This is a genomic window from Streptomyces sp. NPDC002403, assembly GCF_053593015.1.
Genome location: NZ_JBSFBQ010000004.1, coordinates 1 through 53531, shown reverse-complemented (window position 1 = coordinate 53531; position 53531 = coordinate 1). Strand labels below are relative to the sequence as shown.

Sequence of the window (53531 nt, the reverse complement as noted above, 5' to 3'; positions counted from 1 at the left end):
CCCGGGCCCTGTCCCGCCTGCCGCCGAGGCCCCACGGAATGCGGAATTCCGGTCGTGTGGCCCCCTTCTCCGGCCGGGAATCGGGTGGCACGTACCTTGCCGAATGGGTGGCCAGGAAGGCGCCGAGGGGTGATCATGAGAGTCCAGAGCGCACTTCCCATGAGGAGGCACGGGTGGCCGAGACTCTGAAGAAGGGCAGCCGGGTTACCGGCGCCGCGCGCGACAAGCTCGCGGCAGACCTGAAGAAGAAGTACGACTCCGGTGCGAGCATCCGGGCGTTGGCCGAAGAGACCGGCCGCTCCTACGGATTCGTCCACCGGATGCTCAGTGAGTCCGGAGTCACGCTGCGGGGACGCGGCGGAGCGACACGGGGCAAGAAGGCCGCCACGGCCTGACGCCCCAGGCGGTCGGGGCAGGCCGTCCGGCCCGTCCCGGGGCTCACCGGTTTCGGCGGTGGCCACCCGGTCGGCAGTGATGTCGACCGGGTGGTTACTGTTCAGTCACTTAGCTCTGCTTGCTGACTGAACCGATCCGGAGGCGCCCCATGACCTCGCTCGACTCTGTGCTCGACAAGGACGGCGTACGACTCACCGTCGACGACACGGTCGCCACGGTGACCCTCACCAATCCGGCCAAGCGCAACGCCCAGTCCCCCGCTCTCTGGCGGGCGTTGACGGAGGCCGGACGGGCACTGCCCGGAAGCGTGCGGGTCGTCGTGCTCCGCGGCGAGGGCAAGTCCTTCTCCGCGGGCCTCGACCGACAGGCGTTCACCCCCGAGGGGTTCGACGGCGAGCCGTCCTTCCTCGACATGGCGCGCGGCTCGGAGGCCGAACTCGACGCGACCATCGCCGAGTACCAGGAGGCGTTCACCTGGTGGCGCCGCAACGACATCGTGTCGATCGCGGCCGTCCAGGGGCATGCGATCGGTGCCGGTTTCCAGCTCGCCCTCGCCTGCGACCTGCGGATCGTCGCCGAGGACGTGCAGTTCGCCATGCGTGAGACCACCCTCGGCCTGGTGCCCGATCTCACCGGCACGCACCCCCTGGTGAACCTGGTGGGGTACGCCCGCGCGCTCGAGATCTGCGCCACGGGCCGCTTCGTGCACGCCGAGGAGGCCGAGCGCACCGGACTGGCCAATCTCGTCGTGCCCGCCGGTGAGCTGGACGCCGCGGCGCGCGATCTGGCCGGCGCGCTGCTGGCCGCCCCGCGCGACGCCGTCGTGGAGACCAAGGCGCTGCTGAGCGGTGCCGTCTCCCGTGGCTACGAGGAGCAGCGCGTCGCGGAACGGGCCGCGCAGGGCCGTCGGCTGCGCGATCTGGCGGGCATCACCGACTGAGCGCCCGGCCCTCGACAGCGGGCGGGCCCGGCCCGGGCCCGCCCCGTGCTCACTCACGCTCCACCACCGCGGTGACCAGCACCGCGACCGAGGGGTGCCCCTCCACCGCGTCCGCCACGGCGCCCCGCACCGCACGGGCCACGTCGAGCGCCCGATGGCCCGGGTCCGTCGCCAGCTCGACCCGCACATGGTCCGGGCCCGCGTGCACCGCGTGACCCAGCACCCGGGTCAGCGTCACCACCCCCGATACACCCGCCGCCGCGCTCCCCGCCGCCCCCTCCGCCGTTGCCGCGCGCACCTCCATCGGGGCCGGAGCCGGCCGTTCCGGCGGCGCGTCCAGCAGCTCCGTCACCCGGACGTCCACCGCGTCGACCACCAGGCCGAGCCGCTCCCCGGCCGCCGTCAGCAACGCCGAGCGCAGCGCGTCGGCCGCGACGGGCAGCGGCCGGCCGGCCACGGCCGACATCGTCGCCTCGATCCGCAGCGGTCCGGGCGGCAGCGCGCTCGGCGGCGGCTCCACCTCCGAGTCCGGTGCCCCGTCCGGATCGGCCACCGAGATCCTGAGAGCCCCGAGCACGGGGCCGGACCCCGCCACCGCGCCCCGCAGCACCGCGACCGCGGCCCGCTCCGAGATCCAGGCCCCGTCCGCCGGACCGCCCAGCGGAAGCAGCCGGCCGAGACCGAGCCGTTGCCGTACCGCCGCTGTCCATCCGTCCGCCCCGCGCGGGCCGTCAGCCGTCGTCATTTCCCCAGCCTGCCGCATCCACGGCGCGAGACCGGGTAAGCGCACCTAATGTGGGCAAAGAGGTCCAACCTGCCCTGAAGGGAAGAATGGCGATGACCGACACCACGCAGCGGAACCGGCCCGAGAGCCCCGACAAGGAATCGAGCACGCTCATCAAGCGCGGCGGGGGAGCCCCCGCCACCCGTGGCCGTACGACCATCGCCGACGGAGTGGTCGAGAAGATCGCGGGAATGGCGGCGCGCGACGTGGTCGGCGTCCACGCGATGGGCAGCGGCTTCTCGCGCACCTTCGGAGCGGTGCGCGACCGGGTGCCCGGTGGTGGCAAGTCCGCCACCCGCGGGGTGAAGGCGGAGGTCGGCGAGTCCCAGACCGCCCTCGACCTGGAGATCGTCGTCGACTACGGCGTCGCGATCGCCGATGTCGCCCGTGACGTACGGGAGAACGTGGTCGCGGCGGTCGAGCGGATGACCGGCCTGGAGGTCGTCGAGGTCAATATCGCGGTGAGCGATGTGAAGCTGCCCGACGAGCCCGATGACGACGACCAGTCCGAGCCACGTCTCCAGTAGACCTCCGCCGCGAGGAGTTGAGGAGCGCACGATGAGCATGGCTGTGGTCGGCATGGTGGCCGGCATGGCGCTCGCATTCGCCGGGTACTTCGGCGGATTCGGGGCCTTTCTGCTGGTGGCCGCCCTGGGAGCGGTCGGCTTCGTCGCCGGTCGTCTCCTGGAGGGCGACCTGGAACCCGGCGACTTCTTCCGGAGTCGCGAGCGCGGCGACCGACGGCGGTGACGGCGTTGTCGGGGGCGAGCGGCCGGATCGCCGCAGGTGAGCGCGGGGAGACCCGGATCGCCGACCGGGTGGTCGCGAAGATCGCCGCGCAGGCGGCGAAGGAGGCGATCGACGAGCCGCCGCAGGAGGGCGCCGTGCCGCACGCCACGGTCACGGTGCACCGGGACACCGCCCGGGTACGGGTGAGCCTGGAGCTCGGATACCCCTCCGACATCGGCCGCCAGTGCGGCGGGGTGCGTCGGCATGTCGCCGAGCGGGTAAGGGCGTTGGCGGGGATGGAAGTCCCCGAGGTGGCCGTACAGGTCGAGCGCCTGCATCCGACGGGAGCGAGCATCGCGGCACAGGGGAGGATCCGATGACCGAACCCCACGAACCGGAGCACCGTACACGAGGACTGTCCGCCACCGGCCCCGTCGAAGCGGCCGGAGAGGGGGGCACGCCCGCGGCGAAGGGCGATGTGCTCGAACTCGACCAGTCCGCCTCGTCCGCCACCTACGACCCGGTGCCCGCGCACCGGGAGGACGGCGGCCGGGCGGGCCGCTTCTGGTCCGCGCGCCGTGTCCCCGCCACGCTCCTCGCCCTCGTGGTCCTCGGCGGCAGCGGACTGCTGCTCTACGACGTGGCGGCGGTGCGGGCCGACCGCCCCGCGATGCGATGGCGCCGGTGGCTGGCCGACGAGCTCGCCCGCCGCCCGCTGGAGAACGCCTGGCTGCTCGCCGCCGCCGCGCTCGCCGTGGCGATCGGCGTGTGGCTGCTCGTGCTCGCCGTCACCCCCGGCCTCCGTGCCCTGCTGCCGATGCGCCGCGACCGTCCGGGCGTACGGGCCGCACTCGACCGGTCCGCGGCCGCGCTGGTCCTGCGCGACCGGGCCGTCGAGGTGTCCGGAGTGCAGTCGGTGCGGGTCCGGATGGGCCGGGGCCGGGCGGTGGTGCGCGCCGTCTCGCACTTCCGGGAGCTCGACGACGTACGCGCCGATCTGGACACCGTGCTCGGGACCGCCATCGGGGAACTGGGGCTGGCCAGGCCGCCGAGCCTGTCCGTACACGTCCGCCGGCCCGCGAGGAAGAGGTGAGCCCGTTGCTCAGGACCGTCAACCGGGTACTGCTCGGCCTGTCCGGGCTGGTACTGATCTGCTGCGGCGGCGCGGTGCTCGCGGCCGGTCTCGGCCTGTCCGTGCCGTCGTGGTGGCCCTGGCACGGCAGGCGCGATGTGCTCATCAGCGAGGCCGACCGGGACCGCTGGCACGACCAGGGCTGGTGGTGGCCGACGGTCATCGCCGTCCTCGCCGTCGTGGTCGTTCTCGCCCTGTGGTGGCTGCTGGCCCAGCTGCGCCGCGCCCGCCTCGCCGAGGTACTGGTGGACAGCGGCGACGGGGAAGGGGCGCTGCTGCGGGGCCGGGCCCTGGAGGGGGTGCTCGCCGACGAGGCGGGGACGCTGGACGGAGTGGCCCGAGCCCAGGTCGCGCTGACCGGCCGGCGCAGCTCGCCGCAGGCCAGGATCCGCCTGCTGATGGAGCCGCACGCGGCACCGGACGAGGCGCTCGGCCGCCTCACCGACGAGGCGCTGGCCCATGCGCGGGATTCGGCGGGGCTGGCCGAGCTGCCGGCCGAGGTACGGCTGAGGGCCGTCAAGCACCGCGCGGAGCGGGTGAGCTGACAGCCGGTCGCCGGACGGGACCGGGGCACGGGCTCCGGTTCAGAAGCCCTGCCGGGAGCCGCCGTCGACCGGCACCATGATGCCCGTCAGATACGAGGCCGCGGGCGAGAGCAGGAACGCCGCGGTCCGGCCGAACTCCTCCGGGGTGCCGTAGCGCCGCAGGGGGATCCGCGCCTCGTTCGCCGTCCGGGCGGCCTCCGCGTCGCCCGAGAGGGCGTCCAGCTCACGCACCCGGTCCGTGTCGATCCGGGCCGGCAGCACGCCCACCACCCGGATCCCGCGCGGACCGAGCTCGTCGGCCAGCGACTTGGCGAAACCGGCCAGGCCGGGACGGAGCCCGTTGGAGATGGTCAGACCGGGGATCGGCTCGTACACGGAGCCGGAGAGCACGAAGCCGATCACCCCGCCCTCGCCGAGCACGTTCGCCGCGGCCCTGGCCAGACGTACCGCGCCCAGGAACACCGACTCGAAGGCAGACTGCCACTGCTCGTCGGTGTTGTCGTCCAGGAAGCCGGGGGCCGGTCCGCCGACGCTGATGAGAATGCCGTCGAGCCGCCCGAACCGCTCGTGCGCCGTGTCCACCAGACGCTGTGCGGACGCGGGGTCGGCGTTGTCGGCGGCGAGGCCGGCCGCGGCCGCTCCCAGTTCGGCGGCGGCGGCCTCGGCGCGCTTCTCGTCCCGGCCGGTGATGATCACCCTCGCGCCGTCGTCGGCGAGCACCCGCGCCGTGGCGTTGCCCAGCCCCCGGGTCGCTCCGGTGACGATGTACACACGGTCCTTCAGTCCAAGATCCATGGCCCCTATCCTGCCGCGTCGGGATCCATCGTGTCCTCCCCGGACAGTGCCATGGCGGTCCCCACGAGGCCGATGTGACTGAACGCCTGCGGGAAGTTGCCCACTTGGCGGCGGCCGGTGGTGTCGTACTCCTCGGCCAGCAGCCCCACGTCGTTGCGGAGCGCCAGGAGCCGTTCGAAGAGTTCCCTGGCCTCGTCGGCGCGCCCGGTCAGGACCAGGGCGTCGGCCAGCCAGAACGAGCAGGCCACGAAGGCCCCCTCGCTGCCGGGCAGTCCGTCGATCGAGGCGCCGTCCGTGCTGTAGCGGCGGATCAGGCAGTCGCGGCCCAGCTCCTCCCGGACCGCGTCGATCGTCCCGATCAGCCGGGGGTCGTCCAGGGGCAGGAAGCCGGTGCGGGCGATCAGCAGCGTCGCGGCGTCCAGGTTCCGCGAGCCGTAGGACTGCGTGAAGGTGTTCCGCTCCGGGTCGTACCCCTTCTCGCACACCTCCCGGTGCACGGCGTCCCGCATCGCCCGCCACCGGTCGGGGTCGCCGGCCAGCGACGGGTTGCTCTCCAGGGTGCGTACGGCGCGGTCGGCGGCGACCCAGGCCATCACCTTGGAGTGCACGAAGTGGCGGCGCTGGCCACGGATCTCCCACAGCCCCTCGTCCGGCTCGCGCCAGGTGGACTCCAGGAAGCCGAGCAGGCTGAGCTGCAGACTCCAGGCGTGCGGCTTGTCGTCCAGACCCGCCTCGCGCGCCAGCCGCAACGAGTCGATGACCTCCCCGTACACATCGAGCTGCCGCTGGCGGACCGCGGCGTTGCCGATCCGGACCGGGGCGGAGTTCTCGTATCCGCGCAGCCACGGCAGCTCCGCCTCGGGCAGTCTGCGCTCGCCCGCGAGGCCGTACATGATCTGGAGGTCGGCCGGGTCCCCGGCGACCGCCCGCAGCAGCCAGTCCCGCCAGGCGGCGGCCTCCTCCAGGTAGCCGGCCGAGATGAGGGCGCCGAGGGCCAGCGTGGAGTCCCGCAGCCAGCAGAAGCGGTAGTCCCAGTTCCGTACGCCCCCGATCTCCTCCGGCAGCGAGGTGGTGGGCGCCGCCACGATGCCGCCGGTCGGGGCGAAGGTCAGCGCCTTCAGCGTGATCAGCGAGCGGATCACCGCATCCCGGTAGGGGCCCCGGTACCTGCACCGCGAGGACCATTCGGCCCAGTCGGACAGGGTGTTCTCCAGCGCCTCGTGCGGGTCGACCAGATCGGGACGGGGCGAGTGAGAGGGGTGCCAGGTCAGGACGAACGCCACCTTCTCGCCCGCCGAGACGGTGAACGACGAGCAGGTGGAGAACTGCTGGCCCCAGGTCTTGACCGGCGGCTCGCTGCGCAGCCAGGCCGAGTCCGGCCCCGCGACCGCCACCCGGTGCCCCTGCGAGCGGCGCACCCACGGCACGACCGAGCCGAAGTCGAAGCGCAGCCGGATCACGGAGCTCATCTCGACGGTGCCGCTGGCGCCCTCGACGATCCGCATGACGTCGGGTTCCCGGTCGCGCTGCGGCATGAAGTCGATGACCTTGACCGTGCCGGTGCGGGTCTCCCAGTACGTCTCCAGGACGAGGGACTCACCCACGTAGCCGCGCCGGGTGCAGGTCTCCGCGCCCTTCGGGGCGATCCGCCAGTGTCCATTGTCCTCGTCGCCGAGCAGGGCGGCGAAGCAGGCGCCCGAGTCGAAGCGGGGCAGGCAGAGCCAGTCGACAGAACCGTTTCTGCCGACCAGGGCGGCCGTCTGGAGATCGCCGATGAGGGCGTAGTCCTCGATGCGTGGGGTCACGTTCTGGCGTGTTCCCGAACCTGGGCCCCGTTAAGCAATCCCGGACGGCAGGAGTCACCCGGCCGGGACGACCTGCCCGCATCCGGCGGACACGGCTCAGGCCGTGGCGGGTTCCGGCGTCTCCGGCTTCTCGGGCTTCTCCGGCTCGGCGGGCCGCTGCTCCCCGGCGGCCTCCTTGGCCGCGGCCTCCACCCGGTCGCGCTTCTCCCTGCGTGCCAGCACCACGTACCCGACCGGGACACCGGCGGCGAAGAGCCACCACTGCACGGCGTACGCCATGTGCGGGCCGATCGAGCTGTCGTCCGGGGCCTCGATCGGTTCCGGGGAGCCGCCGACGGGCTCCGGCGCCGTCTGCTCGATGTAACCGCCGAGCACCGGCCGGGAGAGCCGCTGGGCCTCCTGGGCGCTGTTGATCAGCATCACCTGGCGGTCCGGCAGGTCCGAGATGTCCTTGATGCCGCTGGCGCTCGTCGTCTCGTCGGCCTTGAGTCGTCCGGTGACGGTCACTTCGCCGCGGGGCGCGGCCGGCACCTCGGGAAAGGCGCGCTGGCTGTCGGCGGAGGGCACCCAGCCGCGGTTGACCAGGACCGTGCCGCCGCCCTTGAGGTCGAGCGGGATCAGCACATGGACACCGATCCGGCCGTCGGTGGAGGTCCTGCGGCGTACGACCACCTGGTGCGCGGTGTCGTACGTGCCCGTGGCCGTCACCGTCCGCCAGTAGTCGGAGCGCGGGACCGTGTGCCCCGGAGCGGTGAGCGAGGCGACCGGAACCGGCTTCGCCTTGAGATTGCGGGAGATCAGGGAGTTCTGCGCGACCTTGTGCTCATGGCGGTGCAGCTGCCAGAAGCCCAGCTCGACCATCGTGGGAATCAGGACGAGGGCGAGGAGGGCGAGGATCAGCCACTGCCGGGTCAACAGGAAGCGGTACACCCCACGACGGTACAACCGGTGTCGTGGGGTGCATCGCGCAGGGGTGGGGAAGGGGGGCGCGGCGGCCGCTGCTCAGACTTTGTCGATGATGCCCACCTTCCCCTCGGCGCGGGCGCAGTGACCGCCGCAGAACCAGTGACCGTCGACCTCGACGCCCTGGCCGATGATCTGGACCCGGCAGTGCTCACAGATGGGCGCCATGCGGTGAATGGCGCAGGAGAAGCAGTCGAAGACGTGCACCGCGCCCTGCGCGTGCACCTCGAAGGACATCCCGTAGTCGTTTCCGCAAACCTCGCAACGTGCCATGCGCCACAGGGTGGGACGCGAGGCGGCGGCGGGCGAGCGGCGGAGGGGCGAGTCGTCGCCGGTTCACTCCGATGACGGCGCGGGAACCCGGGCCGGTGCGGGCGCAACATCGCGCAGCAGATGGGTGAAGGCGCTCTCGTCCAGGATCGGTGTGCCGAACGACTTGGCCTTGACCGTCTTCGACGTCGCCGAGTCCGGGTCATTGGTGACCAGCAGACTGGTCAGCCGGGACACGCTGGTCGCCACATGCAGCCCGGCCTCCACGGCCCGGTCCTCCAACAGCTCCCGGTCGATGGAGGTGTCCCCGGAGAACGCCACTCGCATGCCCTGCATGAGGGGTTTGTCCTTCTCGTACCGCCCGGGGTTCGGATACGGACACGCCGGGCGCTTGCGCGAGGGGCGCCAGCTGTTCTGGCCGTACGAGGGCTGGTAGCCGATCCGCGGTGCGACCGGGGAGTCCGACCACTCGGTCAGCGGCCGGCACTCCAGCAGCGGCAGCCGCACCCCGCTCCGCGCCGCCGCGTGCAGGCTCGGCCGGAACGCCTCGGCCAGCACCCGGGCGTCGTCCAGGGCGTGGTGGGCGCGCTGCTGCACGACGCCGAAGTGCGCGGCCAGCGACTCCAGCTTGTGGTTGGGCAGCGGCAGCCGCAGCTCCTTGGAGAGCGCGATGGTGCACAGCCGCTGCTCCACGGGGGCGACGACCGAGGCCCGTGCGTACTCCCGGGCCAGCATCGACCAGTCGAAGGCCGCGTTGTGCGCGACGAGGACGCGGTCCGCGAGCCGCTCGGAGAGCTGGGCGGCGACCTCCGGGAAGAGCGGGGCGCCTTCGAGGACGTCACTGGTCAGCCCGTGGATCCAGACCGGGCCGGGATCGCGCTCGGGGTTGACCAGGGTGTACCAGTGGTCCTCGACGTTGCCCTGGGCGTCCAGGCGGTAGACGGCGGCGGACACTATCCGGTCGTCCCGTGCGAGTCCGGTGGTCTCCACGTCGACGACCGCGTACCCCTGCGGGTAGGCGGTCGGCCACGGTGCTGCGGTCTGGCGGTCGTCGAGCATGGTCACAGAGAATACGGGCCGCGACTGACAGTCTCCTATTCGGCCGCCCCCCGCTCCTGCGCACCGGTTGCGCCGCGCGCCCCTGGTCGCGGGAGGCCTGCCAGCAGTCCATCCACCAGGGCCCGTACGGAATCCTCGAACAGCCGGTCCGGGTCGGCGGGCCGGCTCAGCGCGCGGGCCAGCGCCGGATCGTCGTCCGCGGCGGACGCGGTCCACAGATCGCCCTCGCCGGGTGACTGGACGGGGGACCGTTCCCGGTTGCGTTCGACGAGCAGGAAGCCGACGGTCTGGAACTGCACCGCCCGTACCGCTGCCGCCGCCCGTGCCCCGCGCAGCCCCGCGGCGTGCACCTCGTGGACGAGGGCCTGTTGCGCGGGCAGGAACATCCGCTCGGTGAGCCCTCGTTCGTGGACCATCGCGATCAGATGCGGCCTGGCCCGAAGCTCGCGGCGCAGGCCGCGGGCGACCGAGACGATGCGGGCCGCCGGCGTCCGTCCGGCCGGCCGGAGGGTCCCCATCTCCCGCACGGTGCGCTCGACGAGGGCGTCCAGCAGCGATTCACGGTTGCCGACGTGCCAGTAGATCGACGTCACCGCGGTGCCCAGTTCCGCGGCCAGGGCACGCATGGTGAGGGCCTGCGGACCGTGCCGCTTCACCAGGGCCGCGGCTGTGTCCAGGACCCCTTCGCGAGTCAGCGACGATCGCGCCACAGCGCTCCTCGATTCTCGAACTCCGTTACGTGCATGCCTATTTACCCTTCATCGACCTCGGTGTAACTGTGTTACAGAACCCGGCACGGAGAACCGAGACACGGAGAACCGATCCACGGACGACCGAGAAGGGTGGTACGCCATGGCACGCGTACGGTACGGCGCGCGGACCGAGGGGGAGATCGCGGCGGCCCGCGAGGCCCGCTCCGCACTCCCCGACATCTGGTCCACCGGTGTGGTGGCCCTCTGGGAGAGCGACCCCGACGCGGTGGCGGCCGTCCTCCCGCCGCCGCTCGAACCCGCACGGCGCCCGCTCGTCCGGGCCGGCATCAGTACGGTCGAACTCTCCGGCTATCCGCTCGGCGCGGGCTCCGTCGCCGTCGCCGCCGTCCACGACGGCCACGAGGGCTGGTATCCGCTCGTCATGCCGATGACCCATGAACGGGCGCTGACCGGCGGCCGTGAGGTGTTCGGCGAACCGAAGAAGCTCGGCGAGGTGACCGTCGAACGCGACGGCCCCGTCGTCCGGGCCGCGCTCGTCCGGCACGGCATCGCGTTCGTCGAGGTGCGCGGCTCGGTCGGCGGACCGCTGCCGCTGCCCCGCCCGACGGACAAGCTCGACTTCTACTTCAAGTTCCTGCCCGCGGTGGACGGCGAGGGCTTCGACTCCGACCCCGTCCTGATCCACTGCACCCGCCACGAGAAGGTCCGCAGACTGGAGCGCATCTCGGGCGACGTGGTGCTGCGCGATTCGGTGTACGACCCGGTCGCCGACCTTCCCGTACGGCGGCTGGTCGAACTCACCATCGGCGAGAAGACCAGCGACCAGCGGGGCAGGGCCGTGGAACGGGTGAGCGCGAAGGACCTGCTGCCCTACATCCACCAGCGTTACGACGACCCGCAGCAGATCCACGACGGCCCGCCGGAAGGGAGCGTCCGATGAGACTGGAGGAGGGCCAGGTCGCCGTCGTCACCGGCGCCGCGAGCGGCATCGGCCTGGCGATGGCACGCAGGTTCGCCGCCGAGGGGCTGAAGGTCGTCCTCGCCGATGTGGAGGAGGACGCGCTCGACGAGGCGGCACGCGAATTGCGCCAGGACGGTGCGCGGGTGCTGCCCAGGGTCGTCGACGTCGGCGAACGCGATTCCGTGCAGGCCCTGGCCGAGGCCGCGTACGACGCCTTCGGCGCCGTGCATGTGCTGTGCAACAACGCCGGTGTCGGTTCCGGGGCCGAGGGGCGGATGTGGGAGCACGAGCCGAACGACTGGAAGTGGGCGTTCGCGGTGAACGTCTGGGGTGTCTTCCACGGCATCCAGGCGTTCGTGCCCCGCATGATCGCGGGCGGCGGCCCCGGCCACGTCGTCAACACCTCGTCCGGGGACGGCGGGATCGCCCCGCTGCCGACCGCCTCCGTGTACGCGGTCACCAAGTCCGCGGTCGTCACGATGACCGAGTCGCTGTACGCGCACCTGAAGGCCGAGGGCGCGCCGGTCGGTGCCTCGGTGCTCTTCCCCGGCCCGCACATGCTGCGTACCGGACTGTGGGAGTCGCACCGCAACCGGCCCGAACGGTACGCCAAGGAGCGCCCGCGCAGGACCCCGTACCGCAGCCTCGACCAGTGGGAGTCCGCCATGCGGGCAGCCGGCCACGAGGTGGAGTTCACCCCGGTGGAGGAGGTCGCGGGGACGGTCGTGGACGGGATACGCGCCGACCGCTTCTGGATGCTGCCCGAGAGCGAGCACAGCGACCGGCAGATCCGCGCCAGGTCGCAGTCGATGCTGGAGCGGGCCGACCCGTCGTACCTGGAGAGTTTCATACTCGACTGAGGAGCGAGCGATGACCGACGACCCGTACCTGATCATCTCCTCCGACTGCCACGCCGGGCTGCCCACGGAGGAGTACCGGCCCTACCTCGATTCCCGCTTCCACCGGGACTTCGACGACTTCCTCGCCGGGCGCGACCGCCGCCGCGAGGAGATGACCCGACTCGGCGTACGCAACGAGGCCTTCGCCGACAAGTGGTTCCACGACAACGAGGAAGGCCTGAAAGGGGGTTGGGACGCCGCCCGGCGCCTGAAGGAACTGGACGGCGACGGGGTGGCGGCCGAGGTCGTCTTCCCGGACGCGGACGCCGTCGACAGCCGGACCGCCGCCCCGTTCGGCGTGGGCCTCGGGCTCTCCGGCGATCAGGACCCCGAACTCGGCATGGCGGGCGCGCAGGCACACAACCGCTGGCTCGCCGACTTCGTCTCGCAGAACCCCGAACGCCACTGCGGGGTCGCCCTGTTGCCCGTCACCGGGGAGGTCGACCGGGTCGTCGCGGAGATCCACCGGGCCAAGGAGTCCGGACTCGGCGCGCTCATGATCCCCTCCATGTGGGTGGACAAGGCCCCGTACCACGACCGCCGTTACGACCCCGTGTGGGCGGCCGCCGCCGAGACGGCGATGCCGGTGGTCACGCACTCCGGGGCGGCCCCGCGCCACGAGTACGGCGACCACCTCGGGATCTACGTCTCCGAGGTCACCTGGTGGCCCTCCCGCCCGCTCTGGTTCCTGCTCTGGTCGGGCGCCTTCGAACGCCATCCCGGACTGAGGTTCGGTGTCGCCGAGTCCGGCTGCTGGTGGCTGCCGAACCTCCTCTGGTTCATGGACCGGCTCTACCTCGGCGCCCACGGCGGCAAGAAGCTCTCCCCGTTCGCCGAACTGAGGCGGCCCCCGCACGAGTACCTCGACCGTCAGGTCTTCATCTGCGCCACCAACACCAAACGCCGCGAACTCGCCCAGCGGTACGAGATCGGCGTCGACAACATCCTGTGGGGCAGCGACTTCCCGCACCCCGAAGGCACCTGGCCGAACACCGCCCAGTGGCTGCGCGACACCTTCCACGACATCCCCGTCGCCGAGACCCGCCGCATGCTGGGCCTCGCCGCGGCCGAGGTCTTCGGCTTCGACACGGCGAAGCTCGCCCCGGTCGCCGAGCGCATCGGCCCCACCCCCGAGGACCTCGGCCAGAGTGCCGACCAGGCGGCGGTCGAGGCGTCCTGGGCCAGGTCGCGCGAAGCGGGCCGGCACTGGCTGACCGGCCACGACTTCCCGGTCCTGGGGGTCGGCTGATGCCCTGCGAGCGCTACACCGTCATCTCCGCCGACTGCCATGCCGGCGCCGACCTCCTGGACTACAGGCCCTACCTGGAGTCGAAGCACCACGAGGACTTCGACGCCTGGGCGGCGGCCTACGTCAACCCGTACGAGGACCTGGTCGCCGACACCGCCGACCGCAACTGGAACTCGGAGCGCCGCCTCGCCGAACTGGAGGCGGACGGCATCGTCGCGGAGGTCGTCTTCCCCAACACCATCCCGCCCTTCTTCCCCTCCGCCTCCCTGATGGCCCCCGCCCCGTCGCGGACGGAGTACGAACAGCGCTGGGCGGGCCTGCGCGCCCACAACCGCTGGCTCGCCGACTTCTGCGCGCAGGCACCGGGCCGGCGCGCGGGCGTCGCGCAGATCCTCCTCAACGACCCGGCGGAAGCGGTCCGCGAGGTCCGCCGCACCAGGGCCGCGGGTCTCACCGGCGGCGTCCTGCTGCCCGGCGCACCGCCCGGCTCCGGTGTTCCCGAGCTGTACTCGCGGGCGTACGACCCGCTGTGGGCGGTCTGCGAGGAGCTGGACGTGCCCGTGAACCACCACGGCGGCTCGGCCTCCCCGCCGCTCGGCGACGAACCGGCGGCCCGTGCCGTCTTCATGGTGGAGACGACCTGGTTCTCCCACCGGGCGCTGTGGCACCTGGTGTTCGGCGGGGCGTTCCGCCGCCACCCCGGACTGAAACTGGTCCTCACCGAACAGGGCTCCGGCTGGATCCCGGGCGTCGTCGAGATGCTCGACTACTACCACGGCCGCCTGGTCGCGGCGGCGAACCGGGCAGCCACCGCCGAATCCAGGTTCGGCGCGGGGCTCGCCGCCTCGATGGGCGCGAGCCCCAGCGAGGTCTGGCGCGACAACTGCTACGTGGGCGCCAGCTTCATGCGCCCCCACGAGGTGCCGCTGCGCGACCGGATCGGCCTCGACAAGATCATGTGGGGCAGCGACTACCCGCACGACGAGGGCACCGCCCCGTACTCACGCGAGGGCCTGCGGATCGCGTACGCGGGCGTGGCGCCCGAGGAGATCGCGGCGATGACCGGTGGCAACGCGGCCCGCGTCTACGGCTTCGACCTGCCGGCGCTCGACCGTATCGCCGCGGAGGTCGGCCCGACGGTCGAGGAGATCGCCGAGCCGCTGAAGGAGGTCCCGCCCGACGCGACCAGCCCCGCCTTCGCACCGGGCGGGTCGGTCCGCGTCTGGTGACCGTGCGGAGTGGGACCATCCCCGGATGACGGAAATCCGGACGCACGACGAACCGCACGGAAACGGCCTCGGCGCACGGCTGAACTGGCTGCGCGCCGCGGTCCTCGGCGCCAATGACGGCGTGGTCTCCACCGCGGGCCTGGTCGTCGGGGTGGCCGGCGCCACCGACGACCGCGGTGCCCTGCTCACGGCGGGCCTGGCCGGGCTGCTGGCCGGTTCCATGTCGATGGCCGCGGGCGAGTACGTCTCGGTCTCCACCCAGCGCGATTCGGAGCGGGCCGCCCTCGCGACGGAGAAACGGGAGCTGAAGGAGGCCCCGGAGGCGGAGCTCGAAGAGCTGACCGGCCTGCTGGAGGGCAAGGGGCTGAGCCGGGAGGTCGCCCGGGAGGCCGCCCTCCAGCTCACCGAACGCGATGCGCTGCGCGCCCACGCGGAGGTCGAGCTGGGCATCGACCCGGACGAGCTGACGAACCCGTGGCACGCCGCGGGCGCGAGCTTCCTGGCCTTCACGGTGGGCGCGCTGCTGCCGTTGCTGGCGATCGTGCTGCCGCCCTCGTCGGTGCGGCTCCTGGTGACCGTCCTGTCGGTACTTGCGGCGCTGGCCCTCACCGGCTGGTGGAGCGCCCGGCTGGGCGAGGCGAGGGTGGGGCCGGCGGTGCTGCGGAACATGGCCGGTGGAGCGCTGGCGATGGCGGTCACCTACGGGGCGGGGGAGTTGCTGGGGGCGGTGGGGGTGTAGGGGTGGGGGGTAGGGGTGGTGCGCGCCGCGTTTGGCAGAAGTCACCAAAGACTGCTGACACCGCGTCTCGCATACTTGTTGGTAACTACGTCTAGTCCCGGGCCGACCTGCGGCTCTACGGTGCAGGCATGCCGACGAACCTGCCCGATGTAGTGCTCTGGTCCATACCGGCCTTCGTCCTGCTCACCGTTCTGGAAATGGCCCTCCACCACTTCCACCCCGACGAGGACGCCGCCGGGTACGAGGCGAAGGACGCCGTCACCAGCATCACCATGGGGCTGGGCAGCCTGGTCTTCGACCTGCTGTGGAAAGTGCCCATCGTCGCGATCTACACCGCGGTCTACGAACTGACCCCGCTCCGCGTCCCCGTCCTGTGGTGGACCATCCTGCTGATGCTGCTCGCCCAGGACTTCTTCTACTACTGGTCCCACCGCGGTCACCACGTCATCCGGATCCTCTGGGCCTGCCACGTGGTCCACCACTCCAGCCGGAAGTTCAACCTCTCCACCGCGCTGCGCCAGCCCTGGACCTCGCTGACCGTCTGGCCGTTCTACCTGCCGATGATCGCGTGCGGGGTCCATCCGGCCGCGCTCGCCTTCTGCTCGTCGGCGAACCTCGTCTACCAGTTCTGGGTGCACACGGAGCGCATCGACAAGCTCCCCCGGCCCTTCGAGTACGTACTGAACACGCCCTCCCACCACCGGGTGCACCACGCCTCGCAGGGCGGCTACCTGGACCGGAACTTCGGCGGCATCCTGATCCTGTGGGACCGGCTCTTCGGGTCCTTCACCGCCGAGACCGAGCGGCCCGTGTTCGGGCTCACCAAGAACATCGACACCTTCAACCCGCTGCGTGTCGCCACCCACGAGTACGCCGCCATCGCCCGAGACGTGCGCTCGGCGGACAGCTGGAGCGAGCGGGCCGGGCGGATCTTCCGCGGGCCCGGCTGGCAGCCGGCCGCTCGCCGGGCCGTCCGCACGGCCGCCCCGGAGCACACCGGATGAGCGCCGGCACCGCCCCGGACCTGCGGGAACGTCTCGTACGCCCGCTGTTCACCGCCTTCCTTGTGGCCTCGGCCGTCGACCTCGTCGGCCTGCTCGCCGATGTCCAGGCCGCCCACCACGTCGCCAAGCCCCTGCTGATGCCGCTGCTGGCCGGGTACGCCGCCGCCCGGCGCGGGCCCCGGCTGCTCATCGCGGCGCTGCTGTTCGGCTGGGGCGGCGACACGTTCCTGCTGGGCGACGCCGACGCCGCCTTCCTCATCGGGATGGGCTCCTTCGCCGCGGGGCACGTCTGCTACCTGTGGTACTTCGGGCGGGTCCGCGGCTCGGTCCCTGCCGGGCTCGTCTACGCCGTCGTCCTGACCACCTTCGTCGCCCTGCTCTGGCCCGGACTGCCCGCGGACCTGCGGATCCCGATGGCCGGCTACAGCCTGCTGCTCACGGCGATGGCGTACCGCGCGGGCACCCTCGGCCGGTACGCGGCCACCGGCGGGGCGCTCTTCCTGCTCTCCGACGCGCTGATCGCCACCGGCATCGCGGACTGGCCGCAGCTGCCCGCGCCCGACTTCTGGGTGATGCTCACCTACATCGGGGCGCAGTTCCTGCTGACCGTCGGAATCCTCGCACCGGGACCGAAATGGGCTGGTGTGGACCCCGGGGCGTACCGTGAACGGATTACCGGCATCTGAGAACTGCAAGGACCCCCACGCATGCGCGCCACCGTCATCCACGCCCCCCACGACATACGCGTGCAGGAGGTTCCCGACCCGTCCGTCCAGCAGCCCACCGATGTGGTGCTGCGGGTCCTGCGGGCCTGCATCTGCGGCAGCGACCTGTGGGCGTACCGCGGGGAATCCGCCCGCGAGCCCGGTCAGCGCATCGGGCACGAGTTCCTCGGGATCGTCGAGGAGGCGGGTTCCGAGGTGGCCGGCTTCGCCGTCGGTGACCTCGTCGTCGCCCCGTTCGTCTGGTCCGACGGCACCTGTGCCTACTGCGCCGAGGGGCTGACGACCTCCTGCCCGCAGGGCGGCTTCTGGGGCTCGGCCGGTTCCGACGGCGGGCAGGGCGAGGCCGTGCGCGTCCCGTTCGCCGACGGCACGCTGATCAAGCTGCCCGCCGCCGCGGCCGCCGACGACCACCTGCTCACCGCGCTCCTGGCCCTGTCCGACGTGCTCGGCACCGGACACCACGCCGCCGTCGGCGCGGGCGTGAGGCCCGGTTCCACGGTCGCGGTCGTCGGTGACGGGGCGGTCGGACTGTGCGGCGTCATGGCCGCCAAGAGGCTCGGCGCCGAGCGGATCATCGCGCTCGGCCGCCACCGGGCGCGCACCGACATCGCCCGCGCCTTCGGTGCCACGGACGTCGTCGCCGAACGCGGCGAGGCGGCCGTCGAGACCGTACGGGACCTGCTCGGCGGCGAGGGCGCGCACGCCGTGATCGAGGCCGTGGGCACCGAGCAGTCGATGCGCACCGCCGTCGGGATCACCCGCGACGGCGGCTCCATCGGCTACGTCGGCGTGCCGCACGGCAGCGGCACCGGCCTGGACCTCGGCGTCATGTTCGACCGGAACATCGCGCTGCGCGGCGGCGTCGCCCCCGTGCGCACTTACATCCCGGAACTGCTGCCCGACATCCTGTCCGGCACGATCGACCCCTCGCCCGTCTTCGACCTGACCGTCGGCCTCGACGACGTCCCGGCCGGATACAAGGCGATGGACGCGCGCACCGCGCTGAAGGTGCTCATCAAGCCGTGAGCCAGGCGGCCGCGTCCGCCCCCAGCGGGCCGGGCGGGCGCGACCAGTCGGCGGGCGAACCCTCGAAGGCGACCGGTGGCACCGCGTGCCGCAGCTGGCCCAGCGGGCTGTCCGTCTCCGTGAGCCACTTCTCCGGGGCGTACGAGCCTTCGGCGCCGGTTCCGGTGCCGGTGCCGGGTTCCCGCCGGGCGGGCAGCTCGTCGAGCAGCCAGGAGGCGGTACGGGCCAGCGAGAGTGTCGCCGCCCGGGAGCCGCCCTCGTCGTGCTGCTCGGTCAGCGCCCGCAGCACGGCGGCGGCCAGCAGATAGCCGGTGCCGTGGTCGAGCGCCTGGGCGGGCAGCGCACCGGGCGGGCCCCCGGGCCCGGCGCCGGCCTCGACCGACGCGATGCCGGTGGCCACCTGGACCAGGCTGTCGAAGCCGCGCCGCCCGGCCCACGGACCGTGCCCCCAGGCCGAGAGCCGCGCGATCACCAGCCCCGGCCTGCGCGCGGCCAGGGACTCGGGGGTCAGCCCGAACCGCTCGAACGCCCCGGGCCGGTAGCCGATGACGACCACGTCCGCGTCGGCCAGCAGCCGGTCGAACGCGGCCGCCCCCGAACGGCCGGAAAGATCCAGGTCCACCGACCGCTTCCCGAAACCGGTGTCGCTGTGCGCGTCCGGGCTCTCCGGGAGTTGGGGGGCGTCGATCCTCAGCACGTCCGCGCCGAGCAGCGCGAGCGTGCGGGTGGCGACCGGCCCGGCGATCACCCGGGTGAGGTCGAGCACCCGCACCCCGGCGGCGGGCAGCAGCGGTCCACCGGTGAGCGGCGCCATCCGGCGCACCGGCGCGTCGTCGATGCGTCCCCGGGCCACCAGCGGCGTGCCCGCGACCGCGGTGCCCCGCGGGTCGGCCGCCCACTGACCGGGCGTACGGGCGGCCACGGCCAGGCCGCCCGCCTCGTACACCGTCCGCTCGATCTCGTCGCTCCGGCGCCCGGCGAACGAGGCGGCGACGGCGTCCACGGCGATGTCGTCCGGGGTCCTCGGGGACAGGCCCAGCGTGGCGAGCAACCGGGCCCGGTGGTGCGGGTAGTTGGCGTGCGTCCGGACCCAGCCGTCCGCGGTGCGCCAGAACCGTGACAGCGGGGCGAAGTTGGCCGGCGCGCGCCCGTCGATCCGCAGATGGTGCTCGCTGGTGAACGCCGTGGCCACCGCGCCCTCGTCGACCCGGACCCGGGGCACCGGGCCCGCGGTACGGCGCGCGGCCAGCTCGGCGGCGGCCAGCGAGCAGACCGCGACGGCGGAACGGGCCAGCTCCATGACGGGCAGCCGGGCGGGGAGCAGCGTGCCGGGGCCGTCCGTCGTGATGTGCGCGAGAAGCGCGGGATCACCGCCGAGCGCCGCCCAGGCCTGCTCCGTACCGGACTTCGGTGCATGAGTCATCCACACACTATGGCACTGAGTGCCACCAGGCGGGAGGGGCTCCGCCCCCTCGAAGTCCCTCCCGCCGCGAGCCGCGTTCTTGCTACCAGCGGACCGCGTTCAGCGCGTTCACCACACCCGCACCGTAGAAGCCGTTGCGGTTCTTGCCGCCCTCGCAGACGGCGTCGATCTTGCCGTCGTTGTCGATGTCGTACGGGGCACCGCACGCCGTGGCGTCGGCCTCGGCGAGCAGCAGCGCCTTCACCGCGGCCGCCGAGGCGTGCGGGTGCGTCGACTTGATCAGGGCCGCGACACCCGCGACATGCGGGGAGGCCATCGACGTACCGGCCTTGTAGCCGTACTTGCCGTCAGGCAGCGTGGACAGGATCAGGCCGCTGGTGGCCGGCGGGGCGGGCGTCTGGTAGACCGTGGAGTCGCCGCCCGGGGCCGCGACGTCGATGACGCCGTTCCCGTAGTTCGAGTACGAGGCCTTCAGGCCCTTGGCGCCGGTCGCGGAGACCGTCACGACGCCCGGCAGCTGCGCCGGGATGTCGAGGCACTTGCTCGGGTCGATCGTCCGGGTGACGGCCGAGGTGTCGTTCGGGCTGGTGGTGTCCTCGATCGCGTCGGAGGCCAGGTCGAAGCTGCTGTTGCCGGCCGAGGCGATGTTGACCGTGCCCTTGCTCTCCGCGTACCGCGTGGCGCGCGCGACGGCCTCGGCCAGGGCGCTCTGGTCCGGGTCGTTCTTGCAGTTGAACATCCACGGGTCGGTGTAATAGCTGTTGTTGGTGACATCGACACCGTGCTCGGCGGCCCAGACGAAGCCGCAGACGATCGACTCGGTGTAGAAGAAGCCGTCCGGGTTCGCCACCTTGATGCCGGCGACCTTGACGCCCGGCGCGACCCCGGTGACGCCGACGCCGTTCTTCGCGGCGGCGATGGTGCCCGCGACATGCGTGCCGTGGTTGCTCTCGGTGGGCGCCGAACGCCAGGCGCCGTCCGTGGTGTCCGGCGCTCCGGATACGCAGCTCGCCGACGCCGCGCGGTCGAAGTTCGGCGCCAGGTCGGGGTGGGTGTCGTCGACACCCGTGTCGATGACCGCGACCGTGACCTTGCGGCTGCCCAGCGTCTTCTTGTGCGCCTGGTCCGCCTTGATGGCGGGCAGATCCCACTGCAGGGGCTCCATCGGATCCTGGTCGCCCGTCGCCTCCGTCGCCGCGGCCTTCGCCTGCGCGGCGGTGAGCGGCTGCTCGACCCCGGTGTCCGTGGTGGCCTGGGGAACGATGGGGTTGGTGCGGGTGGCCCCCGCCGAATCGACACCCTTGACCCTGCGGACCGTCTTCGCGAAGTCCGGGTTCTGCGAGTGGGCGACGATGACGCCGATCTGCTCGTAGGCGACCACCACCGTGCCGCCGGCCTCGGCTATCGCCTTCTTCACCTGCTTGACGGTCCCATGACCGCCCCGCGTGTTGACCACGTAGGAGAGCTTCGGTCCGTCCGTCGACACCGCTGCCGTGGGCTGCGCGTCCACGGGTGCGGCAGAGGCGGCACCCGTCGGCAGGAAGCCGAGCGAGGCCGTGAGGGCCAATCCGACGGGCAACGTGAGTGCGCGCGTCCGTCTGGATCCCAGATGAGCCATGGGGTCTCCACATCATCCGTACCGGTCGACCGGACACGGGCGTGCCCGGTCGCGTACATGACCAGTGAAGTTATCGCTGATCATCCCCGCTGATCAATGAGTTCGCAGCCCCGGATTGGGCCGGACGGGCACGAAACGGCACCCGGGAGAAGTACGCGGCGGCGGTGAACCGCTCTGCCGCGCTCTCCGTGCCGTTGTCGGGGGAGGTGCACCGACAACCCGGTACCGAGCCCTCCCCGCGCGATCCACCGTCACCCACACCACCGCACCCGCGTCGCGAGGAGATTCCGTGACTACCGATGCACCGCCGCCCGAGGCCAGTACGGACACCCGCCCTGCCCGGCCCCAGCCCACGACCGAGGCCTTCACCGCGGTGCAGGAGAGCGCGGAGTTCGGCGAACTGCGCCGCTCGTACCGTTCGTTCGCCTTCCCGCTGACCATCGCGTTCGTCCTCTGGTACCTGCTCTACGTGCTGCTGTCCAACTACGCGGGCGGCTTCATGGGCACCAAGGTGTACGGCAACATCAACGTGGCCTTCGTGTTCGGCCTCGCCCAGTTCGTCACCACCTTCCTCATCGCCTGGTTCTACTCCCGGCACGCGGCCGCGAAGCTCGACCCGAAGGCCGAGGCCATCAAGACCCGTATGGAGGCCGACGCATGAGCGCCGCGTACCACTCGCACCCCGTCCTCCAGCTGGCCGCCTCCTCGACCACCGAGCACCGGCCGCTGATCATCACGCTCTTCGCCGTGTTCGTCGCCGCGACCCTGGGCATCACCGTCTGGGCCGGACGGCAGACCCGCAGCGCCTCCGACTTCTACGCGGGAGGCCGCCAGTTCACCGCCTTCCAGAACGGGCTCGCGGTCTCCGGCGACTACATGTCCGCCGCGTCGTTCCTCGGCATCGCAGGGGCCATCGCCCTCTTCGGCTACGACGGCTTCCTGTACTCGATCGGCTTCCTCGTCGCCTGGCTCGTCGCCCTGCTGCTGGTCGCCGAACCACTGCGCAACTCCGGCCGCTACACCATGGGCGACGTCCTCGCCTACCGGATGCGCCAGCGCCCCGTCCGTACCGCCTCCGGCGTCTCCACCATCGTCGTCTCGATCTTCTACCTGCTGGCCCAGATGGCGGGCGCGGGCGTCCTGGTCTCGCTGCTCCTCGGCATCACCAGCGACGCGGGCAAGATCCTCATCGTCGCGCTGGTCGGCGTACTCATGATCGTGTACGTCACCATCGGCGGCATGAAGGGCACCACCTGGGTGCAGATGGTCAAGGCCGTACTGCTCATCGCCGGTGCCCTGTTGATGACCTTCCTGGTGCTGCTGAAGTTCGACTTCAACATCTCCGACCTGCTGGGCACGGCCGCCGAGAAGAGCGGCCACGGAGCGGCGTTCCTGGAGCCCGGCCTCAAGTACGGTGCCACCGGCACCTCGAAGCTGGACTTCCTCTCCCTCGGCATCGCCCTGGTCCTCGGCACCGCCGGCCTGCCGCACATCCTGATCCGCTTCTACACGGTGCCGACCGCCAAGGCCGCCCGTAAGTCCGTCAACTGGGCCATCGGCATCATCGGCGCCTTCTACCTGATGACGATCGCCCTCGGCTTCGGTGCCGCCGCCCTCATCGGTCCCGACGAGATCAAGGCGAAGAACCCGGCCGGCAACGCGGCAGCCCCGCAGCTCGCCGAATACCTCGGCGGGGTCGGCTCCACCGGCGGCGCGGTACTGCTCGCGGTGATCTCGGCGGTCGCCTTCGCCACCATTCTCGCCGTCGTCGCGGGGCTCACCCTCGCCTCCTCGTCCTCCTTCGCGCACGACATCTACGCCAACGTCATCCGCAAGGGGAAGGCCACCGAGAAGGAGGAGATGCGGGCCGCCCGCTGGGCCACCGTCCTCATCGGCGCGGTCGCGATCCTCCTGGGCGCCTTCGCCCGCGACATGAACGTCGCCGGGCTGGTGGCGCTCGCGTTCGCCGTCGCGGCCTCCGCCAACCTGCCGACCATCCTCTACAGCCTGTTCTGGAAGCGGTTCACCACCCAGGGCGCCCTGTGGTCGATCTACGGCGGTCTGGCGAGCTCGGTGATCCTGGTGCTGTTCTCACCGGTCGTCTCCGGCAACCCGAAGACGTCGATGTTCAAGGGCGTCGACTTCGCCTGGTTCCCCCTGGAGAACCCCGGCCTGATCTCCATCCCGCTGGGCTTCCTGCTCGGCTGGATCGGCTCCCTCCTCTCGAAGGAGACGCCGGACAAGGGCAAGTACGCCGAACTGGAGGTCAAGTCCCTCACCGGCGTAGGAGCGCACTGACCGGGCAGCACCCCGGGCTCCTGCTCCGTGGCCGTGTCGTAGGGTCCTACGACACGGCCACGCCGCTCCTCGTGCCAAACGGGCCCCGCCGATGTCACCGCTCTCGCGTAGTCTCGGAAGAGTCAGCCGGAAGGGCCGGCCGGAATACCGGACCCGGCACCGGGAAGCGTTCGGGGAGGGGGCCCACATGCTCATCGACACATACGACCGGGTCGCCACCGACCTGCGCGTCTCGCTGACCGACCGGTGCAATCTGCGGTGCACCTACTGCATGCCGGAAGAGGGCCTGCAATGGCTGGCCAAGCCCGACCTGCTCAGTGACGACGAGATCGTCCGGCTGATCCGCATCGCCGTCACCCGGCTCGGCATCACCGAGGTCCGCTTCACCGGCGGCGAGCCGCTGCTGCGCCCCGGGCTCGTCTCCGTCGTCGAGCGCTGCGCGGCCCTGAACCCCCGCCCCCGGATGTCGCTCACCACCAACGGCATCGGTCTGGAGCGCACCGCCGCCGCACTGGAGGCCGCCGGTCTCGACCGGGTCAATGTCTCGCTGGACACCCTGCGTCCCGAGGTCTTCAAGACCCTCACCCGCCGCGACCGCCACCACGACGTGCTGGCCGGCCTCGAAGCCGCCCGCGACGCCGGGCTCACCCCGGTCAAGGTCAACACCGTCCTGATGCCGGGGCTCAACGACGACGAGGCCCCCGAGCTGCTCGCCTGGGCCGTCGAGCACGGATACGAGCTCCGCTTCATCGAGCAGATGCCGCTCGACGCCCAGCACGGCTGGAAGCGCGACGGCATGATCACGGCGGGCGACATACTCCGGTCGCTGCGCACCCGCTTCACCCTCACCGAGGAGGGCGCCGGGAAGCGCGGCTCCGCCCCGGCCGAGCGCTGGATCGTCGACGGCGGACCCCACCGGGTCGGCGTCATCGCCTCCGTCACCCGCCCCTTCTGCCGGGCCTGCGACCGGACCAGACTCACCGCCGACGGCCAGGTCCGCACCTGCCTCTTCGCCCGCGAGGAGACCGATCTGCGCGGAGCCCTGCGTTCGGACGCGCCGGACGAGGAGATCGCCCGGATCTGGACGCTCGCGATGTGGGGCAAGAAGGCCGGATCGGGCCTGGACGACCCGTCCTTCCTCCAGCCCGACCGGCCGATGTCGGCGATCGGCGGCTAGGGTCTTCCGTTCGGATCAGGCCGGACCCCGCGAGCCCGGCATGATCCGGACGAGAGGCTCTAGAGGCGGTCCCGACCGCCGGACTCCCACTCCGCCAGCGTCACGACATCCTTGAGGAACCCCCGGACATCGAGGAACGAGGAGAGGTGCTCCCGGTGTTCCTCGCAGGCCAGCCAGGTCTTGCGGCGCTCCGGGGTGTGCAGCTTCGGGTTGTTCCAGGCGAGCACCCAAACGGCCTCGGCCCGGCAGCCCTTGGCGGAACAGATGGGTGCGGCGGCAGCGCTCTCGGTCGCGGATTCAGGGGAGTTCACGGACTCAACCCTAGATCCTCCCCTCGTGGGTCGGACCATGGCCCGACCGCATCCCGGCCGTAGAAAAAGCGACGCCGGGCAGCCACGGGGGGAGCTGCCCGGCGTCGGTCCGTCGCTCCGACGGGGGATGCGGAGCGCTTTCGAAGTATGTCACGCAGACCGGGGTGCGGTGCACCGTAACTTCATGATTGATCTGAGGTTTTCTTGAGGATCGGACGCGATGCGCACCCGGCCGGGCTCAGACCGATTCCCCGTCGCGGCGGACCCCGACACCCTCCGGACCGGCTTCCGCGGCACCGGCCAGGGGCGCGGCGTCGAGCGCCGGCCGCATCGGAGCCGGTACGAAGGTGGAAGGGAGCGAAGGGGCGTTCTCCCGGCCCGCGTTGGCGATGACCACCGCCACGTACGGCAGCAGCACCCCGAGCGCGAGCGCCACGATCGCGACATACCGCTCGACGTTCCACAGCACCGCGGCCAGGATCACCGACACCGTCCGCACGGACATCGAGATCACATAGCGCCGCTGCCTGCCGCGCACATCGTCCGCGAGTCCCTGCCGGGCCCCCGTGATCCGGAAGACCTCGCCGCCGCTCCGCTTCCGCATCACGTCTCCATCACCTTTCCCCCGGCGCCTGGAGGGCCGGGGGAACACCCCACCCCCGCGCCGGACCGCAAACCACGGTACGCCCGGCACCCGGCGGCTTCGAGACCGGGGCACGCCCTGTTCGTGCATGTCGGTGTCCGGGTCGCACGTACGGACCCCTCCGGCGTGCGGTGCACGGCCCGCGGGCCGAGACTGGGCGGCACATGCGCGACATCGCGTCGCACGAGGAGGCGACATGGGCTGGTTGTGGGCAATCATCGTGGGTCTGGTGCTCGGTCTGATCGCGAAGGCGATCCTGCCCGGCAAACAGAACATCCCACTCTGGCTGACGATCATTCTCGGCATGATCGGCAGCGTCCTCGGCAACGCCGTCGCCACCTGGATCGGTGTCAACGACACCAAGGGCATCGACTGGATCCGCCATCTGCTCCAGCTGATCGGTGCGGTGGTGGTCGTGGGCGTCGGCGACATGCTGTGGGCCTCGTTCCGCAGTACCAGAAAGAAGACCTGAACACCCCGGCACGACGCACCGCGGCCGGACACGCATGGCGCGTGTCCGGCCGCGGTCCGTACGTGGCCCGGGATCAGCCGGTGACCTCGACGGCGGCGAGATTCTTCTTGCCCCGGCGCAGCACCAGCCAGCGCCCGTGCAGCAGCTCCTCGCGGGCCGGTGCGCTCTCGCCGTCCGTGACCTTGACGTTGTTCACGTACGCGCCACCCTCCTTCACCGTGCGGCGGGCGCCCGACTTGCTCGGCGCCAGGCCGACCTCCACCAGGAGATCCACCAGCGGGCCCAGCTCGGTGACCTGCGCGTGCGGCACCTCGGACAGCGCGGCGCTCAGCGTCGCCTCGTCCAGCTCGCCGAGCTCACCCTGGCCGAAGAGCGCCTTCGACGCCGCGATGACGGCGGCGCACTGCTCGGCGCCGTGCACCAGCGTCGTCAGCTCCTCGGCCAGCGCGCGCTGCGCCGTCCGCGCCTGCGGACGCTCCTCGGTGACCTTCTCCAGCTCCTCCAGCTCCGTGGGGCTGAGGAAGCTGAGGATGCGCATGTACCGGGAGATGTCCCGGTCGTCCACGTTCAGCCAGAACTGGTAGAACGCGTACGGCGTCGTCATCGTCGGGTCGAGCCAGACGGCCCCGCTCTCGGACTTGCCGAACTTGGTCCCGTCCGCCTTCGTCATCAGCGGCGTCGCCAGCGCGTGCACCTCGGCGCCCGGCTCCAGGCGGTGGATCAGGTCGAGACCGGCGGTGAGGTTGCCCCACTGGTCGCTGCCGCCCTGCTGGAGGGTGCAGCCGTAGCGCCGGTACAGCTCCAGGTAGTCCATGCTCTGGAGCAGCTGGTAGCTGAACTCGGTGTAGCTGATGCCCTCGTCGGACTCCAGCCGCCGGGCGATGGAGTCCTTGGTCAGCATCTTGTTGACGCGGAAGTGCTTGCCGATGTCCCGGAGGAACTCGATCGCGGACATGCCCGCGGTCCAGTCCAGGTTGTTCACCATGACCGCAGCGTTCTCGCCCTCGAAGGACAGGAACGGCTCGATCTGGGACCGCAGCCGCGACACCCAGTTGGCGACCGTCTCCGGATCGTTCAGCGTGCGCTCCGCGGTCGGCCGCGGGTCACCGATCTGCCCCGTGGCCCCGCCCACCAGGGCGAGCGGACGCAGCCCGGCCCGCTGGAGCCGGCGCATGGTGAGCACCTGCACCAGATGGCCGACGTGCAGACTCGCCGCGGTGGGGTCGTAGCCGCAATAGAAGGTGACGGGACCGTCCGCGAGAGCCTTGCGCAGTGCGTCCTCGTCAGTGGACTGGGCGAACAGCCCACGCCACTTCAGCTCGTCGACGATGTCCGTCACGGTTCCGGTGCTCCTCGTGGTGCGTACGGGTAAGGGGTTTCCTGCTCAGTCTAGGCGGGTCAGACGCCCGGACTCACCGAGCTCATGTTGAAGTCCGGGATCCGCAGCGCGGGCATCGCGGCCCGGGTGAACCAGTCGCCCCACTCACGCGGCAGCGTCTTCTCCGTACGGCCCGCCTCCGTGGCCCGCGACAACAGGTCCACCGGCGACTCGTTGAACCGGAAATTGTTCACCTCTCCGATGACCTCGCCGTCCTCGACGAGATACACCCCGTCGCGGGTCAGCCCGGTCAGCAGCAGCGTGGCCGGATCGACCTCGCGGATGTACCACATGCAGGTCAGCAGCAGCCCGCGCCCGGTCGTCGCGGCCACCATCTCCTCCAGGGACCGCTCACCGCCGCCCTCCAGCACCAGGTTGTCGATGGCCGGCGCGACCGGCAGACCGGTCAGCCCCGCCGTGTGCCGGGTGGTCGTCAGGTGCTCCAGCCGGCCGTCCCGCACCCAGTCGGTCGGCGTCAGCGGCAGACCGTTGTCGAAGACGGAGGCACCGTCCCCGGAGGCGTGGGCGATCACGAACGGCGCCGACTCCAGGCCCGGTGCGTTCGGGTCGCTGCGGAGCGTCAGCGGCAGCCCGGAGAGCCGCTCACCGATCCGGGTCCCGCCGCCCGGCTCGGAGAACACCGTCCGGCCCTCCGCGGCGTCCCGCGCCGTCGACGACCACAGCTGGTAGATCAGCAGATCGGCGACGGCGGTCGGCGGCAGCAGCGTCTCGTACCGTCCGGCGGGCAGCTCGATACGGCGCTGTGCCCAGCGCAGCCGCTGCGCCAGTTCCGCGTCCAGCTCGGCCGGGTCGACATCCTTGAAGTCGCGCGTCGCGCGGCCCGCCCAGGACGAACGGGTGCGGTCCGGGGACTTGGCGTTGAGCTCCAGCGTTCCGGTCGGCTGGTCGTGGCGCAGCCGCAGCCCCGTCGACGTACCGAGGTAGGTCGTGGTCAGCTCGTGGTTGGCGAAGCCGTACAGCTCACGGCCGCCGGAGCGGGCGCGGGCGAAGGCATCGCCGAGCGCCGGGGCGAACTCCGCGAAGACGCCCGAGTCCGTCTCGGCCGGCGCGTCCGTGAAGTCGGGCGACCCGGGCACCCCGGCCACCAGCGGCTGCGCGTCCTCCGCCGGACCGGCCCCGCGCGCCGCGGCCTCGGCGGCCCGCACCAGCGGCTCCAGGTCGTCGGCGGTCACCGCGGACCGTGACACCACGCCGGACGCGGTGCCCTGCGCGCCGTCGACGGTCGCGATGACGGTCAGGGTCCGCCCCCGGGTCACCCCGTTCGTCGTGAGCGCGTTGCCGGCCCAGCGCAGATTCGCGGACGAATGCTCGTCGGCGATGACCATGCAGCCGTCGGCGGTGGACAGTTCGAGCGCCCGCTCGACGATCTCGTGCGGCTTGCTGACGCGGCTCATCGTCCGGCCTCCTGCGTCGTGTTGAGGATGTTCACGCTCCGGAAGAGGGCGGAGGGGCAGCCGTGCGAGACGGCCGCGATCTGGCCCGGCTGGGCCTTGCCGCAGTTGAAGGCGCCGCCCAGGACATAGGTCTGCGGGCCGCCGACCTTCTCCATCGAGCCCCAGAAGTCCGTCGTCGTGGCCTGGTACGCGACATCGCGCAGCTGCCCGGCCAGCCTGCCGTTCTCGATCCGGAAGAAACGCTGACCGGTGAACTGGAAGTTGTAGCGCTGCATGTCGATCGACCAGGACCGGTCGCCGACCACGTAGATCCCGCGGTCCACCCCGCCGATCAGGTCCTCCGTGGACAGCCCGCCCGGATCGGGCCGCAGCGACACATTGGCCATCCGCTGTACGGGGACATGGCCCGGCGAGTCCGCGTACGCGCAGCCGTTGGAACGGCCCAGCCCGGTCAGCTTCGCGATCCGCCGGTCCAGCTGGTACCCGACCAGCGTCCCGTCCTTGACCAGGTCCCAGGACTGTGCCTCGACGCCCTCGTCGTCGTACCCGATGGTCGCGAGCCCGTGCTCGGCGGTACGGTCACCGGTCACATTCATCACGGGGGAGCCGTACGTCAACTTCCCCAGCTGGTCGAAGGTGGCGAACGAAGTCCCGGCGTACGCCGCCTCGTAGCCCAGCGCCCGGTCCAGCTCGGTGGCGTGGCCGATCGACTCGTGGATGGTCAGCCAGAGGTTGGACGGGTCGACGACCAGGTCGTACGCTCCCGCCTCGACGCTCGGCGCCCGCATCTTCTCGGCCAGCAGCCCGGGAATCCGCTCCAGCTCGTCGTCCCAGTCCCAGCCGGTCCCGGTCAGGTACTCCCAGCCGCGGCCCACCGGCGGGGCGATCGTCCGCATCGAGTCGAACTCACCGGTGGACCCGTCCACGGCGACCGCGGTGAACTGCGGGTGCAGCCGCACCCGTTGCTGGGTGGTCACGGTGCCGGCCGTGTCCGCATAGAACTTGTTCTCGTGGACGGTCGTCAGCGAGGCGTCCACATGCGCGACGCCCTCGGCACCCAGGAGCCGGCCGCTCCACTCGGCGAGCAGCCCCGCCTTCTCCTCGGCCGGTACGCCGAAGGGGTCGATGTCGTACGCCGAGACCCAGGTCCGCTCGCCGTGCACCGGCTCGTCCGCCAGCTCGACCCGCTCGTCCGATCCGGCCGCCGCGATCACCTTCGCCGACAGCTTCGCCATGGCGACGGCCTGCGAGGCCACCTTCGCCGCGGCGTCCATCGTCAGGTCCACCCCGGACGCGAAGCCCCACGCCCCACCGTGCACCACCCGCACCGCGTAGCCGAGATCGGTGGTGTCCGAGGACCCGGCGGGCCGGGCGTCCCGCAGCCGCCAGGACGCGCTGCGCACCCGCTCCAGCCGGAAGTCGGCATGCGTGGCCCCCAGCGCCCGCGCGCGGGCGAGCGCCGCGTCGGCGAGGGCGCGCAGCGGCAGGCCCAGGAACGACTGATCTACCTCATGAGGCATGTAGTACTCCGTCTTTTCGGCATGTGTCCGCAGTGAACCATGTCGTGTGACGAGCACGACCGGCCACAGGTTTCCCGGACGAGCGCGCCGGGCCCGTCACCCGGTTCGGCGCGGGCCGCGGGACGGTCTGCCGGGCGAGCCGCCCCGGCCGGTCAGAGAGTGCCGTCGATCACGCCCGCCCTGAACGCGGCCCACCCCGGGGCGCTGAACCGCAGGGGGGTGCGCGAGAGGTCCTTCGAGTCGCGTACGGCGGTTGCCCCTCCGGGGAGGCCGGCGACTTCTACGCAGTTGTTCTCGGCTCCACTGGCGGAGGACCTGCGCCAGGCCGCTTTCGAGAGGTCGTGTCCGAACAGCTCCGCTTCGGGCGCGTTCACTTCCTGTGGCCTTCTTCCATCTCAGCTATGCGTGCGACCGAGTCCTCCGTGGACAGCGCCGTGGCGCGAATCCCCTCGAACGCCTTCGCGAAGGGCGACGCTTCTTCGCCCTCAAGGTAGGTCTCTCCGCTGAGGTTTTCCAGCAGAACCACGTCCGGGGCAGGGCCGGGGAAACCGACCATGCTGAAGCCGCCCACGACTCCGGGGTGCGCGGTGGAGTCCAACGGCATCAGCTGCACGGTCACGTTGGGCATCTCCGCCGAATCGAGCAGACGCCGCAACTGGTCGCGCATGGTGGCGGGGCGGACGGCGAATCGCTGGTGGAGCGCGGCTTCGTGGATGATGGCCCACAGCTCCAACGGCCTTCCCGGCCGGGTGAGCACGGACTGCCGGGCCAGCCGCACCTCGGCGAGGGCCGCAACTTCTTCGGTGCTGCGGAAAGTTGTGATTCCCGCGATGTTCTCGCGTGCGTACGCAGCGGTCTGCAACAGGCCCGGGACCACCAGTGGCGACCATTCGCAGATCTGCGAGGCGTCCGACTCCAGCGAGATGTAGTCGGCGTAGGCAGGTGACACGATTCCGCTGTAGGTCTGCCACCACCCCCTCTTGCCGGCGTCCTTGGCCAGATTGTCCAGGGCGTTGAGCGTTTCCGGATCGTTGATCCCGTAGACCGCGAGCAGCGCCACGACATCACCCGGCCTGATGGCCTGATTGGCGCTCTCGATCTTCGACAGCTTCGGGCCCTTCCAGCCCATGGCGACAGCGGCCTCGTCGAGGGTCAGACCTGCGCCGTTCCGCAGGCGTCTGAGCGTGGATCCCAGGCGTCGGCGCCGGACGGTCGGTACCAGGGGAGAGTTGGGCATGTCGCAGTCATACCTCAGCAGTTGGCGGTGTCGGCCGCCTTTCGGGAAGTCATAACCGAAAGGGGTAGAAAACTTGCTACCCGAGGTGGGTGGAGTGCAGTATCGCAACCCATCGCCACACAGCGTGCATATGCGGTTGCCCGCTGTGGTGGAAGTCAGTACTTCCCGCGGCCCCGCGCCGCAGGCTGGAGGCGTCATGTTCGGCATGGCCGACGAGGAAGACCACGACCCGCAGTCCCCGCCACCCGCCGTCGGGCACTACGTGCGCTACCGGAGCCGCGGCTTCGCGGCGCACATCAACGCCTCCGGCCCGAACCTCCGCTCCGTACGTGAGCTCACCGCCAAGGCCCTGGCCGAACTGGGCGTGCAGGGCGATGTGGCCGACGCCGCGCAGCTCGTCGTCTCGGAGCTCGTCGGGAACGCCGTCCGGGCCTGCGGGGATCACGTCCCCGTGGTGGTGGAGGTGTACGCCGCGGCCTTCGGGGTCGCGGTCAATGTCCATGACCCGGACCCCCGCACCGTTCCGCGGCGTCGCGGCATCGCGCTGGACGACGCGGAGGCCGAGGCCGGTCGCGGCCTCGCCCTGCTGGATCTGCTCGCGCCGGGCCGGCACGTGGTCCGGTCGTCGATCGGCAAGCAGATCCGGTGCCGGGTCCCCTGTCCGGCCGGGTGAGCGCTGCCGGGCCGCGTCGATGCGCCCTTGTTGTAGGTATGATTCGAAAATGTAGGTACTTTCCCTGACCGTCATCGAAGGGGGCCCCGATGAGCACCATCTCGGTCCGAGAGTTCTCGTACAACCCGAGTGCCGTCTTCGCCCGGGTGGAGAAGGGCGAGGCGATTCAGGTGACGAGACACGGCAACGTCATCGCGATACTGCTTCCCGGTACCGGCGCCTCGGAGCGCTATGCCCTCGTCGCGAAGGGGCAGATCAGGCTGAAGCCGGCCACGACGGCCGATCTCGACCGGCTGCCGGTCTGCGAGCCGCCGGAAGGCGTCTCCCCCCTGGATATCCTGCTCGCCGAGCGTGAGGACGATCCGCGTTGATCTACATGGACAGCTCGGCGATTGTCACTCTGCTGAGTGGGCGCGAGCACGCTCGTGAGCTGCGGGCGCATCTCGTGGGGCGGCCGGTGGCGCCGCTGGCGACCAGCAGTCTCGGCTTCGTGGAGACCGTTCGGACGCTGGACCGGGTCGGTAGCTTTCCCCTACTCATGAGGGATCTGACCCGGGACTTCACCGAGATCCTCCTGACCGATGAGGTACGGGACGCGGCCGCCGCCCTGCCGGGAAGAGTCCGGACGCTCGACGCGGTCCATGTGGCCAGTGCCCAAGTGCTGGGAGCGTCGCTCGACGTACTCATCAGTTACGACAAACGGATGCTGGAGGTTGCCGAGGACGTCGGCCTCCCCGTCGAAGCGCCGGGCTTTCGCTGAGGCGCTTGCCGGTACGGGAAGCGTTCATCCGGGCCGGGTGCTGTAGGAACCCCACAGTGCCCGGGGGGAGGCGCTGTCAGGGGCCGATTGCTCGCGGAGCGCCTGGTACCGATAGGTTTTCGATGTACCAGACCGCTAGGGAAAGGGTGATCCGTTGAGCCGCTCGGTTCTCGTCACCGGAGGAAACCGGGGCATCGGCCTCGCCATCGCCCGCGCTTTCGCCGACAACGGCGACAAGGTCGCGATCACCTACCGCTCCGGCGAGCCGCCCACGGTGCTCACCGAGGCCGGTGTTCTCGCGGTCCGTTGCGACATCACCGACGCCGAGCAGGTGGAGCAGGCCTACAAGGAGATCGAGGAGAAGCACGGCAACGTGGAGGTGCTGGTCGCCAACGCCGGTATCACCAAGGACCAGTTGCTGATGCGGATGTCCGAGGACGACTTCACGTCCGTCGTCGACACCAACCTCACCGGCACCTTCCGGGTCGTCAAGCGCGCCAACCGCGGCATGCTGCGCGCCAAGAAGGGCCGTGTCGTCCTCATCTCCTCCGTGGTCGGACTCCTCGGCTCGGCCGGGCAGGCGAACTACGCCGCTTCCAAGGCGGGTCTGGTCGGCTTTGCCCGGTCGCTGGCCCGTGAGCTCGGTTCCCGCAACATCACTTTCAACGTCGTCGCACCCGGTTTCGTCGACACCGACATGACGCAGGTGCTCACCGAGGAGCAGCGCAAGGGCATCGTGTCCCAGGTGCCGCTGGGCCGCTACGCGCAGCCCGAGGAGATCGCCGCCGCGGTGCGCTTCCTCGCCTCCGACGACGCGTCGTACATCACTGGAGCCGTCATCCCCGTTGACGGCGGATTGGGCATGGGTCACTGATCACCATGAGCGGAATTCTCGACGGCAAGCGCATCCTCATCACCGGTGTGCTGATGGAGTCGTCCATCGCTTTCCACACCGCCAAGGTGGCCCAGGAGCAGGGTGCCGAGATCATCCTGACAGCCTTCCCCCGGCCCACGCTGACGGAGCGCATCGCCAAGAAGCTGCCCAAGCCGGCCAAGGTCATCGAGCTGGACGTGACCAACGCCGAGCACCTGGACCGGCTCGCCGGTCTGGTCAAGGAGGAGCTCGGTTCGCTCGACGGTGTCGTCCACTCCATCGGCTTCGCGCCGCAGGACGCGCTCGGCGGCAACTTCCTCAACACCCCGTTCGAGTCCGTCGCCACGGCGATGCACGTCTCGGCGTTCTCGCTGAAGTCGCTCGCCATGGCCTGCAAGCCGCTGATGAGCGAGGGCGGCTCGATCGTCGGCCTCACCTTCGACGCGCAGTTCGCCTGGCCGCAGTACGACTGGATGGGCCCGGCCAAGGCCGCGCTGGAGGCCACCTCCCGCTACCTCGCCCGTGACCTGGGCAAGGAGGGCCTGCGCTGCAACCTGGTCTCCGCCGGACCGATCGGCTCGATGGCCGCCAAGTCCATCCCGGGCTTCGGCGAGCTCGCCGACGTGTGGAACACCCGCTCCCCGCTGGCGTGGGACATGTCCGACCCGGAGCCGGCCGGCCGTGCCATCGTCGCGCTGCTCTCGGACTTCTTCCCGAAGACCACGGGCGAGATCATCCACGTCGACGGTGGCGTGCACATGATGGGTGCCTGACCCCTCACGACGGGCCCTGATACAGCCGCGTACCGCCTCCGAGCAGGCGTTGCGCGGCTGTTCCGTGTCCGCGCCCGGCTCCGGCCCGCTCAAGTCGAAAAGATGGTCGATCCACCGCAGAATGTGATGAACCAGACTTCGGGTCGGGCTACGGGGAGGAGGTCGCCATGCGCTCCACACGTCGCCGGACCGGGATACTGCTCGCGGCCTCCATGGCCGTCGCCGCACTCGCCGCCCCGGTGGGGATATCCGCGGCGGGCCGGGCGGGAGCCGGGGCATCCGCCCCCGACGCTCCCACCCCGGATCCCGCCGGAGCCGAATGCCGTACGTCGGTCCGGGGTTCGCGGGTCGTCGCCTACTGCCACAACCCGTACCCCTCCACCGACCGCGTACAACTGCACACCGAATGCCGCCGCTGGTGGGACATAGACGCCGACGCCGCCCCGGTCGACGTGGGTCCCGGGCGGACCGTGCGGCTCGACGACCGCTGCTGGAAGGAAGTCGGCTCCGCCTGGGTCACGCACCGGGTGCAGGACAGGGTCTAGGGTCGCCGGGCCGCCCTCAGGCCCGGTCCACCAGACAGCTCAGCGCGTGGCTCGCGGCCTCGGCCGCCGCCGTCTCCCCGTCGCCCGCCCGGATCGCCTCGACCAGCCTGCCGTGATCCATGTGGTTCTCCGGCCGCAGCTCGTGCCCGATGTCGCCCCTGAGATAGTCGCGCAGCAGATCGCCCAGGTCGGCGTAGAGGCCGGTCAGCACGTCGTTGTGCGAGGCGGCCACCACGGCCAGATGCAGCGTCGCGTCCGCCGCGACGAACGCCTCGGCGTCACCCGCGGCCCAGGTCTCCTCCCGGCGCGCCATGAGCGCGTCCAGCTGCTTCAGATCCCGCTCGGTACGCCGGGCGGCGGCCAGCCTCGCCGCCGACGACTCCAGGGTGGAGCGCAGCTCGGCGACGTGGCGGGGATCGGCGGAGGCGAAACGGCGGTGCATCACCCCGGCCAGCTCGCTGGTGGCGACGACATAGGTGCCCGAACCCTGCCGGATGTCCAGCAGCCCGTTGTGCGCGAGCGCGCGCACGGCCTCCCGGACGGTGTTGCGTGCCACCCCCAGCTGCTCCACCAGTTCGGGCTCGGTGGGAATGCGTGAACCCACGGGCCACTCGCCCGAGGTGATCTGATTCCTGAGCTGGGCAATCACCTGGTCGGCGAGTGCCGAACGCCGCGGAGACGTCAGCGCCATGGTGCTCCTTGGTCGGGTTGCTGGGGTGAGGGGGTGGGACGGGAGTTGTTGCGGTTGCCGTGCCCGGAGCGAATGGTCTCAGAGAGGCTCCGGGCTGATTGGACAATCAATCATCCCATGATTCTATGATGGGCCTCATGCCCGAAGACGAGACCCGGCCCCAGACCCGGAACCCGAGCCCCGCCACCACGATGGACGCGCCCACGAAACCCACGGCCTCGCCGACCCGGCAGGACCCGCAGACGGCACAGGCCGCCGACGGGCCCTCCCCCTGGGTGCTCCGGCTGGTCGTCATCGGCCTGGTCCTCACCGCGCTCAACCTCCGCCCCGCCATCACCAGCCTCGGCGCCCTCCTGGAAGAGGTACGGGACGGGCTGCACATGAGCGGCAGCGTGGCCGGTGTCCTCACCTCCGTACCGCCGCTCTGCTTCGCGGTCTTCGGCATCATGGCGCCGCGTCTCGCCCGCCGCTTCGGCCCGGGGGCGGTCGTCTGCGCCGGCATGACCGCCATCACCGCCGGCCTGGTGATCCGGCCGCTCGTCGGCGGGACGGCCGGCTTCCTCGCCGCGAGCGCCCTCGCCCTCATGGGCATCGCCGTCAGCAACGTCCTGATGCCGGTGATCGTCAAGCGCTGGTTCCCGGACCGGGTCGGCTCCATGACCGGGCTCTACTCGATGGCCCTGGCCCTCGGCACCTCGCTCGCCGCCGCGGTGACCGTGCCGATGACCAGCGCGATGGGCGGCAGCTGGCGTCTGGGGCTCGGCGTCTGGGCCGCGCTCTCCGCCGTCGCGATCCTGCCCTGGATCCCGGTGGTACGGGACCGCACCGGCGCTCCGCGGCAGCCCGCCGCCCAGCACGCCGGCACCCCGGCCCTCAGGATCACCCGCAGCCGGACCGCCTGGGCCCTCGCCTGTTTCTTCGGCCTCCAGGCCACCGCCGCGTACATCACCATGGGATGGATGCCGCAGATCTTCCGCGACGCCGGGGTCTCGGCCGGTACGGCGGGTGTGCTGCTCGCCGTCACCATGGCGATGGGCGTACCGCTCGCCTTCGTCATCCCGGGGGTCGCTGCCCGGATGAAGAACCAGGGCCCGATCGTCGTCCTCCTCGGCAGCTGCGGCCTCATCGGCTACGCGGGCCTCTACCTCGCCCCGGCCGGCGGTGCCTGGGCCTGGGCGGTGCTCCTGGGCATCTCGAACTGCTCCTTCCCGCTGGCCCTGACCATGATCGGCATGCGCTCGCGCACCGGCGCGGGAGTGGTCCGGCTGTCCGCGTTCGCCCAGTCCGTCGGCTATCTGATCTCGATCCCGGGACCGCTGCTGATCGGTGTGCTCTACCAGCACAGCGGCGGCTGGGAACTGCCGATCGCACTGATGGCGGGCCTCATGGTGCCGCAGATGGCGGTCGGAATCCTGGCCGGGCGGGCCCGGACGATCGAGGACGAGTGCTGAGATGCGAGACTGACCCCATGTCTCCTGTGCTCGACCCGAATCCCCAGAACGGTCAGAAGAAGCTCCTGCTCGTACTCGGAGCGATGCTGCTGGTCACCGTGATCGTCGCGGTGATCGCCTCGATCGCGTCCCCCTGAGCGGCTCGGCCGCGGATGGTGGGGTTAACCCCCGTGTCCCCTAGGGTGCCAGGTTCAGGGGGAAGTGGGTGGGTCACCGGATGGGAACCCCGGGCCCGGATCCGTAGATTTTCGGTATCAGTACCGATGACCCACGGAGGCGGACATGCAGGCCCGAACGCACCCCCCGACCACCCGCCCGGCCACGGGCAGTGTCGAGGTGAGGCTGCCGTGGTGGGCCGTCGCGCTGCCCGCGTTCGCGTTCGCCGCGCTGCTGCTGCTGATCGTGGGAAGCGGTGAGGCGCACGCCGCGACCACCGACCCTGCGGTCACCCGGTTGCTCGCGCGAATCGCGGCCCTGGTGACCGGCTGACCGTGCCCGATCGCCCCGCACAAGCCCGTCAACACCCTGCGCCGGGTGGCACATTTCATGCGAAGCTGAGGTGTATGAGCGTCGATACACCTCGCAGGATCGTCCTTCTCAGGCATGCAAAGGCGGAATGGTCGCAGGACTCCGACCATGAGCGGCCGCTCGCGGAGCGCGGCCGCAAGGATGCCCCGGTCGCAGGCCGCAAACTCGTCGACTCCGGGATCGACCTCGATCTGGCCCTCTGCTCCACCGCCGCCAGGACGCGCGAGACGTGGAAGCTGGCCGTCCACGAGATGCCGCACCGCCCCAGGACCGTGTACGAGGAGCGGCTGTACGAGGCGTCCCTCGGTGAGCTCATCGCCCTGATCAACGAGACCCCCGACGATGTGCACGACCTCCTGGTCATCGGCCACAACCCCGGCATGCACGCGGTCGCCGACGCCCTCTCGGAGTCGGCCGAGGGCGACGCCCTGACCCGGATGACCCGCGGCGGCTTCCCCACCGCGGCGTTCGCCGTCGTCGAGTTCACCGGCTCCTGGAAGGGCGTGGAGCACGGAGTGGGCAGGCTGGTCGAGTACTGGACGCCCAACGACTGATCCCGTTGTCGTACGGAGCAGGGCCCCGGCGTTTCCCGCGCCGGGGCCCTGCTCCGTATGCGCGAACGCGCCGGCGCTCGCATGCGCCGGCGCTCGCATGCGCCGGCGCTCGCGCGCGAACGCGTCAGTCGACGAGACCGTCGGCGGCCTCGACCTCCTCGCGGGTGATGCCGAGCAGATACAGCACGGTGTCCAGGAACGGCACGTTCACCGCGGTGTGCGCGGCCTCGCGGACCACCGGCTTGGCGTTGAAGGCCACCCCGAGCCCGGCGGTGTTCAGCATGTCCAGGTCGTTCGCACCGTCACCGATCGCGACGGTCTGCGCCAGCGGCACTCCGGCCTGCGCGGCGAAACTGCGCAGCAGCCGGGCCTTGCCGGCCCGGTCGACGATGTCGCCGACGACCCTGCCCGTGAGCTTCCCGTCGACCACTTCCAGGGTGTTGGCAGAGGCGAAGTCGAGCCCGAGCCGTTCCTTCAGATCGTCGGTGACCTGGGTGAACCCTCCCGAGACCACACCCACTTGGTAGCCGAGCCGCTTCAGCGTACGGATCAGGGTGCGCGCGCCCGGCGTCAGCCGTACCTCGGCGCGGACCTTGTCCACCACCGACACATCGAGCCCGGCCAGCAGCGCCACCCGCGCGTGCAGCGACTGCTCGAAGTCGAGCTCGCCGCGCATCGCCTGCTCGGTCACCTCGGCGACCTTGTCCTCGCAGCCCGCGTGAGCGGCGAAGAGCTCGATGACCTCGTCCTGGATGAGCGTCGAGTCGACATCCATGACGACCAGCCGCTGGGCCCGCCGGCTCAGCCCGGCCGACACCACCGCCACATCGACACCGATGCCGGCGGCCTCCGTCGCCAGTGCGGTCCGCAGCTCCTCGGTCCCGGTGCCGGACACCGCGAATTCGACTGCCGTGACCGGGTACTTCGCGAGCCGGAAGATACGGTCGATATTGCCGCCGGTGGAGGTGATCGTGGCCGCTATGGCGGCGGTCGACTCCGCGGTCAGCGGGTGCCCGAGCACCGTCACATGGGAACGCCCGTCGCCACGCGGCCGGTTGTCACCCGTGCCGGAGATGATCTCGGCCTGGAGCTTCAGCGACTCGGCCCAGCTGTGTACGGTCGCCCGCAGATCGCCCTCGGTGGTGCCGCCCGCGGTGGGGGTGGTGACCAGCGCGCACAGGACGATGCGGCCACGGGTGACGACCTGCTCGATGTCGACCACATCGACCGAGTAGGCGGCGAGGGTGTCGAAGAGCCCGGCGGTGATGCCGGGACGGTCCTTCCCGAAGATCTTCACGAGAAGGGTGGGGGTGTCGGTGCCCCGATGGGACTCGGGGGGCTCAGAGGACTCAGGAGACGAGGAGGACCGAGGTGGCTGAGATGCGCTCATGGTGCCTCCCACCGTATCGGTCCGCCGCGAGACACCGGAGGCCCGTCCCGAGGACCGGACAGCGCGTCGGCCCCGTGCCTCCGCCGGGGGCACACGGCCGGTGACGGACCGCGTGCGTCCGTATCCGCCGGGTGGGCGCGGACGGAAATCGGGCGGACCGGGGGCGGAAATCCGGCAGGCCGGGAACGCCCCGGATATTCCTTTTGCTGGTGGTTCGTGATTACTCGGGGTGCTTACCGCGTACTGCTCCCTTTATTCGTGTCGGCACCGTAACGATGCTGGTCCAGGTAGGGACTTCACCCCGCCCGACTTTCGTATCCGGGACCGGTCCTGGAATAGTTCCTCACGATGTTCAGCATCCCTAGGCCCCCTGCGACGGGGGCGACTCGGGGGACAACTAGTGGGGCGCGGAGTGCCGGAACTCGTACTGGAATTGAATGGAAGGACCTGGACGCTCGATCCGTCCAGGTCGTACACCCTCGGGCGCGATCCGCAGGGCGACCTGACGATCGATGACGCCAGGGTGTCGTGGCGGCATGCCACGATCAGCTGGGATGGCCGGAGTTGGTCCATCGAGGACCACGGCAGCACCAACGGCACCTATATGCAGGGCAGCCGGATCCAGCGGCTGGAGATCGGCCCCGGCTCCGTTGTGCACCTGGGCAACGCCACCGACGGCCCGCGGCTGAGTCTCACCGCCGCGGCGGGAGCCGGTGTGTACAGCGGGCAGGGCGCGGGTGCCCAGCAGGCCCCCGCCCCACAGCCCCAGCAGGGCTGGCCCGGCGGGCAGGGTCCCGCTCCTCAGCAGCCGCAGCAGGGCTGGCCGCAGCAGGCGCCCCAGGGCGTGCCGCCGCAGCAGCCCGTACAGCCACAGGTCCCGCAGCAGCAGGGCATGGCGAGGACTCCCGGCGCGGGCGGTCCCGGCGGGGCCGCGGGGGCCCCGCCGGTGTACGGCGACCGCAGCCCGACCACGTTCCACCAGCTGGCCCTCGACCGCGTCATGCGCATCGGTCGTGCGCTGGAGAACGAACTGGTCGTCTCCGACCTCCAGGTCTCGCGCCACCACGCCGAATTCCACGCGACCCCCGACGGCCGCTTCCAGATCCGTGACCTCGGATCCCACAACGGCACGTACGTCAACGGTCAGCCGCTCTCCAAGTCCGGCGCCGCGTTCATCGGCCCCAACGACATCGTCGGTGTCGGCCACTCGACCTTCCGCCTGGTCGGCGACCGGCTGGAAGAGTTCGTCGACACCGGTGAGGTCTCCTTCTCGGCCCGTCACCTCACGGTGACGGTCGACGGCGGGAAGCAGATCCTCAAGGACGTCTCCTTCGGCGTCCCGGAGAAGTCGCTCGTCGCGGTCATCGGCCCGTCGGGATCCGGCAAGTCCACCCTGCTCAAGGCGCTCACCGGCTACCGGCCCGCCAACCAGGGCGACGTCCTCTACGACAACCGGAACCTGTACAAGCAGTTCGCCGAGCTGCGCCAGCGCATCGGTCTGGTCCCGCAGGACGACATCCTGCACAAGGAACTCACCGTCACCAAGGCGCTCAAGTACGCGGCCAAGCTCCGCTTCCCCGCGGACACCACCGAGGCCGAGCGCCAGGCCCGGATCCACGAAGTCCTCGCCGAGCTCAAGCTCGACATCCACAAGGACAAGAAGGTCACCTCGCTCTCCGGCGGTCAGCGCAAGCGCGTCTCCGTCGCCCTGGAGCTGCTCACCAAGCCGTCGCTGATCTTCCTGGACGAGCCGACCTCCGGCCTCGACCCGGGCATGGACCGCGATGTCATGCAGCTGCTGCGCGGACTGGCCGACGACGGCCGCACCGTCCTGGTCGTCACGCACTCGGTCGCCGAGCTGGCGATCTGCGACAAGCTGCTCGTCATGGCGCCGGGCGGTTCCGTCGCCTACTTCGGCCCGCCGGAGGAAGCGCTCAACTTCTTCGGCTACACCACCTGGGCCGATGTCTTCTCCGCGTTCGAGAACTACCGCGACTACGACTGGGCGGGCCGCTGGCGCGGTTCGCAGCACTACCAGATGTACGCCGCGGACATCGACGCCGTCGCCGCGCAGTCCGTACACATGCCGCCCCCGCAGCAGATGCGCCCGCCGAAGCCGCAGAGCTGGTCGGCCCAGCTGTGGACGCTGATGCGCCGCTACGTCTCGGTGATCGCGTCCGACAAGGGCTTCATGGGCCTGATGGTGATCCTGCCCGCCGTGCTCGGCATCGTCAGCGTGGTGATCCCGGCCAAGTTCGGCCTGGCCCCGCCGGACCCGCCGTCCCGGTTCAACAGCGCCGCCGGAACGATCATGCTGATCCTCGCGGTCGGCATGTGCTTCTCCGGCGCGGCCAACTCCGTACGAGAACTGATCAAGGAACGCGTCATCTACGAACGGGAACGGGCCACCGGTCTGTCCCGCTCCGCCTATCTGATGTCCAAGGTGATCGTCCTCGGCGTGATCACCGCCATCCAGGGCGTCATCATCTGCGGCATCGGCTTCGCCACCCGCGAGCTGCCGGCCGAGGGCCTGGTCATGCCGCCGGCCGTCGAGATCTGCCTGACGATCATCGCGCTCGGCTTCACCTCGATGATGTTCGGCCTGGTGATCTCCTCGCTGGTGAAGACCGCCGAGAAGACCATGCCGCTGCTGGTCATGTTCGCGATCGTCCAGGTCGTCTTCACGGGCATTCTCTTCCAGGTGTACGGATCGCCCGGCCTGGAGCAGTTCGCCTGGCTGATGCCGTCCCGCTGGGCCATCGCCGGAGCGGGCGCGACGCTGGACCTCTCGCACCTCATGGCGCCCTGGGACCCGAAGAACCCGACCGATCTGGACCCGCTGTGGGAGCACTCGGCCGGCCAGTGGGGGATCAACATCTCGGTACTGCTGCTGCTCGGGATCATCTGCGGCATCGTGGTCTCGCGACTGCTGCGCCGCCACGAGCCGGAGGTCATGCGCAAGTAGGCGCGGAGACCGGCACCGGACGCCGAAGGGCGGCACCCCGCGCGGGGTGCCGCCCTTCGGCGTGTGCGGATACCGTCCGGCGAACCGCGGCGCCGGTCAGTACGCGCTGTTGACGTTGTCCATCGAGCCGTACTTGTCGGCCGCGTAGTTGGCCGCGGCCGTGATGTTGGCGACCGGGTCGTAGATGTTCCACGAGGTGCCGGGGACGTGGTACGCGTTGAACGTCGGCTGGATGACCTGGAGCAGGCCGCAGGACGGGGTGCCGTTCTGGGCGTTGATGTCCCAGCCGTTGACCGCGTTCGGGTTGCCGGTCGACTCGCGCATGATGTTGCGGTGCAGACCGTCGTACGAGCCGGGGATGCCGTGGGCCCGCATGATGTCCAGGGACTGGCGGATCCAGCCGTCCAGGTTGTTGGCGTAGACCGGCGTACGGACCTCGGAGCGGCTGGCGGCCTGCGTCTCGGCGCGCTTCGCAGCGACGGCCTCGGCCTTCGCCCGGGCGGCGGCCCTGGCCTTCGCGGCGGCCTCGGCCTTGACCCTGGCGGCCTCGTCGGCCTTGGCCTTCGCGGCGGCGGCCTGCTTGGCCCTGGCGAGGTCTGCGGCCTTCACCAGCTTCTCGGCGGTGGAGTGCTGCTCGATGATGCTGGCCTGCACGGCCTTGGCCTGCGGAGTTCCGGCGACCGACGTGAAGACCACGGGCTCGGCGGACACGGGGGTCGCGGCCTCGGGCTTGGGGTCGGCGTTGGCGGGGACGAGCGAGAACGAGAGCGCGGCGACAGCCATGGCGGAGATGCCCGCGACGGAGAGCTTCTGGGTCTTGTTCAGACGACGACGACGGCCGGGGATGCTGGACATGGACATGCAGGCATACCTCTTCGAATCGCGGGAGTCCTCACGGAGGACGAAGACGGGAAGCGTCGTTCTCGCAACTCCGTCGGGGACGAGTGCAATTCTTAGCGCCAGCAAAATCTGGTGGCAAAGGTGTGACGTACGAACTCGGGTAGTGGATCCGGGCCCCGCTCGAACGGGTCGGGCCGCGCTCATAACCACTGATGTGGCACTTACGTGTCCACTAGTGGGCTTCGTAAGTGACGTGGGTCCTATGCGCGGCCTCACATCGAGCGGGTAACAACCTCACCAACCGTTGCTCCAGCAATCCGGAGTGTCAGATTTCGTTTGAATGAAGCCCGTGGCGCGGCCTCCGCTCCTGCTCTGCACGGCAGTCGGCCTAGTCCCTGCGCCCTAATCCGCAGCCGTCCACAGGCCGATACGGCGTTCGAACCCCGCCGGTACGGTGAGGCCATGAGCCATCGCCCACCGTCGGGTCTCGCAGCCGTGAGCGCCGCGCTGCTCGCCATGAGCCGGCATCTCGAAGTACGCGACGTCCTGAAGACGATCGTCGCCTCGGCCCGCGAACTGCTGGACGCCGAGTACGCCGCCCTGGGCGTTCCCGACGACCACGGAGGCTTCGCCCAGTTCGTCGTCGACGGAGTCAGCGACGAGCAGTGGAAGGCCATCGGCCCGCTGCCCAGACAGCACGGCATCCTCGCCGCGATGCTCCACGAGGCCAGGCCCGAGCGCCTCGCCGATGTCCGCAAGGACCCCCGCTTCGAGGGCTGGCCCGCCGCCCACCCCGACATGTCCGACTTCCTCGGCCTGCCCATCAGGGACGGCGAGGAGATCATCGGCGCGCTCTTCCTCGCCAACAAGCGCTGCCCCAAACCCGAGGGCAGCTGCGGCTTCACCGCCGAGGACGAGGAACTGCTGGCCATCCTCGCCCAGCACGCGGCGATCGCCCTCACCAACGCCCGCCTCTACGAACGGAGCCGGGAACTCACCATCGCCGAGGAGCGCTCCCGGCTCGCCCACGAGCTGCACGACGCGGTCAGCCAGAAGCTCTTCTCGCTGCGGCTGACGGCCCAGGCCGCCACCACCCTGGTGGACCGCGACCCGGCCCGCGCCAAGGGCGAGCTCCAGCAGGTCGCCGCGCTCGCCGCGGAAGCCGTGGACGAACTGCGCGCCGCCGTCGTCGAGCTGCGCCCCGCGGCGCTCGACGAGGACGGCCTCATCGCCACCCTCCGCACCCAGATCCAGGTCCTGGACCGGGCCCACACGGCCCGGGTCACCTTCGAGAGCCTCGGCATCAGGGCCCTGCCCGCCGCCCAGGAGGAGGCACTGCTCCGGGTCTCCCAGGAGGCCCTGCACAACGCACTGCGCCACTCCGGGGCGGAGCACGTCGGTGTCACCCTGGCCCGGCACGGCAGCGGCACACTGCTGCGGATCACCGACGACGGCAGCGGCTTCGAACCCGCGGCGACCCGGCAGGCGGGCCGGCATCTGGGCCTGGTCTCCATGCGGGACCGCGCGAACGGCGTCGGCGGCAGGCTCACCGTTGAATCGGCGCCCGGCAAGGGCACCACGATCGAGATGGAGGTACCCGGTGGCTGACAGGATCATCAGGGTGCTGCTGGTCGACGACCACCAGGTGGTCCGCCGCGGTCTGCGTACGTTCCTGGAGGTCCAGGACGACATAGAGGTGGTCGGCGAGGCGGCCGACGGCGCCGAGGGGGTCGCCAGGACGGAGGAGCTCCGACCCGACGTCGTCCTGATGGACATCAAGATGCCCGGCACCGACGGCATCGAGGCCCTGCGCAGGCTCCGCGAGCTGGAGAACCCCGCCAAGGTCCTCATCGTCACCAGCTTCACCGAGCAGCGCACCGTGGTCCCCGCCCTGCGCGCCGGAGCCTCCGGCTACGTGTACAAGGACGTCGACCCGGACGCCCTGGCCGGTGCCATCCGTTCGGTGTACGCGGGCCACGTCCTGCTCCAGCCGGAGGTCGCGGGAGCCCTGCTGGCCCAGGAGGACCCGGGCAGCGGTACGGGCCGGGGGAGCACGCTCACCGAACGGGAGCGGGAGGTGCTGGGCCTGATCGCCGACGGCCGTTCCAACCGCGAGATCGCGCGGGCGCTGGTCCTCTCCGAGAAGACCGTCAAGACACACGTCTCGAACATCCTGATGAAGCTGGACCTCTCGGACCGGACCCAGGCGGCACTCTGGGCCGTCCGGCACGGGGCGGCGAGCTGACCGGCAAGGAAGCGGACCGCCTTCCCCCGGAATGAGATTCAGACTGCCGGGTGGATGCCACCCGGGCGGCGCAAGCTGTTCGGGCCCGGGGCGTGCGGCAACGTCATCCGGGTCCCGGTTCACGTCCCGGTGAACACGGTCGACATGACCTGCCTGCTCGACCCGGCCTCCGGCAACGCTGGCCGGAACGGCCGGCCGACCCCGCAACGGCCCCGGCCCCGACACCGCACCCGCTGACCGGACCCATGGTCATACGTCGCCGGACGAGGCACACCCCGCCCGTCCGGCGACCCCCGGGCCCGCCCGGCCGGGGATCAGGCCCTGTCCGACCCCGATCCGCCGGGCAGGCCCTACCGCTCCCGCTCACGCTCCTCCACATACGCGTTGTACGCGGCGACCTGCGCCCGCCGGGCCACCCGCTCCACCGGCCGCAGCGCCTCGCCCCGCGCCGCGATCTCCGAGGCGCTCACCGCTCCGCCGTGCCCGTTCTCGTACGCCACCGAGATCAGCAGCCCCACCCGCTGCGCCAGCTCCAGCACCCGCACCGCCCGCGGCGGATACCCCGGAGCCAGCACCTCGCGCCCGCGCTCCGCCCGTGCCCGGTACGCGTCCACCGCCGCCTCGGCCACCGGCCCCGAACCCGCCACGTCCAACCGCGACAGCACCGCCGTCGCGTCCCGCAGACCCTCGGCGAGCTCCCGCTCCGCCTCGCTCAGCGACGGCACATCGGCCGGCGGCGCCTCCCGTACCGGCAGACAACGCCACACCACCTCGACGTGCAGATCCCCCTCCGGCCCCGCCTCACGCACCTCGGGAACCAGCCCGTACGGCGCGCCGTGGGCCACCACCGCCTCCTCGGCCTCCAGCGCCCGCGCGTTGAACTCCGGCGGACCGCTCAGCCCCAGGGGATGCCCCGGAGCCGGCAGCGCGACCCGGAAACCCGTCACCCCCAGACCCCGCAACCGTCCGAGCGCCAGCGTGAGCCCGACCGGCCCCGCCTCGCCCGGCAATCCCTCGACGCGGTGCACCGCGTCCTCCCCGACAATGGCGAGCGCCGCCTCGTCCGGCGACACCAGTCCCGCCAGAAGCGCGTTTCCCCAAGCGGCCAGCAGCCCTGAGCGTGGTTCCGAAAGCATGGGAACAGCCTAGGGAACCGGCCCGGGGCCCGTCGTCACGCGGGCCCAGCGCCGGGAGCACTCGTACGGTGGCGTAGATTTCCCTGGGAGCTGTGCCCACAGGCACCGACGATCTCGACACTGCATGGGGAGACAACGCGCCATGAGCGATGTACTGGAGCTGGTGGACGTATCCGTGGTCCGCGACGGACGCGCTCTGGTGGACGACGTCTCCTGGTCGGTCAAGGAGGGGGAGCGCTGGGTCATCCTCGGACCGAACGGCGCCGGCAAGACCACCCTCCTCAACATCGCGTCCAGCTACCTCTTCCCCAGCACCGGCACCGCCAAGGTCCTCGGCGAGCGGCTCGGCGGCGTCGGCACCGATGTCTTCGAGCTCCGCCCCCGCATCGGCATCGCGGGCGTCGCCATGGCCGAGAAGCTGCCCAGGCGCCAGACCGTGCTGCAGACGGTGCTCACCGCCGCGTACGGCATGACCGCCACCTGGCACGAGAACTACGAGGCCGTCGACGAGGAGCGCGCCCGCGCCTTCCTCGACCGTCTGGGCATGACCGAGTACCTCGACCGCAAGTTCGGCACCCTGTCCGAGGGCGAGCGCAAGCGCACCCTGATCGCCCGCGCCATGATGACCGACCCCGAACTGCTGCTCCTCGACGAGCCGGCCGCGGGACTCGACCTCGGCGGCCGCGAGGACCTGGTGCGCCGCCTCGGCCGGCTGGCCCGCGACCCGTACGCCCCCTCCATGATCATGGTCACCCACCATGTCGAGGAGATCGCCCCCGGTTTCACCCACGTCCTGATGATCCGCCAGGGCAAGGTGCTCGCCGCCGGGCCCATGGAGACCGAACTCACCTCCCGCAACCTCTCCCTCTGCTTCGGACTGCCGCTCGTCGTCGAGCACGCCGGCGACCGCTACACGGCCCACGGACTGCCGCTCTCCTAGGCACGGCCGGCGACAGCCTCCGGGCCCGCAGGGCCCAGCGGGCACAGTGGCGCGCTTGCGCCCTGTCCGCGAAGGCGTTCGCGGTTCTACCATGACCACGTGGACATCGACGCGTGGGTGTGGTGGCTGATCGGCGCGGTGGGACTGGGCATCCCCCTCGTCATGACCGCGATGCCCGAGTTCGGCATGTTCGCCGTCGGAGCGGTCGCCGCGGCAGTGGTCGCGGCACTCGGCGGCGGCATCGTGGCCCAGGTGCTGGTATTCGTCGTGGTCTCCGTGGCGCTCATCGCCGTGGTCCGCCCGATCGCCGCCAGACACCGCACCGACCGTCCCCAACTCGCCACCGGCATCGATGCGCTGAAGGGCCGTCAGGCCGTCGTCCTGGAACGGGTGGACGGCAGCGGCGGCCGGATCAAACTGGCCGGGGAGGTCTGGTCCGCCCGCGCGCTCGACGAGGGCCAGAGCTTCGATCCGGGCCAACAGGTCGATGTCGTCGACATCGACGGAGCTACGGCAGTCGTCATGTGACCGAACCACCCACAAGGCAGCGCGCGTTCTGTCAGACTCGATGTCGATCATCATGAGATCGGGGGCCGGCGCAGCGTCCGGCTCCTCCCGCGAACTCGACCTCGATCATCGCGATCCGTCGGCAACCGAAGGGCAACGAGGAACACGATGCAACCGATCATCATCGTCCTGATCATTCTGGTGGTGCTCGTCTTCATCGCCCTGATCAAGACGATCCAGGTCATCCCGCAGGCCAGCGCCGCCATCGTGGAACGCTTCGGCCGCTACACCCGCACGCTCAACGCAGGCCTGAACATCGTCGTTCCATTCATCGACTCCATCCGCAACCGCATCGACCTCCGTGAACAGGTCGTGCCGTTCCCGCCCCAGCCGGTGATCACCCAGGACAACCTGGTCGTCAACATCGACACCGTCATCTACTACCAGGTGACCGACGCCAGGGCCGCGACGTACGAGGTCGCCAGCTACATCCAGGCGATCGAGCAGCTCACCGTCACCACCCTCCGCAACATCATCGGTGGCATGGACCTGGAGCGGACCCTGACCTCCCGCGAGGAGATCAACGCGGCCCTGCGCGGAGTCCTCGACGAGGCCACCGGCAAGTGGGGCATCCGCGTCAACCGCGTCGAGCTCAAGGCGATCGAGCCGCCCACCTCCATCCAGGACTCGATGGAGAAGCAGATGCGCGCCGACCGTGACAAGCGCGCCGCGATCCTCCAGGCCGAAGGAACGCGCCAGTCCGCGATCCTCACCGCGGAGGGCGAGAAGCAGTCCGCGATCCTGCGCGCCGAGGGTGAGGCCAAGGCATCGGCCCTGCGCGCCGAGGGTGAGGCCCAGGCGATCCGTACGGTCTTCGAGTCCATCCACGCCGGAGACCCGGACCAGAAGCTCCTCTCGTACCAGTACCTCCAGATGCTTCCGAAGATCGCCGAGGGCGACGCCAACAAGCTCTGGATCGTGCCCAGCGAGATCGGCGATGCCCTCAAGGGCCTCAGCGGCGCCTTCGGCAACCTCGGCAACGGCGCCCCGGGCTTCGACACGGGCAAGGAGCGCCGGGAGCAACCCCCGGTCGAATGACGCGTACACGCCCCGTGCATGATCGGTGCACCAAGCACCGATCACGCACGGGGGTTTCGCCATGAACATCTGGGAGATGCTCGCCGTCTTCGCGGCGGGCATCAGCGCCGGCACGATCAACACGATCGTCGGCTCGGGGACGCTGATCACCTTCCCCGTGCTCCTCGCCACCGGCCTGCCCCCGGTCACGGCCACCGTCTCCAACGGCCTCGGCCTGATCCCCGGCTCGGTCAGCGGCGCCATCGGCTACCGCAAGGAACTCGAAGGACAGGGCCGCCGCGTCCTCAAGCTCTCCGTCGGCGCCCTCGTCGGTGGCCTCACCGGCGCCACCCTCCTGCTGGCCCTGCCCTCCACGGCCTTCGAGACCATCGTGCCGATTCTGGTGGCCCTGGCCCTGGTCCTGGTCATCCTGCAACCACGCATCAGCAAAGCGGTCCAGCGCCGACGTGAACACAGCGGCACTCCCACCCGCTCCGACGGCGGCCCGCTGCTGTTCGTCGGACTGATGCTCGCCAGCGTCTACGGCGGCTACTTCACCGCCGCCCAGGGGATCATCTACCTCTCCTTGATGGGCATGCTGCTCGACGACACCATGCAGCGCCTCAACGCCGTCAAGAACGTGCTGGCCGCCGTCGTCAACAGCGTCGCCGCGCTCTTCTTCCTCTTCGTCGCGGACTTCGACTGGACGGCCGTCGTGCTCATCGCGGTGGGCTCCGCGCTGGGCGGCCAGATAGGCGCCAGGATCGGCCGCCGCCTCAGCCCCGTGGTCCTGCGCGTCCTCATCGTCGCGGTCGGCACGGCCGCCATCGTCCAGCTGGTGCTCCGCTGACACACGGAAGCCCGTCTCCCCCAAAGACGGGCTTCCCTCACGACGAAATGCGTAGGCCGACTACGCCGCGGCACTCTCCAGCCACTCCGGCAGCTCCGAACGCTCACCGGCTCCCAGGGCCAGCAGCATCGCCTGCGCGGGAGACGGCACGAACGGCTGACGCAGCAGTGGCATCCCCGCCTGCTCCGGCGTCCGGGCCGCCTTGCGGTGATTGTCCTCGGCACAGGACGCCACCGTGTTGAGCCAGGTGTCCTGACCCCCCTGGGCGCGCGGCACGACATGGTCGACGGTGCTCGCCCGCCGCCCGCAGTACGCGCACCGGTGCTGGTCCCGTATCAGCACCCCCCTGCGGGACCACGGGGCATGTCTTCGGAACGGCACCCGTACGTACCGGCAGAGCCTGATCACCCGGGGCACCGGAATGTCCACGGCGGCGCCACGCATACGGAGATCGGGATGCGACTGCTCGACGACGGCCTTGTCCTGCAGAATCAGCACCACCGCACGGTTCAGCGTCACCGTCGACAGCGGCTCGAAGCTCGCGTTCAGTACCAGCGTGTCCCGCATCCCGCCCACCTCCCGTGTGCCGCCCGCCCCCTGGCAGGCCCGGATCAACTCTGGCCGGGCGGGCCGTGATGGACAACGCAATAAAAATGCCCTGCCCTGATCTCTCCAAGACCAGGGCAGGGCAAACAGCGGGGGAACTCTCGGCTCGGCGGGATTCCCGGACGGGCCTAGGCGGGACCCGTGTACTCACCGATCAGCTGAGCACGGCCCAGCGTGTGGAACCGCAGATTGAACCCCACGACTGCGGGCGACGCATCGCTGTCGACACCCAGTTTCTCGGTGTCCACCGCGTAGACGGTGAACACATAGCGGTGGTTCTCCCCGGCCGGCGGCGCGGCACCGCCGAACTCCTTCGACCCGTAGTCGTTACGGACCTGTACGGCACCGGCGGGCAGCCCCTCGAACCTCCCGCTGCCCGCACCGGCCGGCAGCTCCGTGACCGACGCCGGGATGTCGAAGACCACCCAGTGCCAGAATCCGCTGCCGGTGGGGGCATCGGGGTCGAAGCAGGTCACCGCGAAACTCTTGGTCTGCGCCGGAAAGCCTTCCCACCGCAGCTGCGGCGAGGTGTTCCCGGCCGCGAACACCTGAGCGTCCGCCAGCACGGCGCCGGGAGCGAGATCCTCGCTCACCACCGTGAACGACGGCACCTCCGGGTGGAAGTCGTGCGGCAGCGGCGCCCTCTTCGGCTCGGTCACGTCAGCACCTCTCCTGATCGCTGTACTGCAGTGGGCAGGTCTCCCACCGACCCTAGAGCCAGTTGCGCTGACCGCCGACCTGGGCCAGCCACTGATTGAGGTACGCCGCCCAGTCGGTCCCCTGGAAGTCGTTCAGCCCGACCTTGAAGGCGCGGTACGAGTCGCTGCCCTCGCTGAAGAGCCCGGCCTTCTTGTCCATCTCCAGGACGACATCCATCTCACGGTCGTCCGCGACGAACGTCAGCTCCACCTGGTTGAGACCGCGGTACTGCTGAGGCGGGAAGAACTCGATCTCCTGGTAGAACGGCAGCCGCTGACGCGTACCGCGGATGTGACCGCGCTCCATGTCCGCGCTGCGGAAGCCGAAGCCGAGCTGCCCGAAGGCGTCCAGGATGGCTTGCTGCGCCGGCAGCGGGTGCACATTGATGGGGTCCAGGTCGCCCGAGTCCAGCGCCCGCGCGATCTCCAGCTCCGTGGTCACGCCGATGTTCATGCCGTGCAGGTGCTGACCGGCGAACATCGTTATCGGCGTCTCCCACGGAATTTCGAGCCCGAAGGGAACGACATGCACGGCACCGGCCCGCACCTCGAACGCGCCACCGAGCCGCAGCTTGGTGAACTCGATGTCCTGCTTGGTCTCCGTGTCCTGGCCCTCGACCTCGACGCGGGCCTGCAGCCCCACGGAGAGTCCCTCGATCTGCTGATCCACGGACCCGCCCTGGATCCGCACCTCACCCTGGACGACCCCGCCCGGTACGACGTTGAGCTCGGAGAGCTCGGTCTCCACCGAGGCGCCGCCGGCGCCCAGACTCGCGAGCAGCCGCTTGAAGCCCATGTTTACTCCTCCTTGGTCCTGACCCCTACATACGCGCCACGACCGTAGTCGGTTCCCGGTACCCTCGACCGCCATGATCGAGGGCTTGGACCGTACGCCGCTGACACGCGAATTCTTCGACCGCCCCGTACTGGACGTGGCACCCGACCTCCTGGGCCGGATCCTGGTACGCGCCACACCGGACGGGCCCATCGAGCTCCGCCTCACCGAGGTGGAGGCGTACGCCGGTGAGATCGATCCCGGATCGCACGCGTTCAGAGGCCGCACCGCGCGCAACAGCGTCATGTTCGGACCGCCCGGCCACGCGTACGTGTACTTCACCTACGGGATGTGGCACTGCCTCAACCTGGTGTGCGGCCCCGAGGGCAGGGCCGGCGGGGTTCTGCTCCGCGCCGGCGACATCCAGGTCGGCGCCGAACTCACACGAGAACGTCGGAACTCGGCCCGCAACGACAAGGAACTGGCCAAAGGTCCGGCCCGCCTGGCCACCGCCCTCGATGTCGACCGAGCACTGAACGGCACCGACGCCATCGCCCACCCCGGCGCCCCGCTGTCCGTGCTGCACGGCACCCCGCCACCACGCGACCAGGTACGCAACGGCCCGCGCACCGGAGTGGGCGGCGACGGAGCCACGCACCCCTGGCGTTTCTGGATCGACGGGGACCCCACGGTGAGCCCCTACAGGGCCCATGTTCCACGCCGCCGCGCAATTTGACTCGCCGTTGAGGGCCGCCTAATGTAGTCCGAGCCGCTTGAGACGGGCACTGCTGTCGGTACGGTCCATCGGACCTCATCCGAGCATCCCGGAGCGACCAACCACTACCTACGAATCACCCTGGCGGGTGCGAATTCGGCATGCCGTAATTCAATCCCCTCGACTCGATTATGAGTCGCCAAGAGAATCGGCTAATGTGGTGGACACGCCGAAAGGCAAGGCCAATCCAAAGGCCACCGGAATTCAAATTCGGACCGGAAACGGAACGAAAAAGAGTCTGGTAAGGTTGGAACCGCCGGAAAGGGAAACGCGAAAGCGAAGAACTGGAAAGCGCAGTAAGAATTCTCCTGCTCCGCAGGGGGCCCGCTTCGACCGGGAATCGGACACGAAAGAGTCTGATAGAGTCGGAAACGCAAGACCGAAGGGAAAAGCCCGGAGGAAAGCCCGAGAGGGTGAGTACAA

General features: G+C 70.7%; 61 protein-coding genes. 38 read left to right on the top strand and 23 right to left on the bottom strand.

Annotated features, from left to right (window positions below; genetic code table 11):
* Positions 1–173 precede the first annotated feature (173 nt).
* Positions 174–395 (top strand): helix-turn-helix domain-containing protein, encoded by a 222-nt coding sequence (locus ACWCPY_RS06685; protein ID WP_018518904.1) that lies wholly within the window; start codon positions 174–176, stop codon positions 393–395.
* A gap of 149 nt (positions 396–544) precedes the next feature.
* Positions 545–1336 (top strand): enoyl-CoA hydratase/isomerase family protein, encoded by a 792-nt coding sequence (locus ACWCPY_RS06680; protein WP_451263248.1) that lies wholly within the window; start codon positions 545–547, stop codon positions 1334–1336.
* A gap of 49 nt (positions 1337–1385) precedes the next feature.
* Here ACWCPY_RS06680 and ACWCPY_RS06675 read toward each other — a convergent pair whose 3' ends face one another.
* Positions 1386–2081, bottom strand: a complete 696-nt coding sequence (locus tag ACWCPY_RS06675; RefSeq protein ID WP_451263247.1) for a hypothetical protein — start codon at positions 2079–2081, stop codon at positions 1386–1388.
* 92 nt (positions 2082–2173) lie between these two features.
* Between ACWCPY_RS06675 and ACWCPY_RS06670 the strand changes: the two genes are divergently transcribed.
* Genes ACWCPY_RS06670 through amaP form a run of 5 tightly spaced genes read left to right on the top strand, consistent with a single transcriptional unit; the run spans position 2174 to position 4526 of the window.
* Positions 2174–2647, top strand: a complete 474-nt coding sequence (locus ACWCPY_RS06670) for an Asp23/Gls24 family envelope stress response protein (protein ID WP_451263246.1) — start codon at positions 2174–2176, stop codon at positions 2645–2647.
* Positions 2648–2678: 31 nt separating this feature from the next.
* A complete protein-coding gene (locus ACWCPY_RS06665; RefSeq protein WP_329816780.1) occupies positions 2679–2870 on the top strand; it encodes a hypothetical protein in 192 nt (63 codons plus the stop codon).
* Positions 2867–3229, top strand: coding sequence for a hypothetical protein (locus ACWCPY_RS06660; RefSeq protein WP_451263245.1), 363 nt, complete (start codon positions 2867–2869; stop codon positions 3227–3229). Before ACWCPY_RS06665 ends, ACWCPY_RS06660 begins: the two co-directional genes overlap by 4 nt.
* Positions 3226–3942 carry a DUF6286 domain-containing protein gene (locus ACWCPY_RS06655; RefSeq protein WP_451263244.1) on the top strand — a complete coding sequence of 239 codons (717 nt, stop codon included), beginning with the start codon at positions 3226–3228 and terminating at the stop codon, positions 3940–3942. Before ACWCPY_RS06660 ends, ACWCPY_RS06655 begins: the two co-directional genes overlap by 4 nt.
* 5 nt (positions 3943–3947) lie before the next feature.
* Positions 3948–4526 carry an alkaline shock response membrane anchor protein AmaP gene (amaP, locus tag ACWCPY_RS06650; RefSeq protein ID WP_451263485.1) on the top strand — a complete coding sequence of 193 codons (579 nt, stop codon included), beginning with the start codon at positions 3948–3950 and terminating at the stop codon, positions 4524–4526.
* Positions 4527–4565: 39 nt separating this feature from the next.
* Here the strand turns inward: amaP and ACWCPY_RS06645 are convergent, their stop codons facing one another.
* The 6 genes from ACWCPY_RS06645 to ACWCPY_RS06620 form a co-directional block, all read right to left on the bottom strand.
* The gene (locus ACWCPY_RS06645) at positions 4566–5321 is read right to left on the bottom strand and encodes an SDR family oxidoreductase (protein ID WP_451263243.1); all 756 of its coding nucleotides are present in this window, start codon (positions 5319–5321) and stop codon (positions 4566–4568) included.
* A gap of 5 nt (positions 5322–5326) precedes the next feature.
* On the bottom strand, positions 5327–7126 hold the full coding sequence (locus ACWCPY_RS06640; protein WP_451263242.1) for a glycoside hydrolase family 15 protein: 1800 nt from the start codon (positions 7124–7126) through the stop codon (positions 5327–5329).
* Between the two features lie 96 nt (positions 7127–7222).
* A complete protein-coding gene (locus tag ACWCPY_RS06635; RefSeq protein ID WP_451263241.1) occupies positions 7223–8056 on the bottom strand; it encodes an SURF1 family cytochrome oxidase biogenesis protein in 834 nt (277 codons plus the stop codon).
* A 72-nt stretch (positions 8057–8128) separates the two neighbouring features.
* Complete coding sequence (locus ACWCPY_RS06630) at positions 8129–8362, bottom strand: hypothetical protein (RefSeq protein WP_072482991.1); 234 nt, start codon at positions 8360–8362, stop codon at positions 8129–8131.
* 63 nt (positions 8363–8425) lie between these two features.
* Positions 8426–9424, bottom strand: a complete 999-nt coding sequence (locus tag ACWCPY_RS06625) for a DEDDh family exonuclease (protein WP_451263240.1) — start codon at positions 9422–9424, stop codon at positions 8426–8428.
* 29 nt (positions 9425–9453) lie between these two features.
* A complete protein-coding gene (locus ACWCPY_RS06620; protein WP_451263239.1) occupies positions 9454–10128 on the bottom strand; it encodes a TetR/AcrR family transcriptional regulator in 675 nt (224 codons plus the stop codon).
* 142 nt (positions 10129–10270) lie between these two features.
* On the opposite strand from ACWCPY_RS06620, the gene ACWCPY_RS06615 reads away from it, so the two are divergent.
* The 8 genes from ACWCPY_RS06615 (at position 10271) to ACWCPY_RS06580 (ending at position 17963) form a co-directional block, all read left to right on the top strand.
* Complete coding sequence (locus ACWCPY_RS06615; RefSeq protein ID WP_451263238.1) at positions 10271–11071, top strand: acetoacetate decarboxylase family protein; 801 nt, start codon at positions 10271–10273, stop codon at positions 11069–11071.
* A complete protein-coding gene (locus ACWCPY_RS06610; protein ID WP_451263237.1) occupies positions 11068–11952 on the top strand; it encodes an SDR family NAD(P)-dependent oxidoreductase in 885 nt (294 codons plus the stop codon). The genes ACWCPY_RS06615 and ACWCPY_RS06610 overlap by 4 nt, the downstream gene beginning before the upstream one ends.
* 10 nt (positions 11953–11962) lie before the next feature.
* On the top strand, positions 11963–13240 hold the full coding sequence (locus tag ACWCPY_RS06605; protein ID WP_451263236.1) for an amidohydrolase family protein: 1278 nt from the start codon (positions 11963–11965) through the stop codon (positions 13238–13240).
* Positions 13240–14469: an amidohydrolase family protein gene (locus ACWCPY_RS06600; RefSeq protein ID WP_451263235.1), complete on the top strand. Its 1230-nt coding sequence runs from the start codon at positions 13240–13242 to the stop codon at positions 14467–14469. The genes ACWCPY_RS06605 and ACWCPY_RS06600 overlap by 1 nt, the downstream gene beginning before the upstream one ends.
* 25 nt (positions 14470–14494) lie before the next feature.
* Positions 14495–15208 carry a VIT1/CCC1 transporter family protein gene (locus ACWCPY_RS06595; protein ID WP_451263234.1) on the top strand — a complete coding sequence of 238 codons (714 nt, stop codon included), beginning with the start codon at positions 14495–14497 and terminating at the stop codon, positions 15206–15208.
* A 128-nt stretch (positions 15209–15336) separates the two neighbouring features.
* Positions 15337–16212: a sterol desaturase family protein gene (locus tag ACWCPY_RS06590; protein ID WP_451263233.1), complete on the top strand. Its 876-nt coding sequence runs from the start codon at positions 15337–15339 to the stop codon at positions 16210–16212.
* Positions 16209–16898: a lysoplasmalogenase gene (locus ACWCPY_RS06585; RefSeq protein ID WP_451263231.1), complete on the top strand. Its 690-nt coding sequence runs from the start codon at positions 16209–16211 to the stop codon at positions 16896–16898. The genes ACWCPY_RS06590 and ACWCPY_RS06585 overlap by 4 nt, the downstream gene beginning before the upstream one ends.
* Before the next feature lie 21 nt (positions 16899–16919).
* On the top strand, positions 16920–17963 hold the full coding sequence (locus ACWCPY_RS06580; protein ID WP_451263230.1) for a zinc-dependent alcohol dehydrogenase family protein: 1044 nt from the start codon (positions 16920–16922) through the stop codon (positions 17961–17963).
* Here the strand turns inward: ACWCPY_RS06580 and ACWCPY_RS06575 are convergent.
* Positions 17953–19386 carry a CoA transferase gene (locus ACWCPY_RS06575; protein WP_451263229.1) on the bottom strand — a complete coding sequence of 478 codons (1434 nt, stop codon included), beginning with the start codon at positions 19384–19386 and terminating at the stop codon, positions 17953–17955. The genes ACWCPY_RS06580 and ACWCPY_RS06575 overlap by 11 nt on opposite strands.
* Positions 19387–19468: 82 nt before the next feature.
* Positions 19469–21004 (bottom strand): S8 family peptidase, encoded by a 1536-nt coding sequence (locus ACWCPY_RS06570; RefSeq protein ID WP_451263228.1) that lies wholly within the window; start codon positions 21002–21004, stop codon positions 19469–19471.
* Between the two features lie 289 nt (positions 21005–21293).
* Between ACWCPY_RS06570 and ACWCPY_RS06565 the strand changes: the two genes are divergently transcribed.
* The 3 genes from ACWCPY_RS06565 (at position 21294) to moaA (ending at position 24479) form a co-directional block, all read left to right on the top strand.
* Positions 21294–21665, top strand: a complete 372-nt coding sequence (locus ACWCPY_RS06565; RefSeq protein WP_451263227.1) for a DUF485 domain-containing protein — start codon at positions 21294–21296, stop codon at positions 21663–21665.
* Positions 21662–23302, top strand: coding sequence for a solute symporter family protein (locus tag ACWCPY_RS06560; RefSeq protein ID WP_451263226.1), 1641 nt, complete (start codon positions 21662–21664; stop codon positions 23300–23302). Before ACWCPY_RS06565 ends, ACWCPY_RS06560 begins: the two co-directional genes overlap by 4 nt.
* A gap of 187 nt (positions 23303–23489) precedes the next feature.
* Positions 23490–24479 carry a GTP 3',8-cyclase MoaA gene (gene moaA / locus ACWCPY_RS06555; RefSeq protein ID WP_451263225.1) on the top strand — a complete coding sequence of 330 codons (990 nt, stop codon included), beginning with the start codon at positions 23490–23492 and terminating at the stop codon, positions 24477–24479.
* A 59-nt stretch (positions 24480–24538) separates the two neighbouring features.
* Here moaA and ACWCPY_RS06550 read toward each other — a convergent pair whose 3' ends face one another.
* Positions 24539–24790, bottom strand: a complete 252-nt coding sequence (locus ACWCPY_RS06550) for a hypothetical protein (protein ID WP_451263224.1) — start codon at positions 24788–24790, stop codon at positions 24539–24541.
* 238 nt (positions 24791–25028) lie between these two features.
* Complete coding sequence (locus ACWCPY_RS06545; RefSeq protein WP_451263222.1) at positions 25029–25394, bottom strand: DUF3099 domain-containing protein; 366 nt, start codon at positions 25392–25394, stop codon at positions 25029–25031.
* 235 nt (positions 25395–25629) lie between these two features.
* Between ACWCPY_RS06545 and ACWCPY_RS06540 the strand changes: the two genes are divergently transcribed.
* Positions 25630–25905: a GlsB/YeaQ/YmgE family stress response membrane protein gene (locus tag ACWCPY_RS06540; protein ID WP_451263221.1), complete on the top strand. Its 276-nt coding sequence runs from the start codon at positions 25630–25632 to the stop codon at positions 25903–25905.
* A gap of 73 nt (positions 25906–25978) precedes the next feature.
* Here ACWCPY_RS06540 and tyrS read toward each other — a convergent pair whose 3' ends face one another.
* The 5 genes from tyrS to ACWCPY_RS06515 all read right to left on the bottom strand — a co-directional run bounded on the left by tyrS (position 25979) and on the right by ACWCPY_RS06515 (position 31455).
* A complete protein-coding gene (gene tyrS, locus ACWCPY_RS06535) occupies positions 25979–27244 on the bottom strand; it encodes a tyrosine--tRNA ligase (protein ID WP_451263220.1) in 1266 nt (421 codons plus the stop codon).
* Positions 27245–27303: 59 nt separating this feature from the next.
* The gene (locus ACWCPY_RS06530) at positions 27304–28698 is read right to left on the bottom strand and encodes a metallopeptidase TldD-related protein (RefSeq protein WP_451263219.1); all 1395 of its coding nucleotides are present in this window, start codon (positions 28696–28698) and stop codon (positions 27304–27306) included.
* On the bottom strand, positions 28695–30218 hold the full coding sequence (locus ACWCPY_RS06525) for a TldD/PmbA family protein (RefSeq protein ID WP_451263218.1): 1524 nt from the start codon (positions 30216–30218) through the stop codon (positions 28695–28697). Before ACWCPY_RS06525 ends, ACWCPY_RS06530 begins: the two co-directional genes overlap by 4 nt.
* A gap of 152 nt (positions 30219–30370) precedes the next feature.
* Complete coding sequence (locus tag ACWCPY_RS06520; protein WP_451263217.1) at positions 30371–30592, bottom strand: DUF397 domain-containing protein; 222 nt, start codon at positions 30590–30592, stop codon at positions 30371–30373.
* Positions 30589–31455 carry a helix-turn-helix domain-containing protein gene (locus ACWCPY_RS06515; RefSeq protein ID WP_451263216.1) on the bottom strand — a complete coding sequence of 289 codons (867 nt, stop codon included), beginning with the start codon at positions 31453–31455 and terminating at the stop codon, positions 30589–30591. Before ACWCPY_RS06515 ends, ACWCPY_RS06520 begins: the two co-directional genes overlap by 4 nt.
* Positions 31456–31660: 205 nt before the next feature.
* On the opposite strand from ACWCPY_RS06515, the gene ACWCPY_RS06510 reads away from it, so the two are divergent.
* The 6 genes from ACWCPY_RS06510 to ACWCPY_RS06485 all read left to right on the top strand — a co-directional run bounded on the left by ACWCPY_RS06510 (position 31661) and on the right by ACWCPY_RS06485 (position 35080).
* Complete coding sequence (locus tag ACWCPY_RS06510; protein ID WP_451263215.1) at positions 31661–32128, top strand: ATP-binding protein; 468 nt, start codon at positions 31661–31663, stop codon at positions 32126–32128.
* Positions 32129–32217: 89 nt separating this feature from the next.
* Positions 32218–32499: a type II toxin-antitoxin system Phd/YefM family antitoxin gene (locus ACWCPY_RS06505; RefSeq protein WP_451263214.1), complete on the top strand. Its 282-nt coding sequence runs from the start codon at positions 32218–32220 to the stop codon at positions 32497–32499.
* A 5-nt stretch (positions 32500–32504) separates the two neighbouring features.
* A complete protein-coding gene (locus tag ACWCPY_RS06500) occupies positions 32505–32888 on the top strand; it encodes a type II toxin-antitoxin system VapC family toxin (RefSeq protein ID WP_451263484.1) in 384 nt (127 codons plus the stop codon).
* Between the two features lie 154 nt (positions 32889–33042).
* Positions 33043–33762, top strand: a complete 720-nt coding sequence (fabG, locus tag ACWCPY_RS06495; RefSeq protein ID WP_451263213.1) for a 3-oxoacyl-[acyl-carrier-protein] reductase — start codon at positions 33043–33045, stop codon at positions 33760–33762.
* Positions 33763–33767: 5 nt separating this feature from the next.
* Complete coding sequence (fabI, locus tag ACWCPY_RS06490; protein ID WP_451263212.1) at positions 33768–34535, top strand: enoyl-ACP reductase FabI; 768 nt, start codon at positions 33768–33770, stop codon at positions 34533–34535.
* 167 nt (positions 34536–34702) lie between these two features.
* A complete protein-coding gene (locus ACWCPY_RS06485) occupies positions 34703–35080 on the top strand; it encodes a hypothetical protein (protein WP_451263211.1) in 378 nt (125 codons plus the stop codon).
* A 16-nt stretch (positions 35081–35096) separates the two neighbouring features.
* Here the strand turns inward: ACWCPY_RS06485 and ACWCPY_RS06480 are convergent, their stop codons facing one another.
* Positions 35097–35771: a FadR/GntR family transcriptional regulator gene (locus ACWCPY_RS06480; RefSeq protein WP_189541332.1), complete on the bottom strand. Its 675-nt coding sequence runs from the start codon at positions 35769–35771 to the stop codon at positions 35097–35099.
* Between the two features lie 137 nt (positions 35772–35908).
* Between ACWCPY_RS06480 and ACWCPY_RS06475 the strand changes: the two genes are divergently transcribed.
* From ACWCPY_RS06475 to ACWCPY_RS06460, 4 genes are all read left to right on the top strand, one after another.
* Positions 35909–37222, top strand: a complete 1314-nt coding sequence (locus ACWCPY_RS06475) for a CynX/NimT family MFS transporter (protein ID WP_451263210.1) — start codon at positions 35909–35911, stop codon at positions 37220–37222.
* A gap of 26 nt (positions 37223–37248) precedes the next feature.
* Positions 37249–37359, top strand: a complete 111-nt coding sequence (locus ACWCPY_RS06470; protein ID WP_329817145.1) for an SGM_5486 family transporter-associated protein — start codon at positions 37249–37251, stop codon at positions 37357–37359.
* Between the two features lie 145 nt (positions 37360–37504).
* Positions 37505–37711, top strand: coding sequence for a hypothetical protein (locus ACWCPY_RS06465; RefSeq protein WP_451263209.1), 207 nt, complete (start codon positions 37505–37507; stop codon positions 37709–37711).
* 74 nt (positions 37712–37785) lie between these two features.
* Positions 37786–38304 (top strand): SixA phosphatase family protein, encoded by a 519-nt coding sequence (locus tag ACWCPY_RS06460; protein ID WP_266421185.1) that lies wholly within the window; start codon positions 37786–37788, stop codon positions 38302–38304.
* 124 nt (positions 38305–38428) lie between these two features.
* On the opposite strand, the gene serB is transcribed toward ACWCPY_RS06460, so the two are convergent.
* A complete protein-coding gene (serB, locus tag ACWCPY_RS06455) occupies positions 38429–39694 on the bottom strand; it encodes a phosphoserine phosphatase SerB (protein WP_451263207.1) in 1266 nt (421 codons plus the stop codon).
* A 400-nt stretch (positions 39695–40094) separates the two neighbouring features.
* Here serB and ACWCPY_RS06450 point away from each other — a divergent pair, with 400 nt between their 5' ends.
* Positions 40095–42659, top strand: a complete 2565-nt coding sequence (locus tag ACWCPY_RS06450) for an FHA domain-containing protein (RefSeq protein WP_451263206.1) — start codon at positions 40095–40097, stop codon at positions 42657–42659.
* Between the two features lie 96 nt (positions 42660–42755).
* Here the strand turns inward: ACWCPY_RS06450 and ACWCPY_RS06445 are convergent, their stop codons facing one another.
* The gene (locus ACWCPY_RS06445) at positions 42756–43520 is read right to left on the bottom strand and encodes a transglycosylase SLT domain-containing protein (protein ID WP_451263205.1); all 765 of its coding nucleotides are present in this window, start codon (positions 43518–43520) and stop codon (positions 42756–42758) included.
* 441 nt (positions 43521–43961) lie between these two features.
* Between ACWCPY_RS06445 and ACWCPY_RS06440 the strand changes: the two genes are divergently transcribed.
* From ACWCPY_RS06440 to ACWCPY_RS06430, 3 genes are read left to right on the top strand one after another with little or no spacing between them, the layout of a single operon-like run.
* Positions 43962–45107, top strand: a complete 1146-nt coding sequence (locus tag ACWCPY_RS06440; RefSeq protein ID WP_451263204.1) for a GAF domain-containing sensor histidine kinase — start codon at positions 43962–43964, stop codon at positions 45105–45107.
* Positions 45100–45744, top strand: a complete 645-nt coding sequence (locus ACWCPY_RS06435; protein ID WP_451263203.1) for a response regulator — start codon at positions 45100–45102, stop codon at positions 45742–45744. Before ACWCPY_RS06440 ends, ACWCPY_RS06435 begins: the two co-directional genes overlap by 8 nt.
* Positions 45745–45798: 54 nt before the next feature.
* Positions 45799–45981, top strand: a complete 183-nt coding sequence (locus ACWCPY_RS06430; RefSeq protein WP_451263202.1) for a chaplin family protein — start codon at positions 45799–45801, stop codon at positions 45979–45981.
* A gap of 113 nt (positions 45982–46094) precedes the next feature.
* Here the strand turns inward: ACWCPY_RS06430 and ACWCPY_RS06425 are convergent, their stop codons facing one another.
* A complete protein-coding gene (locus ACWCPY_RS06425; protein ID WP_451263201.1) occupies positions 46095–46880 on the bottom strand; it encodes a hypothetical protein in 786 nt (261 codons plus the stop codon).
* A 142-nt stretch (positions 46881–47022) separates the two neighbouring features.
* On the opposite strand from ACWCPY_RS06425, the gene ACWCPY_RS06420 reads away from it, so the two are divergent.
* From ACWCPY_RS06420 to ACWCPY_RS06405, 4 genes are all read left to right on the top strand, one after another.
* Positions 47023–47820 (top strand): ABC transporter ATP-binding protein, encoded by a 798-nt coding sequence (locus ACWCPY_RS06420; protein ID WP_451263200.1) that lies wholly within the window; start codon positions 47023–47025, stop codon positions 47818–47820.
* Between the two features lie 99 nt (positions 47821–47919).
* Complete coding sequence (locus ACWCPY_RS06415; RefSeq protein ID WP_362443037.1) at positions 47920–48348, top strand: NfeD family protein; 429 nt, start codon at positions 47920–47922, stop codon at positions 48346–48348.
* Between the two features lie 147 nt (positions 48349–48495).
* Complete coding sequence (locus ACWCPY_RS06410) at positions 48496–49425, top strand: SPFH domain-containing protein (protein WP_072482952.1); 930 nt, start codon at positions 48496–48498, stop codon at positions 49423–49425.
* Positions 49426–49486: 61 nt separating this feature from the next.
* Positions 49487–50254, top strand: coding sequence for a sulfite exporter TauE/SafE family protein (locus ACWCPY_RS06405; protein WP_451263199.1), 768 nt, complete (start codon positions 49487–49489; stop codon positions 50252–50254).
* Positions 50255–50314: 60 nt separating this feature from the next.
* Here the strand turns inward: ACWCPY_RS06405 and ACWCPY_RS06400 are convergent, their stop codons facing one another.
* The 3 genes from ACWCPY_RS06400 to ACWCPY_RS06390 all read right to left on the bottom strand — a co-directional run bounded on the left by ACWCPY_RS06400 (position 50315) and on the right by ACWCPY_RS06390 (position 52354).
* On the bottom strand, positions 50315–50821 hold the full coding sequence (locus tag ACWCPY_RS06400) for an HNH endonuclease (RefSeq protein WP_072482951.1): 507 nt from the start codon (positions 50819–50821) through the stop codon (positions 50315–50317).
* Between the two features lie 167 nt (positions 50822–50988).
* Positions 50989–51519: a YbhB/YbcL family Raf kinase inhibitor-like protein gene (locus ACWCPY_RS06395; RefSeq protein WP_451263198.1), complete on the bottom strand. Its 531-nt coding sequence runs from the start codon at positions 51517–51519 to the stop codon at positions 50989–50991.
* 52 nt (positions 51520–51571) lie between these two features.
* Complete coding sequence (locus ACWCPY_RS06390) at positions 51572–52354, bottom strand: sporulation protein (RefSeq protein WP_403771246.1); 783 nt, start codon at positions 52352–52354, stop codon at positions 51572–51574.
* A gap of 73 nt (positions 52355–52427) precedes the next feature.
* On the opposite strand from ACWCPY_RS06390, the gene ACWCPY_RS06385 reads away from it, so the two are divergent.
* A complete protein-coding gene (locus tag ACWCPY_RS06385) occupies positions 52428–53069 on the top strand; it encodes a DNA-3-methyladenine glycosylase (RefSeq protein WP_451263197.1) in 642 nt (213 codons plus the stop codon).
* Positions 53070–53531 lie beyond the last annotated feature (462 nt).

Bases quoted from the DNA above. Each gene is read 5' to 3' on its own strand.
- ACWCPY_RS06385 (WP_451263197.1), top strand. From the start codon at position 52,428: ATGATCGAGGGCTTGGACCGTACGCCGCTGACACGCGAATTCTTCGAC.
- ACWCPY_RS06605 (WP_451263236.1), top strand. From the start codon at position 11,963: ATGACCGACGACCCGTACCTGATCATCTCCTCCGACTGCCACGCCGGG.
- ACWCPY_RS06655 (WP_451263244.1), top strand. From the start codon at position 3,226: ATGACCGAACCCCACGAACCGGAGCACCGTACACGAGGACTGTCCGCC.
- ACWCPY_RS06670 (WP_451263246.1), top strand. From the start codon at position 2,174: ATGACCGACACCACGCAGCGGAACCGGCCCGAGAGCCCCGACAAGGAA.
- ACWCPY_RS06515 (WP_451263216.1), bottom strand. From the start codon at position 31,455: ATGCCCAACTCTCCCCTGGTACCGACCGTCCGGCGCCGACGCCTGGGA.
- ACWCPY_RS06590 (WP_451263233.1), top strand. From the start codon at position 15,337: ATGCCGACGAACCTGCCCGATGTAGTGCTCTGGTCCATACCGGCCTTC.
- ACWCPY_RS06545 (WP_451263222.1), bottom strand. From the start codon at position 25,394: ATGCGGAAGCGGAGCGGCGGCGAGGTCTTCCGGATCACGGGGGCCCGG.
- serB (WP_451263207.1), bottom strand. From the start codon at position 39,694: ATGAGCGCATCTCAGCCACCTCGGTCCTCCTCGTCTCCTGAGTCCTCT.
- ACWCPY_RS06595 (WP_451263234.1), top strand. From the start codon at position 14,495: ATGACGGAAATCCGGACGCACGACGAACCGCACGGAAACGGCCTCGGC.
- ACWCPY_RS06430 (WP_451263202.1), top strand. From the start codon at position 45,799: ATGCCACCCGGGCGGCGCAAGCTGTTCGGGCCCGGGGCGTGCGGCAAC.
- ACWCPY_RS06630 (WP_072482991.1), bottom strand. From the start codon at position 8,362: ATGGCACGTTGCGAGGTTTGCGGAAACGACTACGGGATGTCCTTCGAG.
- ACWCPY_RS06570 (WP_451263228.1), bottom strand. From the start codon at position 21,004: ATGGCTCATCTGGGATCCAGACGGACGCGCGCACTCACGTTGCCCGTC.
- ACWCPY_RS06580 (WP_451263230.1), top strand. From the start codon at position 16,920: ATGCGCGCCACCGTCATCCACGCCCCCCACGACATACGCGTGCAGGAG.
- moaA (WP_451263225.1), top strand. From the start codon at position 23,490: ATGCTCATCGACACATACGACCGGGTCGCCACCGACCTGCGCGTCTCG.
- ACWCPY_RS06400 (WP_072482951.1), bottom strand. From the start codon at position 50,821: ATGCGGGACACGCTGGTACTGAACGCGAGCTTCGAGCCGCTGTCGACG.
- ACWCPY_RS06500 (WP_451263484.1), top strand. From the start codon at position 32,505: ATGGACAGCTCGGCGATTGTCACTCTGCTGAGTGGGCGCGAGCACGCT.
- ACWCPY_RS06585 (WP_451263231.1), top strand. From the start codon at position 16,209: ATGAGCGCCGGCACCGCCCCGGACCTGCGGGAACGTCTCGTACGCCCG.
- ACWCPY_RS06440 (WP_451263204.1), top strand. From the start codon at position 43,962: ATGAGCCATCGCCCACCGTCGGGTCTCGCAGCCGTGAGCGCCGCGCTG.
- ACWCPY_RS06445 (WP_451263205.1), bottom strand. From the start codon at position 43,520: ATGTCCATGTCCAGCATCCCCGGCCGTCGTCGTCGTCTGAACAAGACC.
- ACWCPY_RS06665 (WP_329816780.1), top strand. From the start codon at position 2,679: ATGAGCATGGCTGTGGTCGGCATGGTGGCCGGCATGGCGCTCGCATTC.
- ACWCPY_RS06505 (WP_451263214.1), top strand. From the start codon at position 32,218: ATGAGCACCATCTCGGTCCGAGAGTTCTCGTACAACCCGAGTGCCGTC.
- ACWCPY_RS06510 (WP_451263215.1), top strand. From the start codon at position 31,661: ATGGCCGACGAGGAAGACCACGACCCGCAGTCCCCGCCACCCGCCGTC.
- ACWCPY_RS06680 (WP_451263248.1), top strand. From the start codon at position 545: ATGACCTCGCTCGACTCTGTGCTCGACAAGGACGGCGTACGACTCACC.
- ACWCPY_RS06485 (WP_451263211.1), top strand. From the start codon at position 34,703: ATGCGCTCCACACGTCGCCGGACCGGGATACTGCTCGCGGCCTCCATG.
- ACWCPY_RS06645 (WP_451263243.1), bottom strand. From the start codon at position 5,321: ATGGATCTTGGACTGAAGGACCGTGTGTACATCGTCACCGGAGCGACC.
- ACWCPY_RS06525 (WP_451263218.1), bottom strand. From the start codon at position 30,218: ATGCCTCATGAGGTAGATCAGTCGTTCCTGGGCCTGCCGCTGCGCGCC.
- ACWCPY_RS06610 (WP_451263237.1), top strand. From the start codon at position 11,068: ATGAGACTGGAGGAGGGCCAGGTCGCCGTCGTCACCGGCGCCGCGAGC.
- ACWCPY_RS06575 (WP_451263229.1), bottom strand. From the start codon at position 19,386: ATGACTCATGCACCGAAGTCCGGTACGGAGCAGGCCTGGGCGGCGCTC.
- ACWCPY_RS06425 (WP_451263201.1), bottom strand. From the start codon at position 46,880: ATGCTTTCGGAACCACGCTCAGGGCTGCTGGCCGCTTGGGGAAACGCG.
- ACWCPY_RS06460 (WP_266421185.1), top strand. From the start codon at position 37,786: ATGAGCGTCGATACACCTCGCAGGATCGTCCTTCTCAGGCATGCAAAG.
- ACWCPY_RS06475 (WP_451263210.1), top strand. From the start codon at position 35,909: ATGCCCGAAGACGAGACCCGGCCCCAGACCCGGAACCCGAGCCCCGCC.
- ACWCPY_RS06615 (WP_451263238.1), top strand. From the start codon at position 10,271: ATGGCACGCGTACGGTACGGCGCGCGGACCGAGGGGGAGATCGCGGCG.
- ACWCPY_RS06390 (WP_403771246.1), bottom strand. From the start codon at position 52,354: ATGGGCTTCAAGCGGCTGCTCGCGAGTCTGGGCGCCGGCGGCGCCTCG.
- ACWCPY_RS06410 (WP_072482952.1), top strand. From the start codon at position 48,496: ATGCAACCGATCATCATCGTCCTGATCATTCTGGTGGTGCTCGTCTTC.
- ACWCPY_RS06540 (WP_451263221.1), top strand. From the start codon at position 25,630: ATGGGCTGGTTGTGGGCAATCATCGTGGGTCTGGTGCTCGGTCTGATC.
- ACWCPY_RS06420 (WP_451263200.1), top strand. From the start codon at position 47,023: ATGAGCGATGTACTGGAGCTGGTGGACGTATCCGTGGTCCGCGACGGA.
- ACWCPY_RS06465 (WP_451263209.1), top strand. From the start codon at position 37,505: ATGCAGGCCCGAACGCACCCCCCGACCACCCGCCCGGCCACGGGCAGT.
- ACWCPY_RS06560 (WP_451263226.1), top strand. From the start codon at position 21,662: ATGAGCGCCGCGTACCACTCGCACCCCGTCCTCCAGCTGGCCGCCTCC.
- ACWCPY_RS06675 (WP_451263247.1), bottom strand. From the start codon at position 2,081: ATGACGACGGCTGACGGCCCGCGCGGGGCGGACGGATGGACAGCGGCG.
- fabI (WP_451263212.1), top strand. From the start codon at position 33,768: ATGAGCGGAATTCTCGACGGCAAGCGCATCCTCATCACCGGTGTGCTG.
- ACWCPY_RS06405 (WP_451263199.1), top strand. From the start codon at position 49,487: ATGAACATCTGGGAGATGCTCGCCGTCTTCGCGGCGGGCATCAGCGCC.
- ACWCPY_RS06480 (WP_189541332.1), bottom strand. From the start codon at position 35,771: ATGGCGCTGACGTCTCCGCGGCGTTCGGCACTCGCCGACCAGGTGATT.
- ACWCPY_RS06530 (WP_451263219.1), bottom strand. From the start codon at position 28,698: ATGAGCCGCGTCAGCAAGCCGCACGAGATCGTCGAGCGGGCGCTCGAA.
- ACWCPY_RS06600 (WP_451263235.1), top strand. From the start codon at position 13,240: ATGCCCTGCGAGCGCTACACCGTCATCTCCGCCGACTGCCATGCCGGC.